The following is a 55,241-nucleotide window of genomic DNA, read 5'->3' on the forward strand; positions in this document are numbered from 1 at the left end:
TCCAAAAGCCAGCAGGCGGTCTCTAACGACCAGGATTCCGACGGCCTTCCGCCCGCACTCTACATAGCACAAATCCAATACACAGGATTCCGGCTCAAGGCCGGAATGACGGACCGGGTATAGGGTGCCACGTCGTTTTGTCCGCGTTATCGACTCAACTGAGTGCAATCACCCGAAAACCACCGCCTAAGCCTTCGTACCGCCGACGGTGATCTGGTCCATGCGCAGATGCGGCTGGCCGACGCCGACCGGTACCCATTGTCCAGCCTTGCCGCAATTGCCGATGCCGGTATCGAGCTTGGAATCGTTGCCGATCATCGACACGCGCTTCATCGCATCCGGCCCGTTGCCGATCAGCATCGCGCCCTTTACCGGCGCGCCGATCCTGCCGTTTTCGATGAGGTAGGCCTCGGTGCAGCCGAACACGAATTTGCCGGAGGTGATATCCACCTGGCCGCCGCCGAAGGAGACGGCATAGATGCCCTTCTTCACGGAGGCGATGATCTCTTCCGGCGTCTTGTCGCCTGATAGCATGTAGGTATTGGTCATGCGCGGCATCGGCACATAGGCGTAGCCCTGCCGGCGGCCGTTGCCGGTGGGCCTGGCGCCCATCAGCCGGGCGTTCTGCCGGTCCTGCATGTAACCGACCAGCCTGCCGTTCTCGATCAGCACATTATAGCCGGAAGGCGTACCTTCGTCGTCGATAGTCAGCGAGCCGCGGCGGCTGTCGATGGTGCCGTCATCCACCACGGTCACGCCGGGGGCGGCGACCATTTCACCCATCAGGCCGGCAAAGGCCGAGGTTTTCTTGCGGTTGAAATCGCCTTCCAGACCGTGGCCCACCGCCTCGTGCAGCATGACGCCCGGCCAGCCGGAGCCGAGCACCACATCCATGGTGCCGGCCGGCGCGTCGATGGCGGTAAGGTTGACGAGCGCCTGACGCAGCGCTTCATCCGCACCGCGCTGCCAGTTTTCCGTGGTGATGAAATCGCTGAAGCCAACGCGGCCGCCAATGCCGTAGGAGCCGCTTTCCTGCCGGTCGCCTTCGCCCGCCACGACGGAAACATTGATGCGGGTCATCGGCCGGATATCGCTGACGCGATGGCCGTCGGCCCGCAGGATGTCCACCACCTGCCAGCTTGCGGAAATGGTCGCCGTCACCTGCCGGACCTTGTCGTCCTTGTCACGCAGATAGGCGTCGATATCGGTGAGGAGCTTCACCTTTTCCTCGAAGCTCGGGCTGCCGATAGGGTTCTCGTCGCCATAAAGCTTTTTGTTGGTGCGCTGCGGCGCGGCGGCATAGGAGCCGGAATAACCCTTGGTCACCGCGCCCACCGCATCGGAAGCACGTTTCAGCGCGCCCTGCGAAAGCTCGCCCGCATGGGCGTAGCCCACCGTTTCGCCGGCGACGGCGCGCAGGCCAAAGCCCTGGTCGGTGTTGAAGGAACCGCCCTTCAGCCGGCCATTATCGAAAGTCAGCGATTCGGCCTGGGCATGTTCGATGAAAAGCTCGCCATCGTCAGCGCCGGCGAGCGCCTCGCCGACGAGCTTGCGCAATTGCGTTTCGTCGCAATCGAAGAGTTTTACAAGATCGTCGGTCATGGGAGGCTCCAGTCATTATCGTTCAATGACCGATTTAGGCACTGGAGCGGACGGACGCAAGGCTGTCCGGCAATGGCAGGCTTTAAGGAAGCGCGTCGTAGCCCTCGGCAAAGCCGGAAAGCTCGATCGGAATACCGACGCGATCCTGATCCACGGCTTCGCGCAGCGCGAAAACCGCATTCTTGCCGGCGCGCAGAACCTTCAGCAGCTCGTCGTCGATATCCACTTCCACATAGCAGCCTTCGGAGAAGCAGCGGGTGAAATAGGCGCGGCCGATATTATTATTGTCGATATAAAGCTCCATGCCATCCTTCAAAAGCACGCCGAGCGGTGCGAGGATGCGCAGGATGCGCGACTTGCGGTCGGCCGTCTTCAGCACCACCACCGAAAGCCCAACTTCCGGGCGGTCATCGGCAATGACGTTCTGCATCAGCGCGCATTGTTCTTCGGACGCGCCGGCCGGCTTGTCGCAGATGACAGACCATGCTCCGTGCGTCGACTTCGGCGTGCCGGGCGGCTGCTGTTGCGCCAGCGCCGCAGCGGCGGGAGCGATGATGGCAAGACCGGCGGCGGCAAGAAAAGTGCGCGCGAGCGGGGAAAGACGCATGGATACCTCTGGGATTCGAATCAGTGCGGCTATTTTGACGCCATAATCCGGAAAAAAAAGCCTCAGGCCTTCAATTCCAGCGGAGTTGGGCGGAAATAGGACCTGTCTTCCGGTATGGGCGTCTGATTTGCCCGGCACGACATTCATTATCCGGCGATGAAACTGGCGGCAAAACCGGCTGTGAGAAGGGGCTTTGTCGCATTTGGGCTGTTTGAAACCGCGTTCGGCCGGTCCGGCGAGGCATGGGGTGAGAGAAAGTCGCCGTGGATTGACCAATGGCAAAATTGGGGCGCATCCGTGTCCCGACGCATATTGCGGCAGAGGACAAACTGTGGTTTGAAGTTAGTACCATAAGCATGGATTCTGCGTCTGTGATTGATCTAGATCAGACGCGTGAGGGAGAGGGTACCGTGACGAATAGGATTTACGCAGCACTGGCGGGGATGACCTGTCTGCTCACGGCTGTCGGCGCCCACGCCGATCAGCCGGTGCATTGGCAAATGGGCATGCAGGAGGCCGCCACGCCGATCATGCACGAAATACGCTGGTTTGAACAATATACGCTCTGGTTCATTGTTCCGGTTACGCTTTTCGTTCTTGCGCTGCTCATCGTCGTCGCCCTGAAATTCCGCGCCGCGAAAAATCCGGTGGCTTCCAAGACCAGCCATAACACGGCGATCGAGGTGGTCTGGACGCTGGCGCCGGTTCTCATTCTCCTGTTCCTTGCTTTCCCGTCGTTCAATCTCTTGAACGCGCAGCTCACGCAGCCGGAAAATCCCGATGTGACGCTGAAGGCGACCGCCACGCAATGGCTGTGGAGCTATGAATATACGGCCGCCGAAGGCGCCGAGCCGGTTTCCTTCGACAGCTACATGCTGAAGGATCAGGATCGCGCCGCCGCAGGAAAGGAAGACAGGGCCCGCTATCCGCGTCTTCTGGCGGTAGACAATGAAATGGTCGTTCCGGTCGGCAAGACTGTTCGCCTGCTCGTCACCGCCGCGCCGACGGATGTGATCCATTCCTTCGCCATGCCGGCTTTCGGCGTCAAGATCGACGCCGTTCCCGGCCGCTTGAACGAAACCTGGTTCAAGGCGGAAAAAGAGGGCCTTTATTACGGTCAGTGTTCCGAGCTTTGCGGCAAGGACCACGCCTTCATGCCGATCGCCATTCGGGTGGTTTCCGAACAGCAGTACAACACCTGGCTCACCGCCGCCGCCTCTGACCTGAGCGGCGCGAACCGGGCGCTGATGGCCTCTGTCGATGGCGCTCCGCGCACCGTCGACGTTGCCGCCAACGAAACCAACTGACTCTGGAGTGAGGACAATGGCTGGACCTTCCGCACACGACGATCATCACTCGCATGGTCATTCCGCACATGATGGGCACGATCATTCGCATGATGCGCATCATTCCCATACGCCGGGCTTCTTTGCCCGCTGGTTCCTGTCGACCAACCACAAGGACATCGGCACGCTCTACCTGATCTTCGCGATCATCGCCGGCATCGTCGGCGGCGGGCTTTCCGTCGTCATGCGCATGGAGCTTCAGGAGCCGGGCATCCAGATCTTCCACGGTCTGGCGTCCATGGTCTACGGCTTCGAGGGTGACGCCGCCATCGATGGCGGCAAGCACATGTTCAACGTGTTCACCACCGCGCACGCGCTGATCATGATCTTCTTCATGGTCATGCCGGCGCTGATCGGCGGTTTCGCCAACTGGATGATCCCGATTATGATCGGCGCTCCGGACATGGCTTTCCCGCGCCTGAACAACATCTCCTTCTGGCTGATCGTTCCGGCTTTCATCCTTCTCATTCTCTCGCTCTTCGTCGAAGGCCCTGCGGGCGCCTACGGTGTCGGTGGCGGCTGGACCATGTATCCGCCTCTATCGACCAGCGGCATGCCGGGACCGGCGGTGGATCTGGCGATCTTCGCGCTGCACGTTTCGGGCGCGTCGTCGATCCTCGGTGCGATCAACTTCATTACCACCATCCTCAACATGCGCGCTCCGGGCATGACGCTGCACAAGATGCCGCTCTTCGCCTGGTCGGTCCTCGTCACCGCATTCCTGCTGCTGCTTTCGCTGCCGGTTCTGGCGGGCGGCATCACCATGCTTCTGACCGACCGCAACTTCGGCACGGCATTCTTCTCGCCGGAAGGCGGCGGTGACCCGATCCTTTACCAGCATCTGTTCTGGTTCTTCGGCCACCCGGAAGTGTACATCCTGATCCTGCCGGGCTTCGGCATCATCAGCCACATCGTCTCCACCTTCTCCAAGAAGCCGGTCTTCGGTTACCTTGGCATGGCCTATGCCATGGTCGCCATCGGCGCCGTCGGCTTCATCGTCTGGGCCCACCACATGTACACGGTCGGCCTGTCGCTCGAAGCGCAGCGCTACTTCGTCTTCGCCACCATGGTCATCGCGGTGCCGACGGGTATCAAGATCTTCTCGTGGATCGCGACCATGTGGGGCGGTTCGCTGACCTTCTCGACCCCGATGGTCTGGGCGATCGGCTTCATCTTCCTGTTCACGGTCGGCGGCGTCACCGGCGTCCAGCTCGCCAATGCCGGTCTCGACCGTTCGCTGCACGACACCTATTACGTGGTGGCGCACTTCCACTACGTTCTGTCGCTCGGCGCGGTCTTCGCGATCTTTGCCGGCTGGTATTACTGGTTCCCGAAGATCACCGGCTACATGTACAGCGAATTCCTCGGCAAGCTGCATTTCTGGGTCATGTTCGTGGGCGTGAACCTCGTGTTCTTCCCGCAGCACTTCCTCGGTCTTGCCGGCATGCCGCGCCGCTACATCGATTATCCCGATGCCTATGCCGGCTGGAACATGGTATCCTCCTACGGTTCCTACATCTCGGCCGTCGGCGTGCTGATCTTCCTCTTCTGCGTCTGGGAAGCCTTCGCAAAGAAGCGGATCGCCGGCAACAACCCCTGGGGTGAAGGTGCGACGACGCTCGAATGGCAACTGTCTTCGCCGCCGCCCTACCACCAGTGGGAACAGCTGCCGCGCATTCGCTGATGCGCGGGCCGGAAGGCGCGGGCAGGGCCTGCGAATTCCCGGCGCTGAAAATGAGGGACGGCGCGGTTCGGTCCGTGCCGTTTCCCGAACGGGCAGTCTCTTCTGCCGCGTGACATTTTGTCCAAGCGATGCCTGCCGTCCGACGTGATACATGCCCCGGACGTGATAAATGCCAAATCTGGCCTTTATGAAATGCAAGCGCAGACGAATGGCGGCAGGGTGCGGCGAAAAGCCGGAAAATGGCATCGGTTTTGCCCGGCGCCGCTCATGCCAGGACGTTCGGGACCCATGAATTGACGCATCGCGCATGCCGGAAATCACATTCGTTTTCGGGCCGGTGCAGGGGACGTCGCTTCACGCGGCGTTCGAAGGAAACAGGACAGGAAATGAGCATTATCGACAATCGCGACATGCTGGGCGTGAAGGGCTCCGAACTTTCGGAAGCCGGCGCGCGCGATTATTTCGAATTGCTGAAGCCGCGCGTCATGTCGCTCGTCGTCTTCACGGCCTTTGCGGGCCTCGTGCTGGCGCCGGGTGAAATCAACCCGGTGCTCGGCATCATCGCCATTCTCTGCATCGCCGTCGGTGCCGGCGCATCCGGTGCGCTCAACATGTGGTACGATGCCGATATCGACGCCGTGATGAGCCGCACCGCCCGGCGGCCGATCCCGTCCGGCCGCATCGCGCCGCGCGAGGCGCTGGCCTTCGGGCTGACGCTTTCGGCCTTTTCGGTGGTCATTCTCGGCCTTGCGGTTAACTGGTTCTCGGCCGGCCTGCTCGCCTTCACCATCTTCTTTTACGCCGTCATCTATACGATGTGGCTGAAACGCTCGACGCCGCAGAACATCGTCATCGGCGGTGCGGCCGGCGCTTTCCCGCCCATGCTCGGCTGGGCCTGCGTCACCGGCGGCGTTTCGCTGGATAGCATCATCCTGTTCCTCATCATCTTCCTGTGGACACCGGCGCATTTCTGGGCGCTGGCGCTGTTCAAGATGCGCGATTACGGCGCCGTCGGCATTCCGATGATGCCGAACGTGGTCGGCGAACGCTCGACCAAGAACCAGATGATCGTTTATGCGGTGCTGACCGCGGCCGCGGCCGTCGCGCCTTATTTCACCGGCCTTGCGAGCGCCGGCTACGGCATTTTCGCCGCCGTGCTGAGCGCGATCTTCGTCTACTGTTCTCTCGATGTCCGGCGCATGCCTGAGGGCGACGAGAAGATGCTGCCGGCCAAGAAGATGTTCGCCTATTCGGTGCTTTACCTTTTTGCGATTTTCTCCGGCCTTCTGGCCGATCATTTCGCGCCGGCCCTGAAGGCCGTCATGTCGGGAGTCCTGTGATGGAAACGGTGGAACTGAGCGCGGCGCAGAAAAAATCGAGACGTGGGCGCAACATCGCGCTCGGCGTCCTGCTCGCCGGCCTGGTGGTGCTGTTCTACATCATCACCATCATCAAGATCGGCTCGCACTGACGCGCTGATTGAGGGGAGAGGAGGAGGAGATGGCGAATATGGAAGCGCAGACGGCAGGGACCGGCAGGCAGCGGGTGAGCAATCGCTCCATCCTCGTGCTTTGTCTGGTGTTTTTCTGCGCCATGATCGGCATGGCCTATGCCGCCGTGCCGCTTTATACGCTGTTCTGCCGCGTTACCGGCTATAACGGCACCACCCAGCGCGTCGAGCAATATTCCGACGTCATCCTCGACAAGACCATCAACGTCACCTTCGATGCCAATACGTCGAACGGCCTCAACTGGGATTTCCAGCCGGTCGACAAAAAGGTCACGCCGAAAATCGGCGAAACGGTGCAGGTGACTTTCAAGGCGACGAACCGCTCACCCGTGGCGACCACGGGCACGGCGGTCTTCAACGTCACGCCGATGGAAGCCGGCGCCTATTTCAACAAGGTGGAGTGCTTCTGCTTCACCGAAACGACGCTGCAGCCGGGTGAAACGCTGGAGATGCCGGTGGTGTTCTTCGTCGATCCTGACATCGCCACGGCGCGCGAGACCAAGAGCATTCATACTTTAACGCTGTCCTATACGTTTTATCCGGCCAAAACCGAAAAACCGGTTGCGTCCTTGCCGGTAAAGACTTCATCTGGCGAAAGCAAATTGTGAGAGGAGATCTGGCCTTTTATCCGAGGCCGGATCAGGGAAGAGACATTCGGGGATTGTCGCAATGGCAGATACGCATCAGAAGAACCACGACTACCACATTATCGATCCAAGCCCCTGGCCGCTTCTGGCCTCGATCGGCGCCTTCATCCTGACCTTCGGTGGCGTCTGTTACATGCGTTACCTGTCGGGCGGCTCCTTCAAGCTGTTCGGCGCGGAACTGGCCAATCCCTGGCTGTTCTATATCGGCCTCGTCATCGTGCTTTACACCATGTACGCATGGTGGTCCGACACGATCAAGGAAGCCCATGAGGGCAACCACACCCGCGTCGTCTCGCTTCACCTGCGTTACGGCATGATCATGTTCATCGCCTCGGAGGTGATGTTCTTCGTGGCGTGGTTCTGGGCCTATTTCGATGCTAGCCTCTTCCCGCACGAGGCCATTCAGGCGTCGCGCCTCGAATATACCGGCGGCCAATGGCCGCCCAAGGGCATCGAGGTGATCGATCCCTGGCACCTGCCGCTCTACAACACCGTCATCCTGCTTCTGTCGGGCACCTGCGTCACCTGGGCGCACCATGCCCTGCTGCATAATGACCGCAAGGGCCTGATCACCGGTCTGTTGCTCACCGTCGCGCTCGGCGTCCTGTTCTCCACCGTGCAGGTTTACGAATACATGCACGCGCCGTTCGACTTCAAGAATTCGATCTATGGCGCGACCTTCTTCATGGCCACCGGTTTCCACGGTTTCCACGTCTTCGTCGGTACGGTCTTCCTGCTGGTCTGCCTGTTCCGCGCCGTTGGCGGCGGTTTCACGCCCAAGCAGCATTTCGGTTTCGAAGCGGCTGCCTGGTACTGGCACTTCGTTGACGTCGTCTGGCTGTTCCTGTTCTTCGCCATCTATATCTGGGGTGGCTGGGGCGCGCCGCTGCACGGCTGATTGCGTCGGATAGAGGACTGGGTCCGCAGCAAGGCATCCCGTGGAGCGAGCGGGTGCCACGTGTTTCTTCTCCCCGCCGGGGAGAAGTCCGCGGCAGCGGGATGAGGGGGCGAGGTCAGCGATAAACTGAGAGGTTGCCCCCTCATCCGACCCTTCGGGCCACCTTCTCCCCGGCGGGGAGAAGAAACAAGCAGCAAAGCCGAGCGACAGATGACTGCCTTGGTTTAGAAGCACGCTTCCAACAGGCTCGCTGTCGTCCTTGGGCTTTGGGCAACTTCGCGGGAGGTCGTCATGTCTGAACCATCAAACGGCAATTTCGCGCCGGTCGATCCCATCAAGGTCGGGCTCAAAGGCTGCTGCCCGCGCTGCGGCAACGGACGGCTGTTCGACGGCTTTCTGACCATAAAACCCGCCTGCAGCGCCTGCGGACTGGATTACGGTTTTGCCGATGCGGGCGATGGCCCGGCGGTTTTCGTCATGCTGATCGTCGGTTTTCTGGTCGTCGGGCTGGCGCTCTGGTTCGATCAGCGTTTTGCGCCGCCGGTCTGGGTGCATGTCATGCTGTGGTTGCCGTTTACGGTGATTGTCTCCCTTGTGCTGCTGCGCAAGCTGAAAGGGATCATGATTGCGCTGCAATACCGCAACAATGCAAGCGAAGGCAGGCTTGATCGTGAATGACGTTTCCCACATGAAGGCGGCGGAAAGGCGGGTCTGGTTCGCCGCGCCGCTGGTGCTGCTGGCGCTTGCCATTCTTCTCGGGCTCGGCACCTGGCAGGTGAAGCGTCTCTACTGGAAAGAGGCGCTGATTGCCGATATCGAGGAGCGGCGGAGCGCGAGCCCGGTGCCGCTCTCCGATATAGAGGCGATCGCGAAAAGCGGCGGCGATATCGAATACCGCACGGTCAGTCTTTCCGGCACCTTCGATCATGCCCGCGAGCGGCATTTCTTCGCCACGCATCAGGGGCAAACCGGCTATTACATCTATACGCCGCTGACGCTTGCCGATGGCCGCATTCTCTTCGTCAATCGCGGCTTCGTGCCCTTCGAGATGAAGGAACCCGCCAAACGGCCCGACGGGCAGGTTGCCGGCGAGGTAACGATCACCGGCCTTTCGCGCGCGCCGCTGGTTGCAAAACCGTCCTCGCTGCTGCCTGATAACGATATCGCCAAGAACATCTTCTACTGGAAGGATCTGGCGGCCATGGCCTCCAGCGCCGATATCCCGCCCGACCGGCTGGTCCACCTCTTCGTAGATGCTGACAACGCGCCTAATCCGGGCGGTTGGCCGCAGGGTGGCGTGACGCTGATAGATTTGCCCAACAATCACCTGCAATATGCGATAACGTGGTATGGGTTGGCGGCGGCCCTTGTCATCGTCGCCGGTTTTGCCTATTTCCGGAACGGTAAGGCGCAGGGTGAATAAAGCGCAGCCCGTCCGGTAAGGCAGCTTGTCGGGCAAGGCCATGAAGCACGGCCCAAGGAGCAGGCCAAGGAGCTGGAATGAACATCGCCGTTTCCAAACCCCCTTTGACGATAAGGCTGTGCGGACCGCGCGGCTTTTGCGCGGGCGTGGACCGGGCGATCCAGATCGTCGTGCTGGCGCTGAAGGCCTATGGGGCACCCGTCTATGTCCGCCACGAAATCGTGCATAACCGTTATGTGGTGGAAGGGCTGGAAGCCAAGGGCGCGGTTTTCGTCGAGGAACTGCATGAAATTCCGGCCGAGCATCGCGAGCAGCCGGTGGTTTTCTCGGCTCACGGCGTGCCGAAATCCGTGCCGGAAGATGCGCAGGCGCGTAATCTGTTCTATCTCGATGCCACTTGCCCGCTGGTCTCCAAGGTTCACAAGCAGGCCATGCGCCACCAGCGCCTTGGCCGCCATGTGGTGCTGATCGGCCATGCCGGCCACCCCGAGGTCATCGGCACCATGGGCCAGCTTCCGGAAGGAACGGTCTCACTGATCGAAACTGTGGAAGATGCCGGCCGTTATGAACCGGCGGACCGCGAAAATCTCGGCTTCGTCACCCAGACGACACTTTCGGTCGATGACACGGCCGGCGTCATCGCCAGGCTGCAGGAACGTTTCCCGGCCATTCAGGCGCCCGCCGCCGACAGCATCTGTTACGCAACCACCAACCGTCAGGATGCGGTGAAGCAGGCGGCCCCCGGCTGCGACCTCTTCATCGTCGTTGGCGCGCCCAATTCCTCCAATTCCAAGCGGCTTGTGGAAGTGGCGCTGCGGGCCGGTGCACAGCGTTCCGTGCTGGTGCAGCGGGCCTCGGAAATCGACTGGAATGAAATCGGCGATATCCGCACCGTCGGCCTTTCGGCCGGCGCATCCGCACCGGAGGTGATCGTCGATGAGATCATCGAAGCCTTCAAGGCGCGTTTCGATACGACGCTCGATCTCGCCGTGACGGTCGAGGAAACGGAACATTTCCTCGTCAATCGCGAGCTGCGCAGCATCGAGCTGACGACGGACGACATGGCTTTCGTGAACGGCAATGCCAATGACGCGCTGCCGCCGAAAACCGCCGCCGGTATCTGAAGCGGGATGGCGCTGAATGCGGGCGGTTTCCGTCCCGCCTGCGTCATCTCCACCTAAGATTTCCACTCCATCCTTCATCAAGAGATTTGAAATTGGCAGTTTATACGGACATCACCGAAGATGATCTGAGGAATTTCCTCACGCAATATGACGTCGGCAGCCTCACCTCGTATAAGGGTATTGCCGAAGGCGTCGAAAACTCCAATTTCCTGCTGCATACCACCAAGGACCCGCTGATTCTCACGCTTTATGAAAAGCGCGTGGAGAAATCCGATCTGCCCTTCTTCCTCGGCCTCATGCAGCATCTGGCCGCCAAGGGCCTGTCCTGCCCCCTGCCGCTGCCGCGCAAGGATGGCGAGTTGCTGGGAGAGCTGTCGGGCCGGCCGGCGGCGCTCATTTCCTTTCTCGAGGGCATGTGGCTGAGAAAGCCGGAAGCGAAACATTGCCGCGAAGTCGGCAAGGCGCTGGCCGCCATGCATCTGGCCGGCGAGGGGTTCGAGATCAAGCGGCCGAATGCACTCTCCGTCGAAGGCTGGAAGGTGCTTTGGGACAAGTCCGAAGACCGCGCCGACGAGGTGGAGAAGGGCCTGAAAGACGAGATTCGCCCCGAGATCGATTATCTCGCCGCCCATTGGCCGAAGAATCTGCCGGCCGGCGTCATCCATGCCGATCTGTTCCAGGACAATGTGTTCTTCCTCGGCGATGAACTGTCCGGCCTGATCGACTTTTATTTCGCCTGCAACGACCTCCTCGCTTATGACGTGTCGATCTGCCTCAATGCCTGGTGCTTCGAAAAGGATGGCGCTTACAACGTCACCAAGGGCAAGGCGCTGCTGGAAGGTTACCAGTCGGTACGCCCGCTCGGCAAAGCGGAGCTGGAGGCGCTGCCGCTTCTGGCGCGCGGTTCGGCGCTGCGTTTCTTCCTCACCCGCCTTTATGACTGGCTGACGACGCCGGAAGGCGCGCTGGTGGTCAAGAAGGATCCGCTGGAATATCTGCGCAAGCTGCGGTTCCACCGTTCCATCGCCACTGTCGCCGAATATGGGCTAGCGGGCGAATGAAACATGTCGATATTTTCACCGATGGCGCCTGCTCCGGCAATCCCGGTCCCGGCGGCTGGGGCGCCGTGCTGCGTTACGGCGAAGTGGAGAAGGAACTCTCCGGCGGCGAAGCCGAGACCACCAATAACCGCATGGAACTGCTGGCGGCGATCTCGGCGCTCAATGCGCTGAAAAGCCCCTGCGAGGTCGATCTTTATACCGACAGCGCCTATGTGAAGGACGGCATCACCAAGTGGATTTTCGGCTGGAAAAAGAAGGGCTGGAAAACCGCCGATAACAAGCCGGTCAAGAATGTTGAACTATGGCAGGCGCTGGAAGCGGCGCAGCAACGCCATAAGGTCACCCTGCACTGGGTCAAGGGCCATGCCGGCCACCCGGAAAACGAGCGCGCCGACGAGTTGGCGCGAAAGGGCATGGAGCCCTTCAAACGGCGGTAATGGAAGCCTGCTCTATTTCGGGCCGGCAAATCCGCGCCGGTGGCCCCGTTATCGGGGGTTGTGAAAACCGAAACCCGACCTATCTTGTCGTCAAGGGGCGCTCCGGTAGCGCCCAACGGAGGAGAGAAATCCGGATGATCCTGCATTGTGTATTTCTACGCTTCAAGGCTGCAACGGCCTCTTCTGAAAAACACGCAATATTCGAGGCGATTGCCGCCCTGAAGGATGTGATACCCGGCATCATCGATGTGAAATACGGCCAGAATGTCTCACCCGAAGGGCTGAATGGCGGTTTTGTCGACGGTTTCATCGTAACGCTGGAAAGCCCCGAGGCCCGCGACGACTATCTCGCCCATCCCAAGCACATGGAAGTGGGGGAACGTCTCGTGTCGCTCACCGATGGCGGTCTCGCCGGGCTTCTGGTGTTCGATATGAATGTTTGAGAGAGCGGCTTCTCGTCGCTCTCTTCCGTCATGCTCGGGCTTGTCCCGAGCATCTGCAACGTGTCGATTGAATTGGACGTGATTAAATCCTCGGCACAGGGCCGAGGATGACGTCTTATCTAGGGCCAAGAGGCCTTCTTCTTAACGTCAAAGCTGCTCGATCATCGCCGCAGCGGCAGAGACCGTCGCCTGGCCGGGGTTCTCTTCCACGTTGAGCGACTTCACCACACCGTCTTCCACCAGCATCGAATAACGTTTGGAGCGCACGCCGAGGCCGCCGGCGGAAAGATCGGCATCGAGGCCGAGCGCCTTGGTGAAAGCGGCGTCCCAGTCGGCGAGGAAGTGGATCTTGCCCTGACCGCCGGAGGATTGCGCCCATGCGCCCATCACGTGCCAGTCATTGACGGCGACGACGGCGATATCGTCAACGCCCTTGGAAAGAATGGTGTCGCGGTTTTCGAGATAGCCCGGCAGATGGTTCAGTGAGCAGGTGGGGGTGAAAGCGCCGGGAACGGCGAAGAGAACCACCTTCTTGCCGCCGAAAAGCGCGTCCGTGGTGGTTTCCACCGGGCCGTCGGCCGTCTTTTCCTTGAAAGTTGCGGAAGGCAGTTTTTCGCCGATCTTGATGGTCATGTCCGTGCTCCTGTAGCCGTTCGGTTCGCGCGACTATAGAGCAACCAAATGAAACGTGTCATGCGGTTTTCGCAGGAAATTCCATTGCAGACGCGGCCGCTCAAACGTGACCGCCGAACCGATCAGGGCTTTGGAAAATGGAGCATCGTTTCCATGGCCCGGTCGCCGGATTTGACCAGGATAGGCCAGCTATTGCCCTGCACCTGATAGGTTTTCGGCAGGCCCTTGATGTTCATGTAGAAGGAGAGCTTGCGCTTGTCGCGCACCAGGTTCTGCGGCTCGTAATAGGCAAAGCCCGAGGGGCCGGCGATGAAGATTTCGGTCTCCTTCGGCGCGTTTTCCGGAAGCTGCAATTGCACGCCGAGCATGGTCTTGTCGGGCGTGATGTGGAAATCGATCACCTTGAAATCGTCGGATGCCGCCTCGGGCAGCGTTTCGCGCGCCTCCTCCAGCAATCGCCGTTCCTCGCGGTCGTCATCGCCCGCATTGCCGCGCTCGATTGAAAACTTCGCCTCGAAGGGAATGCAGATATTCTGGCACACGCCGATGAAGGCAGTGAGATCGATCTTCCCGCTTGCCGCCGGGTCCGTGGCTTTCAGCTGAAACGGAAGGCTGACGGCGTGGTCATAGCCGATATCGGTGATGTCGCCGTTTTCGATCAGCTTCGGAACCGGATAGGCCATGGTGGTGAGCGCCGCGCCGCTGGCCGGATCGGGCGTGATCTGCGGCGGTATGCCTGCTTCGCCCGGTTCGCGCCAATAGGTGATCCAGCCGTCCTTCGGCTCGATCTGCAGCACGCCGCGCACCACGCCGTCGGCATCCATGGCAAGGCTTGCCACGCGCATCTGGCCGCCTTCGCTTCTCGCCCAGTCGGTAATCTCGGCCTGGGCGGCTTCAGCACCGCCAAGTAGGGCAGCAAATGCCGCTGCAAAACGGAAATGTGAAAATCGAAAGAATATTCTGGCGCTCATGCTTTCCGTCTAACCCAACATCGCCCGGCGGACCAGTTACGAATTCGTGCGGTTCATCATTTTCGGTTGATTGATCGGGCGCGATGCCGCATCCTGTCCTTTGTCGAAGTGCGAACGCCGTTTTCCGTTAAACGACGGAATGCGGTCTGCTGGAGGCGCCGGTGAGCTTTTCAACCCTGATGGACAAACGCGAACGTGGCTTTCTCGATGGTCAGTTCCTCATCGCGATGCCGGGGCTGGACGACGGCAATTTTGCCCGTTCGGTGATCTATATCTGCGCCCATTCGGATGCCGGCGCCATGGGCTTCATCATCAACCGGCCGCAGCAGATCACCTTTACGGATATTCTGCTGCACCTGAAACTGGTGGATAGCAACGACGCCATCATGCTGCCCAACCGCACCCGCGAATTTCCGATCCAGTGCGGCGGCCCGGTGGAATCCGGCCGGGGTTTCGTGCTGCATTCGGATGATTATTTAAGCGAATCCAGCATTCCGGTCAGCGATGATATTTCGCTGACGGCAACGCTCGATATCGTCCGCGCCATCTCCAACGGCCGCGGTCCGCAAAGGGCCACAATGATGCTCGGTTATGCAGGCTGGGGTCCGGGCCAGCTCGAAAACGAGATCGCCAATAATGGCTGGCTGAATTGCCCCGCTGCGGAGGAACTGATCTTCGACCGCGGGCTGGACAATAAATACGAGCGGGCCCTGGCGCTCATGGGCGTCGATGCGCGCATGCTCTCCACGGATGCCGGGCACGCCTGAGCCCCTGCATGTTCCGCCCGTTTTGGCTGGAACCAAATCCCGACCCCTGACGTTACTCACCCGGAAAGCCGGACAGACAGTACGGCTCAACGAGGGAGTAGTATTATGGGTAGCACATCTGACAAGATCGCCGGTAAAGCCAATGAAGTTGCTGGCAAAGTGAAGAAGAACGTCGGCGAAGCGACGGGCAATAATGAATTGCGCGCCAAGGGTGCCGCCCAGGAAGCCAAGGGCAAGGTACAGACCAGCGTTGGTAAGGCGAAAGACGCCGTCAAGGGCGCCGTTGACCGCATGTAATTTCGCCCGACGAGTTGCGCCTCTTTCGATACGGCGCTTCGGAGCGCATGTGTTGACCGCACATGCGCTCCTGTCGTCTGGGATGTGAAGGCGGTCGCCTGTTACGCCCTTCATAGTGGCCACCGTAGGCGACCGTTGCCAATCATTGATGCTCCTGCGCTCCGGGCTTACCCCCCTCTGTCCTGTCGGACATCTCCCCCTCAAGGGGGGAGATCGACCTGAGGCGAGGTCTCGCCCATCTCAATGCTTGAGAATGGAGTGGTGGAAGAGCGTCTTGCCGATCTCCCCCCTTGAGGGGGAGATGTCCGGCAGGACAGAGGGGGGTAAGCCCGGAGCGCAGGAGCGTCAATGATTTTCAGCTGTCGCCTACGGTGCATGTTGGCATCGTATGTTACCTCCACCCACCCGATCCATCGCAAGGGTTTCATCGATGAAGCTTTTTTCCTGCGCATCCTGCGGCCAGCCGGTCCATTTCGATAATCGTTTCTGCGTTTCCTGCGGTCATCGTCTGGCCTTCGTGCCGGAGCGGCTATCCATGGAGGCGCTTTCGCCCGCGGGTGAGCCGAACTGGCAGATCGTCGCGGACCCGCAAAAACAGGTGCGGTTTTGTGCCAATGAAGTGAACGATATCTGCAACTGGTCGGTGCCGGCGCAAAGCGACAGCGCCTTTTGCCCGGCCTGCAGCCACAACCGTCTGGTGCCGGATGTCGCGACGGATGGGGGCATCGCACAATGGCGTCGCATCAGCCAGGCGCAGCGGCATCTGTTCTATTCGATCCTGCGGCTCGGCCTGCCGCATCCCAATCGCGATGCCGATCCGGCCGGTGGGCTGGTCTTCGATTTTCTGGTGGACGAGGTGGCGCCTGACGGTTCCGTCATTCCCGCCATGACGGGTCACGATGAGGGCCTGATCGCCATCCGCGCCGCGGAGGCCGACGATGTCACCCGCGAGCAGGTCCGCGCCAATATGAACGAGCCGTACCGCACCATGCTCGGCCATTTCCGCCACGAGGTCGGTCACTTCATCTGGAACAAGCTGGTGCGCGATGAGAACCGCCTGGAGGCCTGCCGCGCCGTCTTCGGCGACGACAGCGAGGATTATGGCGCCGCTCTGCAACGCAATTACGAAGAGGGACCGCGTCCCGACTGGCAGGAAAGCTTCATCAGTTCCTATGCGTCCGTCCACCCCTGGGAGGATTTCGCCGAGTGTTTCGCCCATTATCTGCATATCGTCGATACGCTGGAGACGGCGCGGGCCTTCGGCGTGGCCATCGATCCCGATGGGCATGAAGAAATGGCGGCGGAGGTGACTTTCGATCCCTACAAAGCCCGCAGCGCCGAACAACTCGTCAAGGCCTGGATTCCGCTCAGCGTCGCGATCAATTCTATCCAGCGCAGCATGGGTGAGGCGGACCTCTATCCCTTCGTGCTGACACCGCCGGTGGTGGTGAAGATGGAATTCATTCACGACCTCCTGCATGGGAGGGTGGCGGCGGATGCGTCATCGCCGGAGCAGCAGGCTGCTGTGGTTCAGTGAATATTTGACAAGCGAGGAGAAACGGTCCGCGAACGACCGTTTCCTCCTCCCGTCATGCCGGGCTTGATCCGGCATCCAGCCAGCCCAAGTCCTTGGGCTGAAAGGCTTCTTTGCAACACGCAGACGCGTGTTGGCTGGATTCCGGCTCACGGCCGGAATGACGGAAGTGTTAGGGCCATGTCTCCATTCCCTCCGCTCCAAGACCCCGTTACGAAGCCCGCTTCGTCGGCTGGAACCGTTCCCGCAAAAGCTTCAGCGCCGCATCGCCCGAAACCGGGGTGCCGAACAGGAAGCTCTGGCCGAAATGGCAATTCATGCGCGCCAGTTCGGCCGCATCCTCGGGCGTTTCGATGCCTTCCGCCACGACCTGCATGTCGAGCGCCCGCGCCATGGCGATGACGGAGCGCAGGAGCACGTTGCGCTTGTCGCTGGTATTGGCCACCAGCGCCTTGTCGAGCTTGATCGTGTCGAAGGGGAAGCGGGTGAGATAGGCGAGCGACGAATAGCCGGTGCCGAAATCGTCCATGGCGAGGCTCAAGCCCGTTTCCTTGAGCTTGGAAAGCACCAGCCGCGCCTGCTCCGGGTTCTCCATGACGACGGATTCCGTCAGTTCCAGCTTCAGCTGCTGCGGATTGCAACGGGTGCGGGTCAGCATGCCGCGCACGTCATTGTACAATTCATTGTTCAGCAGCTGCGCGCTGGAAATATTGACGGAAATGAAGATTGGCATCTTCTCGATGGCGTGCTGCCAGTCCATCAGATCGGTCGCCGCCCGTTCCAGCGCGAACATGCCGAGCGGCTCGATCAGGCCGGAGGCCTCCGCAATCGGAATGAATTCGCTCGGCGGAATATTGCCGCGCTTGGGGTGCTCCCACCGCATCAGCGCTTCGAAACCGGCTAGCTCGCCATCGTCGAGCTTGACGATTGGCTGGTAGGCCAGCGACAGCTCCTTGCGCTCGATGGCGCGGCGCAGGTCGCTTTCCATCTGCAGGCGGTCGGTGCCCGACGTGCGGAAGGCGGGGCGGAAGGGCTCGACGCGGTTGCCGCCGGCGCGCTTGGCGCGATACATGGCGAGTTCCGCATCGCTCAAGAGTCCGGCCGCACTTTCCTGCTGGTCGATCCACGAAACGAGTCCGATGGAAGCGGTGAGGATGATTTCGCGGTTGGCGAAATTGATCGGCACCATGATCGCCTTGTTTACCGCGTCGGCGAAATCGGCAATACGTTGCGGATCGCGCTCCGAAGTCAGGATCAGGCCGAACTCATCGCCGCCAAGACGCGCCAGCGTATCCTGCGGTTTCAACAGACGGCGCAGACGACGGGTTAGCGCGATGAGGATATTGTCACCGGCAGCAATGCCAAGCGTATCGTTGACCAGCTTGTAGCGGTCGATATCGATGGCCATCACGGTCGGGCGCACGCCGTCGCTGTCGGAAGACAGGTTGAGGATCGACTGCAGGCGGTCGAGGAAAACCTGCCGGTTCGGAAGCCCGGTCAGATTGTCGTTCATCGCATCCTGAAGCAGCCGCTCGACGGAGTTCTTCTGCTCGGTAATATCGGTGATGGTGCCGACGCAGCGGATGATTTCGCCGTTGGAGCCGAGAACCGGACGGGCGCGGATTTGCAGCCAGTGGAAATGCCCGTCTTCGGCGCGAATGCGGAATTCGTGGTTGAGGCGGCCCTTGCGATGGTCGAGCAGCACGTCGAGCGTCGCCTTGAACCGGTCGCGATCGTCAGGGTGCAGGCGCGGCAGCCAGTTGCGTGCAGCGCCATGCATGGCGCCGGGTTCCAGCCCCAGCCGGTTGGAAATATCGGGCGTGGTGACGATGCGGTCGCGCGTCACATCCCAGTCCCAGACCGTATCGCCGCTGCCCGTCAGCGCCAGCGATTGCCGCTCGAGATCGGAGAAGAGACCCTGCTGATAGGCGCTGCCGGCGAAGGCGTGCTGAATGACGGTGAAGCCGATCAGCAGCACGATCAGCACCAGCCCGCCGCCGAGTGCGGGCTGTACGATGTCATTGTCCAATTGCCCGGTCACTGTCAGCCAGCTGCCGAACAGCCAGACGAGGATGAGCGCCCAGGAAGGCACGAGCAAAATCGCCCGATCGTAACGGTTGAAACCGAGATAGACGATAAGCGCGATGCCGGCCGTTGCGGTGAGCGCAAAGGACACGCGCGCGATGCCGGAGGCGACCGAGGGATCGTAGATCGCCACGCCGAACAGCAGCGCCAGACCCACCACCCAGGCAAAGGTCGCATAACCGAGATGCGCATGCCATCGGTTGAGATTGAGATAGGTGAACAGGAAGACCACGAAGCTGGAGGCGAGCGCCACTTCCGCGCCCGCCCTCCATATTCGCTGATCGCTTGAGGTGACGGTGATGAGCTTCTCGAGGAAGCCGAAATCCACGCATATATAGGCGAGCACCGCCCATGCGAGCGCGGCCGAGGCCGGCAGAACGGAGGTTCCCTTGACCACGAACAGGATGGTCAGAAGCACCGCGAGCAGGCCGGCAATGCCGAGCACGATGCCGCGATAGAGCGTAAACGCGTTGATCGTGTCCTTGTAGGCCTCGGGCTCCCACAGATAAAGCTGCGGCAGCTGCGGCGTGGAAAGCTCGGCGACGAAGGTGATGACGGAGCCGGGATTGAGGGTGATGCGGAACACGTCGGCATCCGGGCTCGGCTGCCGGTCAAGCGCAAAGCCTTCGCTCGGCGTAATCGCCATGATGCGCTGCGAGCCGAGATCGGGCCAGAACAGCTTTGAATTGACGAGGCGGAAATGCGGCGCGACGATCACCCGCTCCAGCTGCTCTTCGGAGACGTTGGCAAGTGCGAAAACCGCCCAGTCGCCCTGATGGTCGGTGGAGCTGGCGCGCACCTCGATACGGCGGCGAATGCCGTCGGGGCCGGGCGCGGTCGAGACCTGAAAGGCTTCGCCCTGGTTGGCATAGATATCGGTGGTGGCCGTCAGGTCGAGCGCCGTGTCGTCACGGGAAATCTTCACCGGCTCGAAGGCGTAGGAATAGGAAGAGAAAAGCAGGAAAAGCAGGAAAAACGGCGCAGCCAGCGCGATTGCCGCCAGACGTTTCGCAAGGCACGGCGCAGTGTGATTGTAGGTCATGTATCGTACTTCGTTCCGCCGGAGCTTTGCTTGTCGGCAAGAAGGGAAAACATCATATGATCCCGCCATTGGCCATTGATTTTCAGATATTCCCGCAGGAGGCCTTCCCGCTGGAACCCGGCATTTTCGAGAAGCCGGATGCTTTTGAAGTTTTCCGGAATACAGGCTGCCTCGATACGGTGCAACTGAAGTCCGTTAAAGATGTATGGTATTACCAATTTTAATGCGGCAGACATATGGCCTTGCGCGGCGTGCCGCTCGCCGATCCAGTATCCGATCATACAGCTTTGCGCCGCACCCCGGCGGATGTAACCGATGGTGATGCCGCCGACCAGCAGCGTCTCTTTCTCGAATAGCAGGAAGGAAACGGCGGTGCCGGAGGAAAATTCCTGGCCGTTGCGCACCACGCGCATGCGGAAAGCGCCTTCCGTCAGCTCGTCCGGCCGCCAGGTCGGCTCCCAGGGCTGAAGAAACTGCCGGCTTTCGGAGCGCAGCACATGCCATTGCTTGAAATCGCCGTAGCGCGGCAGTCTGAGAAGGTGATTGGCGCTGCGCAGTTCGGGCGTGTCGCTATGTCGGGAAAGAAAACGCAGCATTCACGATCCCTGTGCGGCAGACATCGCCATCCGCGAGCGGGATGGCGAAAAAGATGAGCGGTCTTTGCCTTTAAATCCCGCTCTCATATCGGTTTATCCGTTCGCCTTTATCCTTGCGGGCTGCTGCGCGGAAAGCGCCGCAGTGATGTCGGAAAGCGGCGGCAGATGTTCGAGCGGGCCAATTGCGGACAATGTCGGAACTGTATCGAAAAACAGCCGTCCCGCAAGATCGGTCAGGCGCGCGCGGGTGATGTCGCCAAGCCGCTCCATCATCTCCTCATTGGGGATGGGCCGGCCGTAAAGCATCATCTGCCGGGCCATCTGGCCGGCGCGGGCGGCCGGGCTTTCCTGGCCCATCAGCAATTGCGCGCGGATCTGCGCCCGGGCTCGGTCGATTTCTTCCTGATGGATGGTCTGCGAGGACTTGCGAAGTTCCTCCAGAATGACGGGCACCAGTTCCGGCAGATCGTTGCCGCCGGTGGCGGCATGCACGCCGAAGATGCCGGTATCGGAAAAGCCCCAGTGGAACGCATAGACCGAATAGCAGAGGCCACGATATTCGCGCACTTCCTGGAACAGGCGGGAGGACATGCCGCCGCCCAGGATATTGGCGAGAATCTGCGAACAATAGAAATCGCGCGCATGATAGGCCTTGCCCTCGAAGCCGAGGAGCACCTGCGCATCCATCAGGTCGCGGGTCTCGCGGATTTCCCCGCCGGTATAGATAGCCTTTTCGAGAACCGGTGTGGCGATGGGCAGCTGCGGCAGCGAGGCGAAACGTTCTTCCACCTGCTTCACGAAGCTCTCGTGATCGACAGCGCCTGCCGCCACGACGAAGATGCGGTCCGTCGTGTAGTTGCGGGCGAGATAATGCCTGATCTGGCCGGTGGTGAAGGATTGAACGGTGTCCGGCGTGCCGAGGATCGGGCGGCCGATGGTCTGGTCGCGATAGGCGACACCGGAGAAATTGTCGAAGATCACGTCGTCGGGCGTATCGGTCGCCGCGCCGATTTCCTGCAGGATGACGTTTTTCTCCCGCTCCAGCTCGTCTTCGTCGAACAGCGATTCCGTCAGGATGTCGGCAAGGATATCGACGGCGAGGGGGACGTGGTCTTTCAGGACGCGGGCGTAGTAGGAGGTCGTTTCCGTCGATGTCGCGGCGTTGACTTCGCCGCCGACATTTTCGATTTCTTCGGCGATCTGCCGGGCAGTGCGGCGCGCCGTGCCCTTGAACGCCATATGTTCGAGAAGATGGGCGATGCCGTGTTCGGCAGTCGTCTCGTTGCGGGAACCGGATTTGATCCACACCCCAAGAGCGACGCTTTCGAGATGCGGCATTTTTTCCGTCACAACGGTCAACCCGGACGAAAGCCGGGTCACATTTACTCTCATACTCAACGTCTTTCCGCGTCTCTATTTGCCGGCGCGTGCGTGTTTGCCGATGAAGGTTTCCACGGCTTTCAGCTCCGCATCCAGAATGTCGAAACGCTCCTCCCGGTTCATAATGTCAGCTAACCATACTGGAAGCGCAGGCTCGATTGCGCAAGCGGATTTTACAGCGGCCGGGAATTTAGCCGGGTGAGCGGTCGACAGAACGACCATCGGGCTTGACGCCTTTTCGTGCTTTTCCGCCACGAAAACGCCGGTCGCCGTATGCGGGTCGATCAGGTAGCCGGTTTTCTCAAGCGTGTCGCGGATGGTTGCCGCCACCTGCTTTTCGGTGGCGCGGCCGGCGCGGAAATCCTTCTTGATGAATTTCAGCGCGTGCGGCGGAATTTCAAAGGATCCCGACTGCTTGAGGCCGTCCATCGATGCCTTTACCGCAGCGGAATCGCGGCCATAGGCTTCGAACAACAGGCGCTCAAAGTTGGACGAGATCTGGATGTCCATGGAGGGCGAGGTGGTCGGCTTGACGCCGCGCATCTCGTAACGGCCGGTCTTCAGCGTGCGCGCCAGAATGTCGTTGTCATTGGTGGCGATGACGAGCTTGTCGATCGGCAGGCCCATCTTCTTGGCGACGTAACCGGCGAAGATATCGCCGAAATTGCCAGTCGGAACGGTGAAGGAAATCTTCCGGTCGGGACCGCCGAGCGAAAGCGACGCGGTGAAATAATAGACCACCTGCGCCATGATGCGCGCCCAGTTGATGGAGTTGACGCCGGAAAGCTTCACGCCGTCGCGGAACTTCACGTCGTTGAACATCTCCTTCACCAGCGTCTGGCAATCGTCGAAATTGCCGTTGATCGCCAGCGCATGCACGTTGGAAGCGGTCGAGGTCGTCATCTGGCGCTGCTGCACCGGAGAGACCTTGCCGTTCGGGAAAAGGATGAAGATATCGGTGCGCTCGCGCCCGGCAAAGGCGTCGATGGCCGCGCCGCCTGTATCGCCCGAGGTGGCGCCGACAATGGTGGCGCGCTCGCCGCGTTCGGAAAGCGTGTAGTCCATCAGGCGGGCGAGAAGCTGCATCGCCACGTCCTTGAAGGCAAGCGTGGTGCCGTGGAAAAGCTCGAGAACGAAGGTGTTCGGGCCGGTCTGCGTCAGCGGCACGACGGCAGGATGCCGGAAGGTCGCATAGGCGTCGTCGATCATCGCCTTGAACTTGTCTGCCGGAATCTCGCCGCCGGTGAAACGGTAGAGAACCTCGAAGGCAACATCCTGATAGGACTTGCCGCGCAGGTTGCGGATTTCTTTCTTCGACATGGAAGGCCATTTGCGCGGAACGTAAAGCCCGCCGTCACGGCCAAGGCCCGCCAGAAGCGCGTCGCAAAAACCAAGCGAAGGGGCCGCACCCCTGGTCGATACATATTCCACGAGATAGTCCCTTATCCGTTACCGATGCGATCGGTGTCTTTGTCCGCAGCGTCTCACCGGAATGAGGCGATTGGCGAGCTAATGAAGGGCTTTTCTGAAAATTCAAGCAAAACCGAACATGCCAATCGATTTTTTCCGGCGTCGCTGCTATAGACCATCGCCAACCTGGGTGAAAGGTCAATAAACAGCGTCTCCGGTTCTGTTCCGGGACAAGGGAGAGGATTTAGAAGAGTGTCAGGGAATTTCTTGCGTTTGTCCGCCGCGATGTCGCTTCTCGTCGTTGTTGCAGGATGCAATTCCTCCAACCCGTCGGACTCGCTTGCCGTCAACCCGCCGGCGGCGCAGGCCGCACCGACGGCTGCCGTGGTTCAGGCCAATTGCCCGGCCGTGACGGTTCTCGATGCCAACGCCGTTCATCGCGTCTATGCCGGCGGCGCCAAGGACGATCCGCAGAAACTCGCCTATCAGGTCTCGCTGTCCGATACGACGCGTTCGTGCACCGCCAATGAATCGACGCTCACCGTGAACGTGCTGGCCCAGGGCCGCCTCGTTCCCGGCCCGATGGCCAAGCCCGGCCGCGTGACCGTGCCGATCCGCGTGACGGTGAAGGACGGCGACGGCGAGATCTACGGCGAAACCACCGCCTTCGCCGTCGATGTTCCGGCAGGCGGGGCCGGCACGCAGTTCATCTTCAACAACGACCACGTCGCCATCCCCAACGGACCGGGCGGCGCACCGAAGTCTGTCAGCGTCTTCATCGGCTTCGCGGAGCAGGGCGCAAAGGCCAAGACCAAGCGCCGGTGATTTGACGGGCGAAATGTCAAAAAACCGGAGGCTGCTTTTGCGGGCTCCGGTTTCTTTTTGAATGGCAACGGATTTAAATACCAGCTGCCTTTCGCAAGGCCTCGTTGATGCGGCTCTGCCATCCTTTGCCACCTTCGCGAAAACGCTCCACCACGTCTTCATCGAGGCGCAATGTTACCTGTTTCTTCGGCTTATCCACCGGCGGGCGTCCACGCGTCTTTCTGTATTCATCAATTGCTTCGAAGAAAGCAGGAGGCAAAACGTCTCGGGCGGGGCGTGCATTTGCCAGTTCCTGATCCGTCATTTCCGGGAAATCGACGGCGTCCCAGTCCGCTTCGGTATAGCCGCGTCCGGGTTTGAATTCCTTTAGTTTTGCAACTTTGGCCATGGCAATCTCCTTCTTTCCCTGGAACTCGCCCGTCGGAAGCTGATGATGGATATTGCTTCTGTCCCGACAGTCGCAAAAACAACGGCCATAGTCCCGTCCCGGAAATATCCGATCGCTTTGAAGCGCGAACTTCTCGGTTCGGTCAGGCTTTTCTCGATGATGGCGCTCTCCCAATCAAACCCATCGATATCTTCAAAATCGAAGCCGTGCTTCTCGATATTGGCGAGCCGCTTGTGCTCATCCCATATGATTTTCATGAATTAATGTAGCTACATTTATTAAAATATCAATGCTGCCACTCAGATCACGAAAGAAGCCCCTTCACAACTTAAAAAGCGCCTTCCCACTCCGCCATCGCTGCAATCACGGCCGGCAGGTCCTGCATGCGCGAGATCACCGTTTCGGCGCCCGCATCCGTCAACCGGTCGGCGTGGCTCGGATAGGTGTGGGATGCGCCGGTAAAGCCGATGACGCGCATGCCGGCGGCTCTCGCGCCATGAATACCGTGCACGGAATCCTCGACCACGACCACGCGATCGGGGGAAACGCCGAATTGCGCCGCGCCATGCAGGAAGATGTCGGGCTTCGGCTTCACGCGGTCGGCGCCGAGATCCTTGGCGGAATAGATATGCGGCGCGAAATAGGGCTTCAGGCCCACTTTCGTCAGCATCATGTCGAGCCGGTGGCTCGATGAGTTCGAGCAGATGCAACGCGGCGTGGTCAGGCGCGACAGGGCGAATTTGACGCCCTCGATGATCTTCACGTCGCGTTCCAGCCGCATGTCCAGTAGCTTTTCCGATTTGTCGAGCAGCGACGCGGAGAGCGGAATGCTGGCTTCGTTTTCCACCTGCAGAAGAATGTTCTTCCAGGTCATGCCGGCGAAGCGCTCGCCCATTTCCTCGACGGAGATCGGATAACCGGCCTCGGTCAAAAGGCGGGACTCCACCTGTGCGGCGATGATTTCGGAATCGACCAGAACGCCGTCACAGTCGAAAATAATGAGGTCGAAGCCGCTCATGGGCGCTCCCTGTATCGGATTTGCCGGGAAAAAGTGATGCGGGGGGCTTTTAGACCATGTCCACGCCAAGCTCAACTGGCTGACCCGCAAGGGTCGGTCCCATCAGGCTCATAGCTTGCCGGTTGGGTAGGAAACTGTGCGGCTTCGAATATTCGGCTTTGCGCATTTGCCGCGTGCAAAAAGCACTACACACAGTCGCGCCAGATGCGTTATGGGATGTTATGCCAAAGCCAGTGAAAACCACGCCTGAAGACACCATTGCCGCACGCATCAGCCGCACGCTCGCTGACCGCATCGTTCGCGGAGAGCTGTCGCCGGGCGAACGGTTGCGGCAGGATCACATCGCTGCCGAATTCGGCGCGTCGCATGTGCCGGTGCGCGAGGCATTCCGCCGGCTGGAAGCGCAGGGGCTTGCCGCCAGCATTCCGCGCCGGGGTGTCCGGGTGGCGGATTTCGGCCTTGACGATGTGCGCGAAGTGGCGGAAATGCGCGCCGCCCTTGAGGTCCTGGCGCTGCGCCACGCCATTCCCAACATGACACCCGCCATTCTCGACCAGGCGGAGGCGGCGACGCTCGAAGGCGACAGCGCCGTCGATGTGCAGCATTGGGAGGAGGCCAACCGCCGCTTCCACCGCCTCATCACCGCGCCCTGCAACATGCCGCGCTTGATGGAGGCGATCGACGGGTTGCATGCGGCGAGCGCCCGCTTCCTGTTTTCCGCCTGGCGCGCCGGCTGGGAGCGCCGCACCGATACCGATCACCGCGCGATCATCGATGCGCTGCGCGGCGGCCGCGCCGAAGAGGCGGTGCGTATCCTCGACGGGCATGTGCAATGGATCGGCCGCAAGGCGATCCGCACCTCGTCCGGCTCGGTGCGCGACGCCTTCGCCATCGTTGGATAGGGCGGGCCCGTGACCGTCCGCCTCCGGCCCCACCATCTTCTCTGTATGCTCACCTATGTGGGCAAGGGATATACGTCCGGCTTCGTCGAAAATTACGACCGTGTCGCTGCCCGCCTGAATGCCGGTGAGGAGGATATCGAGCTGGTGGATGGCCCGGACGATATTTGCGAGGGCCTGTTGTGTGAAAGCCATGCCCACTGCTTCAACGAAGGCGTGGTGCAGCGGGATGAGACGGCCCGCCTTTCGGTGTCAGGGGTTTTGGGCGAGACACTAATCGCCGGCAAGAGGCTGCAGGCGACGCCCGACTTTCTTGCGAAGATGCGTCTGGCTTTCGCCGCAGGCGAGATCAGGCCGGCCTGTCGAGGCTGTCAGTGGATAAGACTGTGCGACCGTATCGCGGCGTCAGGCTTCGCAGGTGTGAAAATCGGCGAAGGTCCGGAGCCTCCGGCCGGGCGGCGGCCGAGGCCTACTCCGGCACATCCGTCTCGGTTCTCTCGGCGGCCTTGACCGTCGCCTTGATCTCTTTCGGCTCGCGGCCGGATTTCTTATCGTAGCTCACCTTCACCGAATATTCGCCGGGATGCAGGGTTTCCTGATGCTGCGTGCCGTAACGGCCGGAAATCTCCTTCTGCGTGCCCTGAAGATCTCTGGTGGTTTCAACGATATCGATCCGTTCCGCACCGGGCGCCTTGATGGCGAGAACGCCCGCATCGAGATCGAGGGTGATTTCGGTTCGTTTTCCGGCAGTCACGGTGAATGGTTGTTCCACCGTCACCTTGCCCAGACGCGCGCGCATGACGAAGTCGCCGGCGGGCATTTCCATGATCTTGCCGGTGCCGTAAATGCCGTTGATGGTCTCACGCGTGCCATCCAGCGTTTCCTTGGCCGACATCGCTTCGAAGCGGATATCGTCCGTTTCCACCGCCCTGCCGCCTTCCGCATAAACGGCCTTGGCGATCACCACGCCGCTTGGAATGACAAGCTCGTGGCTGATCTTCTCGCCCGCCTTGATGGCAAGCGTCTCCTCAGCCCGCGCCGGGCCGATGCTGCCGGTAAGGACGACGTCTCCCGCCGGCACGAAGACAGTATTCTGGCCATAGACGCTGTCCTTGAAATCGCCCTTGGTGATTTCCGTCTTCGCCTGCGTTTCCACATCGCCGCCGGCGCTGCGTTTCGGCACGACGGTCAATTCCGCCGCGTCGAAATTCACCTTCGGCCTCGCGACGCTTCCGTCCTTCACCTCGAACGACACTTCGCGGGTTACATTGCCCAGCGCCGCCACCCCGACATATTTGCCCGCCGGCAGTTTCGCCTCGAAGGTGGCGTCATAGGAACCGCCGGCATTGTCGTCGGTACGCCCGCCGGAGCGGTCTGCCTTGTAGAAATCCCACCGCACCCTGTCGCTATTGCCGAGCGAGGGGCCGCCATCGAACAGGACCGCATCGGTGACGACGTTATATTGCGGGGCCGGTTGCTGCGCCTGCGACGGCGCCGGCAGCGCCGTTGCGAAAAGTGCGGCGCAGACGACATTCATGGAAAAAGAAGCCATTTTCATCACGGACCCCATTGCGGATTACCCCCTGCCATAATGGCTCTTCCTGCCGCGCCGATATACGGGGACAGGAGAACCCGTTGTGCACAACGTTTTTGCCCGACTTCGGGTTCCCCCGCCGGCCGCCGCAAATCGCGCCTGCGGGCCGCGACAGCCATTTATTTCGCATTTTCCGTGACTTGTTCAGGCTTTGATAACCATCTTCGGTAACCATAAGCATCAGTAGAGAGTAAGCGTATGGAGCGAGTACCAATGGCAGCAGTTTTTCCGCTGGCCGATTTTCGGCGTGCCGGTTTTGATCGTGCGGGCGAGAGCGACGCCTGGAAAGACAGCATCATCAAAGGTGATTGTGTCGCTGCCTTGGATGCCCTTCCGAGCCAGTCGGTCGATGCGATCTTCGCCGATCCACCCTATAATCTCCAGCTTGGCGGCACGCTTCACCGGCCCGATCAGTCGCTGGTCGATGCCGTCGATGACGAGTGGGACCAGTTCGCCTCCTTCGAGGCCTATGACGCCTTCACCCGCGCCTGGCTGCTCGCCTGCCGCCGCGTCCTGAAGCCGAACGGCACCATCTGGGTCATCGGTTCCTACCACAATATCTTCCGCGTCGGCTCCATGCTCCAGAACCTCGATTTCTGGATCCTGAACGACATCGTCTGGCGCAAGACCAACCCCATGCCGAACTTCAAGGGTCGCCGGTTCCAGAACGCCCATGAGACGATGATCTGGGCCAGCCGCGATCCGAAAGCCAAGAACTACACCTTCAACTACGATGCGCTGAAGGCCTCCAACGACGATGTGCAGATGCGCTCCGACTGGCTGTTCCCGATCTGCAGCGGCAACGAGCGACTGAAGGGCGACGACGGCAAGAAGGTGCATCCGACCCAGAAGCCGGAAGCGCTGCTGGCGCGCATCATCATGGCCTCCACCAAGCCGGGCGATATCGTGCTCGACCCGTTCTTCGGTTCCGGCACCACGGGTGCGGTCGCAAAACGTCTCGGCCGCCACTTCGTCGGCATCGAGCGCGAACAGGATTACATCGATGCGGCATCCGCCCGCATCGCCGCCGTCGAGCCGCTCGGCAAGGCGGAACTGACCGTCATGACCGGCAAGAAGGCCGAACCGCGCGTTGCCTTCAACACGCTGGTGGAAAGCGGCCTCGTCCGCCCGGGCCAGGTGCTGACGGATGCACGACGCCGTTATAGCGCCATTATTCGTGCCGATGGTACGATTGCATCCGGCGGGACCGCCGGCTCCATTCACCGCCTCGGCGCGAAGGTGCAGGGTCTCGACGCATGCAACGGATGGACGTTCTGGCATTTCGAAGACGGCGACACGCTGAAGCCGATCGACGATCTGAGAGCGATCATCCGCAGTGAACTGGCAAAGGCCGAATAGTCAAAGCCCAAAAGGCTTAGGCGCAACGATCCACCGCCCGCCCTTGTCAGCCTATGTCTCCGTCCGGTTTAGTACCTTCAGTCCCGGAGGGAGAACGACCAACGCCCGGCACTTCGGTGTCGGGCGTTGGTATTTTCGAGTATCCTATTTTAGCAAGACAAGTTTCGCGCAAGAGATCGGCAATACTGTCTCAAATCAGAGCAGTGGTTGTGAAAATCCGGTTCGGAAAAATCACAAAAACATTGCGTCCGATGCCGCTTGCGGCAGGACTGGCGCAGGCCGGAGACCGCCATTTCCGCCTGCGCCAATTTCTTTTCCTGATCTTTTTTGACAAACTTTGCCAAATTCTGCACTCTTCCCTCAAAGGAGATGAATATGGCGACCATGAACATATCGCTGCCTGCACCCATGAAAGAATGGGTCGAGGCCCAGTCCAGGACAGGTCGTTACTCCAATGCGAGTGACTACGTGCGAGACCTGATCCGCAAGGATCAGGAACGAGGCGAAAAAATCGCGGCGATGCAGCGTTTTGTGGATGAGGGACTGCAGAGTGGCGTCGGGCATCGCTCGCAGGAGGCCCTGTTCGCCGAGGCTGAAGCCCGCTCCATGAAACGCAAAATCGGTTGATCATGGGCTTTCGCCTGTCTCTGCTCGCGGAAGAGGACGTCATTCGCATAGTCGAAGAAGGCATCGTCTTATTCGGGCTGGCGCAGGCGCAAAAATATCACCGGGAACTCTATGAGATATTTGAGCTGATATCTCGCAACCCACGAATGGCACGGGAGCGGCATGAGTTGTTACCGCCGCTGCGTATCTATCGGTTCAGGGCACATCTGGTTGTTTATGCCGTGGGAACGGACGATGACGTCCTGATCGTCCGCGTCCGCCACGCACATGAAGACTGGGCCAACGAGTCGTAGCCGCGCGTCCACGTCACCGTTTTGCCCGGCAGCCAGCTTACGTTTCCACCCCATAAGCCCGCAAATCCTGCCGCAGCTTTTCTGCGCTGGTGAAGTGCACGGCCTGCCAGCCTGCTTTCTTCGCGCCTTCGACATTCACAAGCGTATCGTCGATGAAGAGGCTGGCGGCCGGATTGAGGCCGAATTCCCTGGCGTGCAGATCGTAGATCGCCACATCGGGCTTCAACAGCTTCACATCGCCGGAAACGGTGACGCCGCGCGGCAAAGTGAGGAAGGGGAACATCTTCTGCGCCTCGCGAAACGTGTCGGAGGCGAAGTTGGTCAGCATCGTCACGTCGTAGCCGCTGTCGATCAGGGCAACCATGATTGCGACGCTGTCGTCATAGGAATGCGAGACCATCTCGTGCCAGAACTTGCGGAAGGCGCGGATATGCTCTTCCCGCTCCGGAAACTGCTCTACCAGCAACGCCTCGGCATCCTCCCAGCGGCGTCCGCGATCCTGTTCTAGGTTCCAGTCATGGGTGCAGACGTTTTCGAAGAACCATTTGCGCTCATCGGCATCGGGAATGAGACGGCTATAGGGAATATGCGGATCGTAATGGATCAGCACCTTGCCGATGTCGAATACGATATGCTCAATCTTGGTCATCGAAATTTCCTGCTTTCATCGAACATTAGCGCGTCTTTCAGACGCTCTAAATCTTTGAGTTGCGTATCGTTCCTATCGAAAATCAATTTCGATTTTCGGGCCGATACGCGGATGGAATAGCTTGGGCGATGACTTTTTTCATCACCGTTGGCAGCGCCTGTGCGTCAAGATTTGTAACCGGCTCCCACCATCCGTCATCCGGGCCGGTTTTAAGGCCGTCCGGCACCTGAGCGCGATAGACGGTGAGCCGCAGTTCGAAATGGGTGAAGACATGCACGATGATGCCCGCTGCCTGCCAGCCGGCGGCAAAGGGCGCATGGCTCGCCTCCGTGCCGCCGTCCATGCGGGCGGTCCATGCCGTTGTCGGCACCTCGGTCATGCCGCCGAGAAGCCCGCTTTCGATGCGCCGGCGAAGCAGGATTTCACCGCTCGCATTCACCGCCACGAAGGCGGCCCCAAGCCGCACCGGCTTTGCCTTCTTCGCCGCCTTGACCGGAAAACGCTCCGGCTCGTCATGCGCAAGCGCAAGACAGTGGCCGTTGAACGGACAGAGCGCGCAGGCCGGCCGTTTCGGCGTGCAGATCGTCGCGCCGAGGTCCATCATCGCCTGGGCGAAATCGCCGGGCCGGTCGGAAGGGGTAAGCTCGGCCACCTTCGCTTTCATGGCGGGCTTTGAGCCGGGCAGGGGAGCGTCTATGGAGAAGAGGCGGGAGATGACGCGCTCCACATTGCCGTCCATCACCGCCGCCTGCCGGTTGAACGCGATGGCCGCCACGGCGGCGGCGGTGTAGTCGCCGATGCCGGGCAATTCCTTCAGGCCCTCTTCGCTGTCCGGAAAGATGCCGCCATGCTCGCGCGCCACGGCTTCGGCGCATTTTTTAAGGTTGCGGGCGCGGGCATAATAACCGAGCCCTGCCCAGGCCGCCATGACATCCTCGACCGGCGCCGCAGCCAGATCGCTGACGCTTGGCCATGCCGCGAGAAACTTCAGGAAATAGGGTTTCACCGCCTGCACCGTCGTCTGCTGCAACATGACCTCCGACAGCCAGACGTGATAGGGATCGGCGCGTTTTCCCCGGGCCGCCATGGCGGGAGACGTGCGCCATGGCAGTTCGCGATGGTGCCGGTCGTACCATGCGAGAAGTTGTTCCGCCGTCGGATGTGATATGTGTTGCCGCGTATGTGTGTTCATCGCCGCTGAACATAGACACGGCACGGCAATCTGCAACAGCAGCCTGCGGCGGCGGCGTGGAAAACCGCATCCGGTGACGAACGCCCGACATCGAAACCTATGATCCGATTTTGGAGGAAGAGCCCCATGCTGAATCCGCTGCTGGATAATATACCCCAACCGCTGCTTTATGTTATCGGGGTTTTGTTGGCCCTGTGCCTGATTGGAAGCCTGTTGAACCATATTGGCCGTCTGTGTTTCGGGCGGCAGAACAGCGTGGCCTTTGTGGTCTCCCGCCTGATCGGCGAAGTCCGTGAACTGGAGAAGATGAGAGGCAAGCCCTCGCGCCGCTTTCGAATTATCGAATCCGGTTTCTGGGCGATTTTCTGCCATGGCCTGTGGATATACCTCTCCATCGTGCTCACCTGCATGTTGGTGATTGCCGTTATGTCGGATAAGCCGGGAATATCGCATCTGAAGTTTTTGGCTGGGGCCTATTTCCTCTTTGGATGTTTGGTGGCGGGAATGATACGCTTGGGCGCCTGCCGGGACTGGCGACGATTCCGCGCATTGTTGCGTGGAGAAGAAGATGACGATGGCGCGACCGCTTGAGGCCGCTTGGCCTCTGTCGAGGAGAGCATGAAGAAACCCGCAGATTCATTCCGCAAAGGCGTCGTGCAGATCGCCGAAGTCGCCAATGGCATCATGGACCCCGTGCTGTCCAAACGGGCGGGCATCAACACGGCGCTGCTCGGCTCCTGGGACGAGATCGCCGGCGAGGACTTCGCCGATTGCACCCGGCCGGAAAAGATCACCTGGCCGCGCCGCGACGAGGGGCCGGATCGCGGCGGTTATCAGCCGGGCGTGCTAACGATTGCCTGCGAAGGCGCGCGCGCCCTGTTTCTCACCCATGCGCAGGGCGAACTGATTGCCCGCATCAACGGCTTTTTCGGCTTTCCGGCGGTGCGCCAGATCAGGATCGTGCAGAAACCGGTGTCCCAAACCGTCAACCGCCGGCGCAAACCGCAACCCTTACGCGGCGATGCGGCAAAACGTCTCGATGACATGATGGACGGCATCGAGAGCGAGGCGCTGCGCAAGGCGGTGGAGAGGCTGGGCACGGCGGTATTGCAGAAAAAGCCGCGCGGCAGGACGATTTGATGTGACCGCGCCGTCCTTGACTGGTCACAATTCTTTGACAAGAAGAGTTCAAAACCCCGCTTGTGATGAACAGGCCGTCGCTATATCGGAATCAACGGACAATAGAGTCTATTACCAACAGGTGCTTTCATGCATTTTCCCGAACTGACCATTTCCCGTCGCAGCCTCCTCGGCGGCGTTGCTCTTGCCGCCGTTGCCACGGCCCTGCCGTTTGCCTTCACGCCCGGTATCGCCGAGGCGCAGGAATTGCCTGAATCCACCGGCGATGTGGATATGGCTGCGGTGATGAAGCCCGGCCCGCTGCCGGAAGCCGCGCTCGGCGATGCCAACGCACCCGTCAAGATCGTCGAATACATGTCGATGACCTGCCCGCACTGCGCCAACTTCCACAACAAGACCTTCGAAGAGATCAAGAAGAAATACATCGATACCGGCAAGGTCTATTTCGTGCTGCGCGAATTCCCGTTCGATCCGCGCGCCGCTGCCGCCTTCATGCTGGCGCGCTGCGCACCGGAAGGTCAGTATTTCCCCTTCGTTTCCATGCTGTTCAAGCAGCAGCAGAGCTGGGCCGTTGCGCAGGATGCGCGCGCCGCCCTGCTGCAAATGTCGAAAATGGCCGGTTTCTCACAGGAGTCTTTCGAGGCCTGCTTGACGAACCAGAAACTTCTGGATGATGTGAACGCAACGATGCAACGCGGTGCGACGGAATTCGGCGTCAACTCCACGCCGACTTTCATCATCAACGGCAAGAAATACGCAGGAGACATGTCGGTTGAAACCATGTCGGCTGTCATCGACAAGCTGCTCTGATCGCCGGACCCTTAAAGGAACGGGCGGCGGATATTTCCGCACGCCCGTTTTTTATTGCCCGTCTTCTTGCCGGGGCGTGACGGCATGAAGTTCAACAAGCTCCGCCTCGTCGGTTTCAAATCCTTCGTCGAACCTTCCGAATTCATCATCGAGCCGGGGTTGACCGGTGTCGTCGGGCCGAATGGCTGCGGCAAGTCCAATCTGGTCGAAGCGCTGCGCTGGGTGATGGGCGAAAACTCCTACAAGAACATGCGCGCCTCCGGCATGGATGACGTCATCTTCTCCGGTTCCGGCAATCGCCCGGCCCGCAACACCGCCGAAGTCGGCCTTTATCTCGACAATTCCGACCGCACCGCGCCCGCCGCCTTCAACGATGCCGATGAAATTCAGGTCACACGCCGCATCGAGCGCGAAAACGGCTCCGTCTACCGCATCAACGGCAAGGAAGCCCGCGCCAAGGATGTGCAGCTTCTGTTCGCCGACGCCTCCACCGGCGCCCGCTCGCCCTCCATGGTCGGGCAGGGCCGTATCGGCGAGCTCATCAATGCCAAGCCGCAGGCCCGCCGCCAGCTGCTGGAAGAGGCGGCCGGCATTTCCGGCCTGCATTCCCGCCGCCACGAAGCCGAGCTTCGCCTGCGCGCCGCCGAGACCAATCTGGAGCGGTTGGAAGATGTGACCGCCCAGCTGGAAAGCCAGATCGAAAGCCTGAAACGCCAGGCGCGGCAGGCCAACCGTTTCAAAATGCTGTCAGCCGATATCCGCGCCCGTGAGGCGACCCTGTTGCACATCCGCTGGGTCGAGGCGAAGGAAGCCGAGGGGGAGGCGGAAAGCGCGCTCAATCAGGCCACGAATATCGTCGCCGAAAAGGCTCAAGGCCAGATGGAGGCGGCCAAGCAGCAGGGCATCGCCAGCCTGAAACTGCCGGAGCTGCGCGAGGATGAGGCGAAAGTCGCCGCCGCCCTGCAACGCCTGCAGATCGCCCGCACCCAGCTGGATGACGAGGCCAACCGCCTGCTGCGTCGCCGCGACGAGCTGGCCCGCCGCCTGTCGCAGCTTGGCGAGGATATCGTCCGCGAGGAACGGCTGGTCTCCGATAATGCCCAGATACTCGCGCGGCTCGATGAGGAAGAGGCCGAACTTCTGGAAATCCTCTCCGATTCCGGCCGCCATGCGGAAGAGATGCGCGAAGCCTTCGAAGCCGCCGCTGTCAAGCTGGCGGAAAGCGAAGCCATCTTCACCGCGATTACCGCCGAACGAGCCGAGGCCGCCGCCGCCCTTCAGCAATTGGAGCGGGCGATCCGCGATCTTTCCGATCGCAAGCTGAGGTTGGAGCGGCAGTCGCAGGAGGCATCCGCCGAGATCGATGCCATCGACGAAAAACTCTCCGGCCTTCCCGACCCGTCCGAACGGCGCGAAGCGGTCGAGGCGGCGGAGATCGCGGTCGAGGATGCCCTGATCGTGGTGGAGGAAGCAGAAGCCGCCGTCGCTGAGGCCCGTTCCGCCGAAGCGCTGGCGCGCGCGCCGCTGGAAACGGCGCGGAACCGGCTGAACGCGCTGGATACGGAAGCACGCACCATCACCAAAATCCTTGCCTCCAGCGCCGCCGCCAATGGCAGTTTTACGCCGGTGGCGGAAGAAATGACCGTGGAGCGCGGTTTCGAGGCGGCATTGGGTGCCGCCCTCGGCGACGATCTCGAAAGCCCGCTCGATCCCGCCGCGCCCGCCTATTGGGCCGGTAATGGCGATGGCGCGGATGATCCCGCCTTGCCTCAGGGCGCGAAACCGCTTCTGGATTATGCGCAGGCGCCGGAAGCCCTGCGCCGCGCTTTGGCGCAGATCGGCGTCGTCGCAAACACTGCGGAAGCCCGGCGCCTGCTGCCGCATTTGAAGGCCGGACAGCGGCTGGTGACGCGCGAAGGCGCGCTGTTTCGTTGGGACGGTCACATAGCCAGCGCCGATGCGCCGGGTGCCGCAGCGCTTCGCCTGTCGCAGAAGAACCGCCTCGCTGAAATCGAGACAGAACTGGATGAGGCCCGCTCCATTCTGGACGAGGCCGAAGACCAGCTTGCCGCGAAAACCGAAGAAATCCGCAGCAGCGAATTGCGGCTCTCGGAAGTGCGCGACCGAAGCCGTCTTGCGACCCGCCATCTTGCCGAGGCGCGTGAGGCGCTGACCGCCGCCGAAAGGGCCTCGGGCGATCTGCTGCGCCGTCGCGATATCGTGTCTGAAGCACTGAACCAGATCGGCGCGCAGATCGACGAGATCGCCGTTCAGGAGGAGAACGCCCGCATCGAAATGGAAGACGCGCCCGATCTTTCCGTGCTAGATCTGCGGCTGCGCGAAAGCCAGCTTGAAGTCGCGACTGATCGCGGCCTTCTGGCGGAGGCCCGCGCCCGCCATGAGGGTGTGAGCCGCGAGGCGGAAAGCCGCCAGCGCAGAATTCAGGCGATAGGGCAGGAGCGCTCCACCTGGCAATCGCGCGCAGCGAGTGCGGCCGATCACATCGCCACGCTGCGCGAACGCGAGGAAGAGGCGCGCGAGGAAATCGCCGAGCTGGACATAGCGCCGGAAGAATTCGACGAGAAACGCCGTAATCTCCTCAATGAATTGCAGAAGACCGAAGACGCCCGCCGCGAGGCCGCCGACCGGCTGGCCGAGGCGGAAAACCTGCAGCGCGCCGCCGACCGTGTGGCGGCAACGGCCCTGTCCGAACTGGCCGAAGCCCGCGAAAAGCGCGGCCGTGCCGAAGAACGGCTGGTTTCCGCCCGCGAAAAGCGGCAGGAAACCGAACACCGCATCCGCGAAACACTGAATACCGAGCCGCATATGGCGTTCCGCCTGACCGGCCTCGGTCCGGACCAGCCGAAGCCGGATATTCGCGACGTCGAGCGCGATCTCGACCGGCTGAAGATCGAACGCGAGCGGCTGGGCGCGGTCAATCTGCGCGCCGAGGAAGAGCAGGCCGAGCTTTCCGCCAAGCTCGAAGCGCTGATCAAGGAACGCGACGACATCATCGATGCCGTGCGCAAGCTGCGCGCCGGCATCCAGAACCTCAACCGCGAAGGCCGCGAACGGCTGATCGCCGCTTTCGATGTGGTCAATTCGCAGTTCCAGCGGCTTTTCACCCATCTTTTCGGCGGCGGCACGGCGGAATTGCAGCTGATCGAATCCGACGATCCGCTGGAAGCGGGCCTGGAAATCCTCGCCCGCCCGCCGGGCAAGAAACCGCAGACCATGACGCTGCTTTCCGGTGGCGAACAGGCGCTGACGGCCATGGCGCTGATCTTCGCGGTCTTCCTCACCAATCCCGCGCCCATCTGCGTGCTGGACGAAGTGGATGCGCCGCTCGACGACCACAATGTCGAGCGTTACTGCAACCTGATGGACGAGATGGTGGCCTCCACCGAAACCCGCTTCGTCATCATCACCCACAATCCCATCACCATGGCGCGCATGAACCGCCTCTTCGGCGTCACCATGGCCGAACAGGGCGTGTCGCAGCTCGTCTCCGTGGATTTGCAGACCGCCGAGCAGCTGCGCGAAGCCGTCTGAGGCTTCTTTTCCCCTTCGCCTCCATTGCGAATTTATCTGGCGGTATCACCCATTCGGGTGAGCGACAATGCGCGGTGTTTTGCTATGTTTTCCGCAAGGGCCAAAGGGCTCATCACAGACCCCACCATCCGGTTTCCTGTACCGGATGGAATGCCTTGCGAGGCCGCTGCCGTGGCCTCGCAAGGCTTTCTTTTTCCGGGTTCATAGGGCGATGTGGGTGTATGGCTGGTAATCGTTTCCAGGGCGCAAACCTCCTCCGTCATGCTGGTCTTGAGCCGATATCCAGCCAGCCCAAGTCCTTGGGCTGAAAGGACTCTTGCCGTCGCGCGAGAGTCGCGTCGACTGGATTCCGGCTCAAGGCCGGAATGACGGAAGGAGAGGACACTACGAATCCCGGTAAACGCCGCGCCTGCCATAACCGTCAATCGTGCAGTGCGGAGCGCTACCGCCTGCTCACCCCGGCACCAGCCGCAACCGCGTGCCCCAGGGGTCTATCGCTTCCACGACGTTATTCTCCATCTCCACCAGCACATAACCGGCGGCCCGCAGCCGCGTTTTCTGCGCCTCGAGATCGGCGAGATTGCGAACGGTGAGAGAAAACCAGTCGAGGCCGGTTTCCATGGCGTTGCGTTCCTTCGCGCCACGGCTGTTCCATGTATTCACCGCCAGATGATGATGATACCCGCCGGAAGAAAGAAACGAGGCATCGGAGCGCGCATCCTGCGTCGGTTGCAGGCCGACGGCCGTTTCATAAAAGGCGCGGGCGGCGGCGATTTCGCCGACCCGCAGGTGAACATGCCCGATGCGCATTCCCGGCGGGGCAGCCTCGTAGTCGCTTCTTTTGGTATCGGTCAGCTTCACCAGATCGTCGACATCGAGCGGTTCGGTGCCCATTTTCACCACGCGGCCGCTCCACACCCATGTGTCCTTCGGCCGGTCGCTGTAAACCTCGATGCCGTTGCCCTCGGGATCGTTGAGATAGATCGCCTCGCTGACATTGTGATCGGCAAAACCGGTAAGCGGCACCTGCTTCAGCGCCGCATGCACCAGCCAGCGCGCCAGATCCTTGCGCGAGGGCATCAGATAGGCGATGTGGAACAGGCCGGCGGAGGTGGGGCTTTCGAAATCCGCCGCGGGCTTGTGCACAAGATCGAGCAGCGGCACGGTGCCGACGCCGAGCGTCACGCCTCTCGCCGTGCGCTCCACCTCGTTCATGCCCAGCACTGAACGGTAATACTCGATCATCTGGTCGAGATCGCGCACGCGCAGCGCGGCCTGGCCGATATGCATCGGCGTCGTCAGTGCGAAGGGAAGGGCGGAGGCGGCGCCCGCGACGGGCACTGCGCCTTCGGCTCTGAGCGCCCCGGCAAGCGCGCTGGCGGCACAGGAAATTCCGGCAAATTTAAGCGTATGGCGGCGGGTAAATTGCATGAATAATCTCTTTGTCGGCGATTTGAATGGCTTAGGCAACACTCCAGTTCAGCGCATTACACGAATGCGTCAATCATGCCGTTATTCGGCCTTTGCGGCAATTCTTGCGCGCAATTTGCCGCAATTATGCTGCACTGCGATGTAAACTGCACGTTGCGGCGTTTCCAACGTGCCGCCAATGCTGTAGATGATAGAAAAATGACAACGCTTCTGGGTGGAGAGCGTGGAATGAAAAAGTGGGTTTATACCTTCGGCAACGGTGCTGCCGAAGGCAGGGCAGGTGACGTTGCGATATTGGGCGGCAAGGGCGCGAACCTTGCCGAAATGGCAAGTCTCGGCCTTCCCGTTCCCCCCGGCCTCACCATCATAACCGATGCCTGCGCGCTTTATCACAAGAATGGCCGCGATCTTCCCGAAGAGCTGAAGCTGCAGGTCATGGCCGGCCTGCACGGCATGGAAACCGTGACCGGCAAGACCTTCGGCGGCAGCCACTCGCCGCTGCTCATCTCCGTCCGCTCCGGCGCGCGCGCCTCCATGCCCGGCATGATGGATACCGTGCTGAATTTGGGTCTCAACGATCGCACCGTTGAGGCGCTGGGCCACGATGCGGGCGACGCGCGTTTTGCCTGGGACAGCTACCGCCGCTTCATCCAGATGTATGCCGATGTGGTCATGGGCCTCGACCACGAACTGTTCGAGGAAATTCTCGAGGATGAAAAGGGCCGCCTCGGCCACGAATACGATACCGACATGTCGGCGGTCGAATGGCAGCATGTCGTTTCGCTTTATAAAAAGCTGATCGAGGATGAGCTGGACGAAGCTTTTCCGCAGGACTGTCATGTTCAGCTCTGGGGCGCAATCGGCGCCGTCTTCGCCAGCTGGACCAACCACCGCGCCGTGACCTACCGGCACCTGCACAATATTCCGGGCGACTGGGGCACGGCGGTCAACGTTCAGGCCATGGTGTTCGGCAATCTCGGCTCGTCGTCGGCAACCGGCGTCGCCTTTACCCGCAATCCTTCGACGGGCGAGGCGGAGCTTTACGGCGAATTCCTCGTCAACGCTCAAGGCGAAGATGTGGTGGCGGGCATCCGCACGCCGCAATCCATCACCGAGGCCGCGCGTCTTGCCTCCGGCTCCGACAAGCCTTCCATGGAAAAGCTGATGCCGGAGGCGTTCAGCGAATTTCTGGCGATCTGCAAGCGGCTGGAAAACCACTATCGCGACATGCAGGATCTGGAGTTCACCATCGAGCGCGGCAAGCTCTGGATGCTCCAGACCCGTTCCGGCAAGCGCACCACCCGCGCCGCCATGAAGATCGCCGTCGATATGGTGGAAGAGGGGCTGATCTCGCAGGAGGAAGCCGTCTGCCGCATCGAGCCCTCGTCGCTCGACCAGCTATTGCACCCCACCATCGATCCCGGCACATCCCGCCCCATCATCGGCTCCGGCCTGCCAGCTTCGCCGGGGGCGGCGACGGGCGAAATCGTCTTTACCGCCGAAGAGGCGGTTGCGGCGGAAGCCGAAGGCCGCCGTGTCATTCTGGTGCGCATCGAAACCAGCCCGGAAGATATTCACGGCATGCACGCCGCCGAAGGCATTTTGACGACGCGCGGCGGCATGACCAGCCACGCCGCCGTGGTGGCGCGCGGCATGGGCATTCCCTGCGTCACCGGCGCCGGCTCCATGCGCGTCGACATGCGCAACAAGGTGCTGATCGGCGTCGGCTGCATGCTCAAACGCGGCGATGTCATCACCATCGACGGCTCTTCCGGCCGGGTGCTGAAGGGCGAGGTGCCGATGACGCAGCCCGAACTCTCGGGCGATTTCGGTAAGCTGATGGAGTGGGCAGACAGCCTGCGCCGCATGACGGTGCGCACCAATGCCGACACACCCGCCGACGCCCGCGCTGCGCGTGCCTTCGGCGCGGAAGGCATCGGTCTCTGCCGTACCGAACATATGTTCTTCGAGGGCGACCGCATCCACGTCATGCGTGAGATGATCCTCGCCGAAAGCGAAAAGGGCAGGCGGGCGGCGCTCGATGAGCTTCTGCCGATGCAGCGCTCGGATTTCACCGAGCTTTTCCAGATCATGCACGGCCTGCCGGTGACGATCCGCCTGCTCGACCCGCCACTGCACGAATTCCTGCCGAAGACCGATGGCGAAATCGTCGAGGTGGCGGCCGCCATGGGCATGCCGCAGACGGTGTTCCGCCAGCGGCTGGATGCGCTGCACGAATTTAACCCCATGCTCGGCCATCGTGGCTGCCGCCTTGCCATTTCCTACCCGGAAATCGCCGAAATGCAGGCCCGCGCCATTTTCGAAGCGGCCGTTGCGGCGGCGCGCATCACCGGCGCGCCGGTCGTGCCCGAGATCATGGTGCCGCTTGTCGGTCTGCGCGCGGAACTGGATTACGTCACCGAAGTCATCGACGGCGTCGCCGCCGCCGTGGCGCAGGAGACCGGCATGGAGATCGAATATCTCACCGGCACGATGATCGAGCTGCCGCGCGCGGCACTGCGCGCGCATGTGATCGCGGAAGCGGCGGAATTTTTCTCCTTCGGCACCAACGACCTGACGCAGACTACCTTCGGCATTTCCCGCGACGATGCGGCGCGTTTCATCAATACCTATCAGCGCAAGGGCATCATCGAGCGTGACCCGTTCATCTCGCTCGATTTCGACGGTGTGGGCGAGTTGATCCGCATCGCCGCCGAACGCGGCCGCCAGACGCGGCCGGAACTGAAGCTCGGCATCTGCGGTGAACATGGCGGCGACCCGGCCTCGATCCATTTCTGCGAGGACGCCGATCTCGACTACGTTTCCTGCTCGCCCTTCCGCGTGCCTATCGCCCGCCTGGCCGCGGCGCAGGCAACGCTGGCGGCAAAGAGGGATGAGGGCAGGGTGGCGAGCAATGTCGCCTTCATTCCCGTCAGGGGTTCTGTTGGACGATGATGCGCCGCTCCACCACCACGGGGCGGTAGAACATGTCGCGGTTCATCTGCGCCTGCCAGGCGCGGTTGTCGGCGCGGCGGTCCATTTCCAGATCGAGAAGGCAACCGGCCATCGGGTCCGTGCCGGGGCGGAAACCGTAACCCCGGCAAGTCGCCTCATCCCGCGCCCGACGCTCTTCCGGCGTCAACGTCTGGCAGGCGGTGAGCGCCAGCATGGCGGCAAGCGCACCGAAGACGATGGAAACACGCATTTTGTTTCTCCCTTAACATGACAGCCGTACGGCACTTTTATTGCCGCGATTGATACGCCTGTTTTCATGTGGGGAAAAGCCGCGTTGGGGCGGAAAGTTGCATCAATCCATCATGGAGAATGGCTTGGCAGGCGGCGGCGATAGCGGTGTCAGGCGGCGTGGTGTCGTAAAATCCGACATGCTCCCGTTGCTCAGGAATCACGAAGAAAAGACGGCGGGAACAAACCCTGTTGAATGAGCCAGTCGCCGAGCAGAACCGTGAGGATGGCGATGAGGACGATGCCGCCGATAAATGCGAAGAGGCCGAGGGTGGCGCGGGGCCACCGGCGGGTTTGATAGAGGTAAATCGCAAGCCCGATGGGTGCGAGCAGAACGGTGGTGATTTTGGCGGCGGAGCTGCGCCGGAGGTCCCGCTTTTCGGCATCCTCTATCTGCCACCAGGCAAATAGCGTGATGATGCCGATCATCTGCACCAGATCGTTTGCGGTAAAGGATGCTGGAGGCCCGGCAGGCCAGACGGCCGCATCGATCAGAAGCCCGAGGGAGATGAAAGCGAGCAGGCCGACATAGATCCAGTTACGTTTCGCCATGCACAGTTTCCGCTCTAAATTGCGCTATTGTCCGTGCCGCTATCGCTATCGATGAAATTATTGCCGTCAACCCCAAACTATCAGGGAACAACGGGAATGGTCCGCATGGGGCGTCTCCCTTTTCACCGGAAACGCCCCACGATTGCCGCTGTCAGGCCGGCGCTGCTTCCCGGTCGTCGAGTGCGTCGATATCCTTGGCGTTGTTATAGACGGCCTCATCAAGAATGCCCTCGCGCTTAGCGACGAGGGTGGGCACCAGCGCCTGGCCGGCGACGTTGACCGCCGTGCGGCCCATGTCGAGGATCGGGTCGATGGCGAGCAGCAGGCCCACACCTTCCAGCGGCAGGCCGAGCGTCGAAAGCGTCAGCGTCAGCATCACCACCGCGCCCGTGAGGCCTGCCGTTGCGGCGGAACCGAGCACGGAGACGAAGACGATCAGCACATATTCCTGGATGCCGAGCGGCACCTGGAAGAACTGTGCGATGAAGATCGCCGAAATCGCCGGATAGATGGCGGCGCAGCCGTCCATCTTGGTGGTGGCGCCGAGCGGCACGGAGAAGGCGGCATATTCGCGCGGCACGCCGAGGCTCTTTTCCGTCACGGTTTCGGTGACGGGCAGCGTGCCGATGGACGAGCGCGACACGAAGGCGAGCTGGATGGCCGGCCATGCGCCCGCAAAGAAGCGCGATGGCTTCAGGCCATGGGCGAGAAGCAGCGCCGGATAGACCACGAAAAGCACCAGTGCGAGACCGATATAAACGGCCGCCGCGTACCAGCCGAGCTGCGACAGCGTCGTCCAGCCATATTGATCGACCGCGCGGCCGAGCAGGCCGATGGTGCCGATGGGGGTGAGGCGAATGACCCACCACAGGATTTTGCGCACGATGGCGAGCAGCGACTGGTTGAAGGCGAGGAACGGCTCCGCCGCCTTGCCGGCTTTCAGCGCCGCGACACCGAAGGCGATCGAGACGACGAGCAGTTGCAGCACGTTGAAGTTCAACGAGGTGCTGGCCGCGCCATTATTGAGCTTGGTAGACGCTTCGAGGCCGAAGACGTTGGCCGGCACAAGGCCCTTCAGGAAATCCAGCCAGGAACCGGTGGAAGAGGGTGCCGCCGCTGCCGTATTGGCAATCGCCGTGTTGACGCCGGGCTGAATGACGAGGCCAAGCACGATACCGATGACGACGGCGATCAATGCGGTGATGGCGAACCAGAGAAGTGTCTGCCAGACGAGCTTCGCCGCATTGGAGAGGTTCTTGAGATTGGCGATGGAGGCGACGATGGCCGTGAAGATCAGCGGCGGAACCAGCGCGCGCAAAAGCTGCACGAAAATGCTGCCGATTGTTTGCAGCGTCACCGACAACCAGTTGGGGCTGCCGGCGGCATCGGGACCGATGTTGCGCGCAACGAGCCCGAGCAGCAGACCAATGACCATGGCGATCAGAACCTGAAAGCCGAAATTGCGATAAAAGGGTTTAGGCCCGGAGGGGCCGGCGGACGTCGTTGCCTGTGACATGACATGTCTCTTTATTGTGCAAGAAAACGAGAATGTTGCACTTTTTACACGCATTCTCGAGGGAGGTCGCCGAGAATACGCCGATTTCCTCAGCAATTAAGGGATGAACGTGCGTATTTGTTGTGTTGTCGGGGAATAATTCTCTTTAGGTGAGGCAATGCGGAAAAATATTCCGTTCCTTCGTCGCCTTCGACGTCAGAGTCCTAAAACCTACAGTTTGGCAGTGTCATAGCCTGATATTCCGTCACCCCGGACCTGATCCGGGGTCCAGCGCGATCAAGTCCTTGATCGCAAAAGACTCATTCCTCACGGCGCAGCATGGCTGGATGCCGCATCATCCTCGGGCTTGTTCCGGGGACCGGCATGACGCAGAAGTTCGCATGCTTTAGCGTAGGGATCGCCTCCTCCTTTGTTTTCCTCGCCGCAAATCCGGTCTATGACATCATATGCAGGTGATTCCCTGCCAGAATTCGGGTGCAACGCTTTTTAGCCAATGCGATCTAACGGATATCCGCTTTCATGACTGTGCGTTTCGTCCGGCCTTTTTCGGTTGCAGCCTATCTTTCCCGCTATCTGGGTCTTGCGGCGCTTGTGCTGTTTCTCATCGCCGCCGGCATTCATCGTTTCGGGCCGCTGACGACGCCCGATCTTGTCGGGCTGCTCGTCATCGCTGCCGGCATCGCCCTCGCGGCCGTGCTTCTGGCGTTGATCGGGCTTCAGCGGCTGTGGACCAAGGGCGCGCGCGGCGGCCTTTCGGCGCTGGCGGCGCTGCTTCTCTCGGCCCTGCCGCTCGGCGTGGTCGGTTACGGCGCTTTTCTTTATTGGCAGCAGCCGAAGATTTATGACATCTCCACCGATCTGACCGACGTGCCGGAATGGCTGGTGACGCCCGCCGCCAACCAGCAATGGCTGGTGCGGCCCGCGACTATCACCAAGGCCGACCGCGACGCGCAGGCCGAAGCCTATGCCAGCCTCGCCGGCCGCCGTTATGAAGGCGCAATCGACCGCATCTATGCCGCCGCCAAAAAAATGGCCACCGCCCAGAATATCCGCATCGCCCACACGAAGGGGGTGATCGGGGCGGAAGATGCGCCCTCCGTCGGCGTTCCCGAGCAGGACAGGACGCAGCCTGCGGAAGAGGGACCGGTCGAGGATCTGCCCTCCATCGTGCCGGTGCCCATGGCCCGCCCGACCGACGCGCCGTTGCCCACCTTCTTTAACGGTAGCGGCGTGGTGCTGATGCAGGGCGAAACCCGCACGCGCATCTGGGGCCTGCGTTTCGATATCCTCATCCGCCTCAAGGAAGAGGCCGAAACCACCATCGTCGATGTCCGCGTCGCCTCCCGCTACGGCCCGCACGATCTCGGCATGGGTGCTGCGATTGCCGAAGCCTATCTCGATGCGCTGGACGCGGAGATGCAGGGGTTGAACGACAATTGATGTGTAGCTGACGCTACGCTTCGTCTTGATGGGGATGAGCGGGTGCCGCCTGTTTCTTCTCCCCGAGGGGGAGAAGGTGGCCCGAAGGGTCGGATGAGGGGGCAAGCTCTCCGAATATCTCTACCCTCGCCCCCTCATCCCGCTGCCGCGGACTTCTCCCCGGCGGGGAGAAGAAACAAGTGGCATCCGCTCGATCCAATCAAGGGGTGGGTGAGGGGCGAGGTCACAACGCGCCCTGAAATGTCGCGTGCCAGAAATATCCGCTATGCCGGGAAATATTCCCCCAGCAGCGACGGCGCACCATCCGTCCGCACCTCACCCTTTTCGATCAAGTCCTCGATATGCGCCAGAACGGAAAGGGCCGCCGCCCCATGCAGGCGCTTGTCGGTGCTGGCATAGATGACCTTCACCATATCGGCGATCCGCCGGTCGCCATCTTTGATGCGCTTCAGAACCGCCTTTTCCCGCATACGGCGGTGGGCGCGCAAGCCCCGCATGAAGGCGGCGGGGTCGGTGACCGGGCCGCCATGGCCAGGCAGGAACAGCCGGTCGTCGCGGGTAAGCAGCCGTTCCAGCGAGGCCATGTAATCGCTCATCGCCCCATCCGGCGGCGCGACGATGGTGGTGGCCCAGGCCATGACATGATCGGCGGAAAAGACGATGCCGCTGCCATCAAGCGCGAAGGCGGCGTGGTTGGCGGTGTGTCCCGGCGTATGCAGCGCGGTAAGCCGCCACCCATCGCCGGAAAGGCTTTGGCCGTCGCCAAGCGCGATGTCGGGTAGAAAAGCCGTATCGGAACTTTCGGCAAAGGGGTTTGTCTCCCTCACATGCAGCGGCCGGGCGGCCCGGTGCGGGCCTTCCGCCACCGTCAGCGCCCCGGTCGCCTCCTTCAGCCGGCGGGCAAGCGGCGAGTGATCGCGGTGCGTATGGCTGACGAAGATATGGGTGACCTCGCGGCCCTTCAGCGCCGCCATCAGCGCCTGAAAATGCGCCTCATCCTCCGGGCCGGGATCGATGACGGCGACGGAACGGTCGCCGACAATATAGGAGTTGGTGCCATGGAAGGTGAAGGCGGAAGGATTGTTGACGGTGATGCGCTGGATCAGCGGGGCGACAGGAACCGCCTCGCCATAGGCCGGCCGAAAATCGAGATCGAATGCCGGGTCCGCCATCGAGACCTCCTGAAAAATGCCATGCCAGCTTGAGCCGCAGCCTCAACCGCGCCATCGCCAAGCCCTAACATGCGAACTTCGCCACGGCACTCAAAAAGCTTGAATTTTGTGAAAAAATAAGTCGCCGGGTCATTGCCGGGCCGGGCAGGCTTTGCTAATCAGGCGCGGTTCAGGCAGCGGCGTTTCGCCTTCGCTGCCCTGTTGGGGCGTCGCCAAGCGGTAAGGCACCGGTTTTTGGTACCGGCATTCCCAGGTTCGAATCCTGGCGCCCCAGCCATCTATCCCAAAGTCAGAACAACGTTCGCAGGTCCCGGCGACCATCGATCACTCGAACGATTTCCACGGAATATATTTCGCCGCCATCGGTGTCCGGCACGGTTTCGTAGAGAATGACATAAGGTGCTTCGATGAGCATACGGGCGGACGGAAAAATTTCCGGGTGGCGCTCGCCGAGGTGAGGATGGTCGACCAAGCGCTCCGCTTTGGCGCGGAACCGAGCGAAATATCGCTCTGCGGCAAGAGGCTGTGATTTGCCGATATCGATATAGATTTTCTTCACATCGCTACGTGCGCGGGGCGTCCAGACAAGCTTAGTGGTCACGATTTTTCAACGAGGCCAGTTCTGCACGCGCTTCATTGAGCGCCTCGTCGAAATCCACTTCGGTTGAACCGCCACTGGCTTTGCCCTCAGCCCACAATGCGCGCAGCTTGGCGATGTCGTCGCGTCGCTGAATCCATTTTGCCGACCAGTCTCGCATCGCTTCACGGATGACTTCGCTGCTGCTGGCATAAGCACCGCTTTCCACGGCGTCACGCAAGATTTCGGCGTGCTGGGGCGTCATCGAGACGCTGATCTTTTCAACGTTGGCCATGTCATTTCCCCATGGATATTGGTAGGAATTATTACCACCAACTGGTTTTTGGCGCGAGGTATTTTTTCAACGCCCTGGTGGCAATGCACCGGAGGATGCCGGTGCGGGTGGAGAAGTCATCTCCAACAAAAAACGCCGCGCATCCGGAGACACGCGGCGTTCAATCCTAAATCGCAGCCAAGCCTTAAAGCGCGATATCCGGCACCTTCTTCACCGGCGCACCCGCAGGCGCCGCCCCGGCGCCCTTCAGCGCCTCAAGGTCGATCTGCGGCGGGGTGGGCAGCTGCAGGTGTTCGGCGGTGTAGGCCCATTCCTGCTGCACCTTTTCCGGGTCGTCATTGAGCTTCGTGCCGTAGCTCGGCACGATCTGGCGGATCTTGGCCTGCCATTCAGGCGTGGCCACCTTGTCCTTGAAGACCTTTTCCAGAACGCTGAGCATGATCGGGGCGGCCGTGGAAGCGCCCGGCGAAGCGCCGAGCAGGCCGGCGATGCTGCCGTCCTTGGCGGCGACGACTTCGGTGCCGAGCCGCAGCACGCCGCCCTTTTCTTCGTCGCGCTTGATGATCTGTACGCGCTGGCCGGCCTGCCACAGGCGCCATTCGCCCTGCTTGGCATTCGGGAAATATTCCTTCAGCGCGGCAAAACGGTCGTCATCCGACATCATCAGCTGACCGGCGAGATATTCCACCAGCGGATATTCATCGATGCCCACCCGCACCATCGGCCAGGCATTGCTGGTCGTCACGGAGGAGACGAGATCGAAATAGGAGCCTTCCTTCAGGAACTTGGTGGAGAAGGTGGCGAAAGGTCCGAACAGGATGACACGCTTGCCGCCCAGCACGCGGGTATCGAGATGCGGCACCGACATGGGCGGCGAGCCGACCGAGGCCTTGCCATAGGCCTTGGCCAGATGCTGCATCGTCACGTCGGGGTTCTCGTTGATGAGGAACGAGCCGCCCACCGGGAAGCCGGCATAATCGTCCGCTTCCGGAATGCCGGACATCTGCAGCAGATGCAGCGCGCCGCCGCCGGCGCCGATGAACACGAATTTCGCATCCACCACCTGTTCGGCATCGGTCTTGGTGTTGGTATAGGTCACGCGCCAGCTGCCATCGGCATTGCGCTGGATGTCGGAAACCTCGCTATTGACCTGCAGGTCGAAATTCTGGTCGCCCTGCAGATGCGATACGAATTGCCGGGTGATTTCGCCGAATTCCATGTCGGTGCCGAGCGGCGACCAGGTCGCGCCGATCTTCTGGGAAGGATCGCGGCCTTCCATCATCAGCGGCACCCACTTCTTGATCTGCTCGGGATCGGTGGAATATTCCATGCCGGCGAAAAGCGGGCTGACTTTGAGCGCCTGATAGCGCTTTTCCAGATAGGCGACGTTCTCATCACCCCAGACGAAGCTCATATGCGGCGTGTGGTTGATGAAGGAGCGCGGGTTCTTCAAAACGCCGTTGCGCACCTGCCAGGCCCAGAACTGCCGGGAAATCTGGAAGGATTCATTGATGTTGACGGCCTGGGTGATCTTGATGTTGCCGTTGTCGTCTTCCGGCGTGTAGTTGAGTTCGGCAAGCGCCGAGTGGCCGGTGCCGGCATTGTTCCAGCCGTTCGAGCTTTCAAGCGCCACGCCATCCAGCCGCTCCAGCATCTGCATCGACCAGGTGGGCTCGAGTTCGCGCAGCCACACACCGAGCGTCGCGCTCATGATGCCGCCGCCGATCAAAAGCACGTCGACCTTCTTGGCGGCCGTATTGGCGAGAAGTGGGGAAGAGGGCAGTGCCGCTGCGGCAATTCCGGCGAGCGCGCCGCCCAGAACCTGTCGGCGGTTCATGGGAAATGCGTTGGAAAGGGAGGTTTCCTGGGAAAGATCAGTGAGCTGGGATTTGTCTTGATCGATGGGAGTCACGGCCATACCTGATTCTTGTTTTGTGTTAAAAACATTCCTCCCGTTCGCCCCGTTACAGCAAAGCGCAAACCGGCACAACCCGGACTCTTTCACTCCAGTTCAAGCAGTTTTGCAGGGATTTTGCAGGGACATATGGTCGCAACGGCCAATTTTGCGGTTTTGCCGATCGTCATTTTTATGACGGCGAAGATTAGACGGCGCTTTCAAACGGTTGAAAGGGTTCTGTGAGCGGGATATCGCGGAAAGGCGGATATGACGCTGTTTCCTGCGCGTCACGGGTCGCAGGGTGCGGCTATAGGCAAAAATTTTTTCAGAAAAATGACAATAATCCCGAAAAAGTGAAAAGGCCCGCCGGTTCGGGCGGGCCTTGCTGCATCTGGCCTGTGGCCGAAGATCAGTCTGCGGCGAGGAATTCCGCGCAATAGCTCGGGCCGTTGATGCCGGGGCGGTCGGAAACCGTGCGCACGGCGGTAATCTTGTAATCGCTGGAAACGACGAGCTGCACCGTGCAGGAGAGCGAGGCGGTGCGGGCGGGCGAGATCTGGCGACCCTTCTTGCCATCCTTGCCTTCTTCGAACCTAGCCGGAATGGTGGCCTTCCTGTAGCCGCCGCGCCAGTTATAGACGGTGGAGCTGCCGGTTTCCGTATCGCTCAGCGGCGGGCCGAATTTTGCGAAGAAAATACCTGCGGACTGGCCGACCCAGCGGGTCTCAACGGGGCTCTTCTGGGTGAAAGAGGGAGTGGAGCCGCCCGTGGAAGTGGTGCAGGCCGAGAGCGCAATGGCAAACGCTGCAAGCGTTACGCTGCGAGATAGCATGGTGAAATGTCCTTTGTGCCGAGTCCGGCTTCCCGCCGGTCATTCCGTTCCCCTAGCAGATTTGGAGACGGCGGGCAGGGGAGGTGTGCGGCTCGATGAAAATTTCCTGCCACAATTGCTTTTTTGTAACGTTTTGAGGCCTTCCAGCCGGTGCCACAGGCTCCTGGCAGGGTTGTTTCAACAGATGGGAAAAACTTGTCACAAAAAATGCAATAAGCCGCTTGTCGAATGCCGGAGGCTGGTCTATAGAAGCGCCGCTGGTCACGGAGTGTAGCGCAGTCTGGTAGCGCACCACGTTCGGGACGTGGGGGTCGAGTGTTCGAATCACTCCACTCCGACCAGTCGAAAACCCCGCATTTGCGGGGTTTTTTCGTTTCTGGGTGTCGGCACTTCGAGCTTCCTCCGACAACATCATCGACAACATCGAGTTTTCCTTCCGGTCGAATGTTGTCGAAGCAATTTCAGGCGACGATCGTGAGTCTTGAAGCGATAAAATCTTAAGTTGTGCTTCTCTGCTCCTGTGAGCATCCGCTTACTGTTTCTCCGGCCCGTACACCTGAGCTAGACTCGTGGCACCTTCTTGACTCCCTGATGAGAACAAAATAGGAACATTATCCGCAGTCAACGGAATTTGCTCCTACGGAGGTCACCTATGTCTGAGCAGCTCGCACTCGATATCCTCAATGATGATCCGGTCGAACCCGTAGCAGAGGAAGAGGTTGATCTGGCTGAGTCGGTTCTCTCGGCGCACGGTGGTGACGCACTTGCTGCAATCCGCAGCCTTCTTGAAGATGCCGATTTTCTTCGCGACCAGCTCTACATTGCCAGCAACCTGATGAGCCGCGGCATCTCCCGTGGATGGCGGCCTCAGTACGAACGACTGAGCTGAAGCGGTGAAGCATCGGCGGGGAGTAGATTTGCTCGCTGCGCCGCAGACCGTCCATTCTGCTGGTCCACCGTCATACCCGAGGTTGGACCAGTTGCCGGAATGGTACGTCCTTCTCGGTTGGTGTCAGCGATGTCGTCGGTACGGCCAGGTGGAGCGTCGGGATGTCCGCCGGGTGCTCGGCTACGACGCTCAGCTCGATGATGTGCAGCACAGACTCTACTGCACCGCCTGCCACACGCGGCACGGTCACAAGTTATCGCTTCGCAAACTTCCGCGATAACGGGCAGTCAGTCATAGCGGACGCGGCAGAAAGCGGTGGACATGTCGTATGCAGCTTGTTCTTGCGCGTCTCGAAGCCAGGTGTCTTCGCCACCCTCGTCTTCGCGCGTTGTCTCAGGCTGCAGTTTAACCGTCTTGATGACCGTCGTCAGCGGGCGTTTTTCTGGGCGTTTTGGCATCTCACTCTCCCTGTCTTGTGTTTTAGGATGGTCGCCGCCGGCGATTATCGAAACAAGGTCCTCGACGCAGGAATCGCGACCGGCTACGGTCGCCGTATGAAGAGGAGCCTGGGCGACTATCTCATCATCGGCCTCATCGTCCTGGTCATGTGCGCTACCATCATCGGTGCCGCGCTCAGGATCTACCAGGCTGCGGCGGGAGGATAGACAAGCCTCGGGCAAGGGCAGGGGAGTGTCATGACGATATCCTGCGGCCGGTATCACAACCAGAATGAATAAAGTTCTGGAAAGAGAACAAAACGTAAACTATTGAAGTTCTATCGTGGGATGCCAGTTGATATCCTGCGAGCGAGAATCGGAGAGTATGATGTCCAAACCGAACCCTACCTTTTACGAGTTCTTCGCGGGTGCTGGCATGGCACGCGCTGGCCTCGGCAAGGGCTGGGAATGCGTGTTTGCAAATGACTTCGACCGCAAGAAGGGCATGACCTATCAGCTCAACTGGGGCCTTGGTGGTGAGCTGCTCGTCGACGATATCCGCAAGGTCAAAATCGAAAGCCTGCCGGGTGTGGCCGATCTCGTCTGGGGTTCGTTCCCGTGTCAGGACCTGTCGCTTGCTGGGGGCGGTGCGGGTCTCAAAGGCGAGCGCAGCGGCACCTTCTATCCGTTCTGGGACATCATTGCTGATCTCAAGGAAGACGGACGCGCGCCCCGCGTGATCGCGCTTGAGAACGTCAACGGCACACTGACCTCACACGCTGGAAAAGACTTCGCCGCCATCTGTGAGACCTTCACCAAACACGGTTACCGCTACGGTGCGCTTGTCATCGATGCCGCCGTCTTCGTTCCTCAGTCGCGGCCGAGGTTGTTTGTTGTCGGTGTCCGCGAAGATATCGAGATCGATGCCGCGCTCATCGCTCCGGGTCCGACGATGCCGTTCCACACCCGCGGACTGCGCGCAGCCGTTGATCGTGTTCCTGCATCTGCGTTGAAGAACTGGGTTTGGTGGAATCTGTCGATGCCCGCGATGCGCACCAGCACGTTCGCCGACATCATCGAAGAGAACCCGGCTTCTGTTGAATGGCACACGCAGGCCGAGACGGCAAAGCTTCTTGATTCCATGTCTCCGGTCAACCGCGCCAAGGTCGAGGCCGCCAAGCGTGCAGGCCGCCGTATGGTTGGCGGCATCTACAAGCGTACACGTCAAGACGCAGAGGGCCGCGGTGTGCGCGCCGAAGTTCGTTTTGACGATGTTGCTGGCTGCCTTCGTACGCCTGCAGGCGGCTCCTCGCGTCAAACCATCATCGTCGTCGACGGCAACGTTGTGCGCAGCCGCCTGATTTCCGCACGGGAGACTGCTCGGCTCATGGGACTGCCGGACACATACAAGCTACCGAAGGCCTACAATGAGGCCTATCACTTGATGGGCGATGGCGTTGCCGTGCCAGTCGTTCGGTTCCTCGCGCAGCATTTGCTGGAGCCCCTCGCGGGTGTAATCTCCTCGGACGAATCAACCGATGAGATACATGTGGCATGACTGCCGACTCGCCGATACCATGCATTGCAAACGCCGAACTGCGTAAGAGGATCGAGACTTTCGCCGAAGTCCTCAAGACCGAAGCCCACAAGCTGGGCGATCACGGTCTTGATGAGAACGAATTCTACAATTCGGGCCTTTTCCGCGGCGCGGTTGAACGCATCCGGGGGCAGTTCATCGCTTCGATGTCCGACAAGCGCGAATTCGTCCGCCACGTCCTGAACTATATGCAGGATCAGAACGCGATCAAGGAATGGCACTCCGCAGGTGAGAGCAACCGCCATGACTACGTGGTGGAGCTGCTGGACGGCACCAAGTCCGCAATAGAACTCAAAGGCTGCCTGGACGGCAATAATACCAATATTTTCGAGCGCCCGCCGCACGTCAACGAGTTCATAATCTGGTCGATCTGTTCGAACCCGGGTGCTGACCCGGCGCATAATGCGTGGTCAGGCATCCACACCCGTCTCTCTGCAGAGATCATCTCGCGCAGCCAGGTGGTGGATGGTTTGATGATATGGGACTGGGCTTGCGGGACGATTGGTCGCCCCTGTCCCAAGGTGGCCGTTGGGGGCGCGCCTGTAACGGTCATCGGTCCTTATGAGCTACCGCCGCCCTGCATCTACCTCTTCCCGGCAACGATTCCTGCGCCCAGAAACAACCCGTCGCCAGTGCCTCAGACGATCGATCAGGTCGGTCTGCTGAAGGCCTTCCACACCTGCTTCGGCGGCAATGACCAACACCTGCATCAGGTTGGCTTCGCGGTCGAATATCAAGGCGTGGAAACCGTTCGGACAACGACGATTACCCGCGACGGCATCATCGCCAAGCAGTCTGGGCCCTCCCCCATCAAGCGCACATAGCTTGCATCCGTCGCGCCGGCGGCAAATCATTCTTCTGAACTGGAGAATGATGACGTGGCGCAATGGACGGATGAAGAAGATGAGTTCCTCAAGACAGCTCTGGCTGACGGACTGTCGCCTAGTCAGATTCACGTCGGCGATCATTCGCTGAAAGCGATCTACTCGCGGATGAATCGCCTCGGTCTTCACTCACACTATGCCAAAGGTGGGAAGCAAATCGGTTACGCGCTGCGTAAGTGCCTTCCGTGCGGTAGGACATTCGGCTCCTCGCACATTGGAAACCGTATCTGCCCCCAATGCGTCGAGACTCATCTCAAACAAGTTGCGTAACGGAGCCCTCCGTTAACCTTGGCATGGTCCTCCTGTTGACGGCGATTCTCAGATGCGATCGATTGCTCTGCGAATTGTTGACACAGGAGTTCCGCACATGAGCATGACGATCTTCGATTCCAAAGACCCTGCTGGCCGAGCGGTTCTCGAACTCGGTCTGCTGACCAGTGTCATCGCGACGACTTTCGCGGAGGCTGCTGCCGCTGGCAAACAGGCTGCCGAACGCCGCAAAGAGCGGCGCGCGGCCTACAAGTATGCTTGCGAGTTGAACGAAGCCCGCGGACGGGCGGATGAGTTGGGCCGTGTCGCCATTCGTGCAGTTCGCCATGTCGCGAGCCTGGAGGCTGAAGTCCGGCGCTTGCACGT

The 55,241-nt window shown here is 60.7% G+C and carries 55 protein-coding genes and 2 tRNA genes (1 of these 57 running past the window's edge); 33 read left to right on the forward strand and 24 right to left on the reverse strand.

Annotated elements, in window-relative coordinates; all coding sequences use genetic code 11:
* Positions 1-186: 186 nt before the first annotated feature.
* Both tldD and ACQZ5N_RS25200 read right to left on the reverse strand, forming a co-directional pair.
* Entirely contained in the window at positions 187-1,602 is a 1,416-nt protein-coding gene (gene tldD / locus ACQZ5N_RS25195; protein WP_003521099.1) for a metalloprotease TldD, read from the reverse strand.
* An 82-nt stretch (positions 1,603-1,684) separates the two neighbouring features.
* Positions 1,685-2,209, reverse strand: coding sequence for an invasion associated locus B family protein (locus tag ACQZ5N_RS25200; protein WP_003521101.1), 525 nt, complete (start codon positions 2,207-2,209; stop codon positions 1,685-1,687).
* Positions 2,210-2,652: 443 nt separating this feature from the next.
* Here ACQZ5N_RS25200 and coxB point away from each other — a divergent pair, with 443 nt between their 5' ends.
* The 12 genes from coxB (at position 2,653) to ACQZ5N_RS25260 (ending at position 12,782) form a co-directional block, all read left to right on the forward strand.
* Positions 2,653-3,516 carry a cytochrome c oxidase subunit II gene (coxB, locus tag ACQZ5N_RS25205; RefSeq protein ID WP_003521102.1) on the forward strand — a complete coding sequence of 288 codons (864 nt, stop codon included), beginning with the start codon at positions 2,653-2,655 and terminating at the stop codon, positions 3,514-3,516.
* A gap of 16 nt (positions 3,517-3,532) precedes the next feature.
* Positions 3,533-5,239, forward strand: coding sequence for a cytochrome c oxidase subunit I (gene ctaD / locus ACQZ5N_RS25210; RefSeq protein WP_020809078.1), 1,707 nt, complete (start codon positions 3,533-3,535; stop codon positions 5,237-5,239).
* A gap of 386 nt (positions 5,240-5,625) precedes the next feature.
* The gene (gene cyoE, locus ACQZ5N_RS25215) at positions 5,626-6,579 is read left to right on the forward strand and encodes a heme o synthase (RefSeq protein WP_003521104.1); all 954 of its coding nucleotides are present in this window, start codon (positions 5,626-5,628) and stop codon (positions 6,577-6,579) included.
* The gene (locus tag ACQZ5N_RS25220) at positions 6,579-6,710 is read left to right on the forward strand and encodes a hypothetical protein (protein WP_003521105.1); all 132 of its coding nucleotides are present in this window, start codon (positions 6,579-6,581) and stop codon (positions 6,708-6,710) included. The genes cyoE and ACQZ5N_RS25220 overlap by 1 nt, the downstream gene beginning before the upstream one ends.
* Before the next feature lie 29 nt (positions 6,711-6,739).
* Complete coding sequence (locus ACQZ5N_RS25225) at positions 6,740-7,357, forward strand: cytochrome c oxidase assembly protein (RefSeq protein ID WP_003521106.1); 618 nt, start codon at positions 6,740-6,742, stop codon at positions 7,355-7,357.
* Between the two features lie 61 nt (positions 7,358-7,418).
* Positions 7,419-8,294, forward strand: a complete 876-nt coding sequence (locus tag ACQZ5N_RS25230; protein WP_003521107.1) for a cytochrome c oxidase subunit 3 — start codon at positions 7,419-7,421, stop codon at positions 8,292-8,294.
* 291 nt (positions 8,295-8,585) lie between these two features.
* Positions 8,586-8,972, forward strand: a complete 387-nt coding sequence (locus tag ACQZ5N_RS25235) for a DUF983 domain-containing protein (RefSeq protein WP_003521108.1) — start codon at positions 8,586-8,588, stop codon at positions 8,970-8,972.
* Between the two features lie 10 nt (positions 8,973-8,982).
* Entirely contained in the window at positions 8,983-9,717 is a 735-nt protein-coding gene (locus ACQZ5N_RS25240) for an SURF1 family protein (protein WP_059754148.1), read from the forward strand.
* 77 nt (positions 9,718-9,794) lie between these two features.
* On the forward strand, positions 9,795-10,841 hold the full coding sequence (gene ispH / locus ACQZ5N_RS25245) for a 4-hydroxy-3-methylbut-2-enyl diphosphate reductase (protein WP_003521111.1): 1,047 nt from the start codon (positions 9,795-9,797) through the stop codon (positions 10,839-10,841).
* A gap of 92 nt (positions 10,842-10,933) precedes the next feature.
* A complete protein-coding gene (locus ACQZ5N_RS25250; protein WP_448734439.1) occupies positions 10,934-11,902 on the forward strand; it encodes a homoserine kinase in 969 nt (322 codons plus the stop codon).
* Positions 11,899-12,339 carry a ribonuclease HI gene (gene rnhA / locus ACQZ5N_RS25255; RefSeq protein ID WP_065115053.1) on the forward strand — a complete coding sequence of 147 codons (441 nt, stop codon included), beginning with the start codon at positions 11,899-11,901 and terminating at the stop codon, positions 12,337-12,339. Before ACQZ5N_RS25250 ends, rnhA begins: the two co-directional genes overlap by 4 nt.
* A gap of 134 nt (positions 12,340-12,473) precedes the next feature.
* The gene (locus tag ACQZ5N_RS25260; protein ID WP_003521114.1) at positions 12,474-12,782 is read left to right on the forward strand and encodes a Dabb family protein; all 309 of its coding nucleotides are present in this window, start codon (positions 12,474-12,476) and stop codon (positions 12,780-12,782) included.
* Positions 12,783-12,929: 147 nt separating this feature from the next.
* Here ACQZ5N_RS25260 and ACQZ5N_RS25265 read toward each other — a convergent pair whose 3' ends face one another.
* Both ACQZ5N_RS25265 and ACQZ5N_RS25270 read right to left on the reverse strand, forming a co-directional pair.
* On the reverse strand, positions 12,930-13,415 hold the full coding sequence (locus ACQZ5N_RS25265) for a peroxiredoxin (RefSeq protein WP_003521115.1): 486 nt from the start codon (positions 13,413-13,415) through the stop codon (positions 12,930-12,932).
* A gap of 122 nt (positions 13,416-13,537) precedes the next feature.
* Positions 13,538-14,386, reverse strand: a complete 849-nt coding sequence (locus tag ACQZ5N_RS25270; protein WP_448734440.1) for a protein-disulfide reductase DsbD domain-containing protein — start codon at positions 14,384-14,386, stop codon at positions 13,538-13,540.
* Between the two features lie 161 nt (positions 14,387-14,547).
* On the opposite strand from ACQZ5N_RS25270, the gene ACQZ5N_RS25275 reads away from it, so the two are divergent.
* The 3 genes from ACQZ5N_RS25275 to ACQZ5N_RS25285 all read left to right on the forward strand — a co-directional run bounded on the left by ACQZ5N_RS25275 (position 14,548) and on the right by ACQZ5N_RS25285 (position 16,987).
* Complete coding sequence (locus tag ACQZ5N_RS25275) at positions 14,548-15,153, forward strand: YqgE/AlgH family protein (RefSeq protein WP_003521117.1); 606 nt, start codon at positions 14,548-14,550, stop codon at positions 15,151-15,153.
* Positions 15,154-15,258: 105 nt separating this feature from the next.
* Positions 15,259-15,450, forward strand: coding sequence for a CsbD family protein (locus ACQZ5N_RS25280; protein WP_003521119.1), 192 nt, complete (start codon positions 15,259-15,261; stop codon positions 15,448-15,450).
* A gap of 430 nt (positions 15,451-15,880) precedes the next feature.
* Entirely contained in the window at positions 15,881-16,987 is a 1,107-nt protein-coding gene (locus tag ACQZ5N_RS25285) for a zinc-binding metallopeptidase family protein (protein WP_448734441.1), read from the forward strand.
* A 208-nt stretch (positions 16,988-17,195) separates the two neighbouring features.
* On the opposite strand, the gene ACQZ5N_RS25290 is transcribed toward ACQZ5N_RS25285, so the two are convergent.
* From ACQZ5N_RS25290 to thrC, 4 genes are all read right to left on the reverse strand, one after another.
* Positions 17,196-20,111, reverse strand: coding sequence for an EAL domain-containing protein (locus tag ACQZ5N_RS25290; RefSeq protein WP_448734442.1), 2,916 nt, complete (start codon positions 20,109-20,111; stop codon positions 17,196-17,198).
* Complete coding sequence (locus ACQZ5N_RS25295) at positions 20,108-20,707, reverse strand: GNAT family N-acetyltransferase (protein WP_003509108.1); 600 nt, start codon at positions 20,705-20,707, stop codon at positions 20,108-20,110. Before ACQZ5N_RS25295 ends, ACQZ5N_RS25290 begins: the two co-directional genes overlap by 4 nt.
* Before the next feature lie 93 nt (positions 20,708-20,800).
* Positions 20,801-22,099, reverse strand: a complete 1,299-nt coding sequence (locus ACQZ5N_RS25300) for a M16 family metallopeptidase (protein ID WP_003520499.1) — start codon at positions 22,097-22,099, stop codon at positions 20,801-20,803.
* Between the two features lie 21 nt (positions 22,100-22,120).
* Positions 22,121-23,518 carry a threonine synthase gene (thrC, locus tag ACQZ5N_RS25305; RefSeq protein ID WP_003520498.1) on the reverse strand — a complete coding sequence of 466 codons (1,398 nt, stop codon included), beginning with the start codon at positions 23,516-23,518 and terminating at the stop codon, positions 22,121-22,123.
* A gap of 264 nt (positions 23,519-23,782) precedes the next feature.
* Here thrC and ACQZ5N_RS25310 point away from each other — a divergent pair, with 264 nt between their 5' ends.
* Positions 23,783-24,322 (forward strand): hypothetical protein, encoded by a 540-nt coding sequence (locus tag ACQZ5N_RS25310; protein WP_035236805.1) that lies wholly within the window; start codon positions 23,783-23,785, stop codon positions 24,320-24,322.
* A gap of 73 nt (positions 24,323-24,395) precedes the next feature.
* Here ACQZ5N_RS25310 and ACQZ5N_RS25315 read toward each other — a convergent pair whose 3' ends face one another.
* The 3 genes from ACQZ5N_RS25315 to ACQZ5N_RS25325 form a co-directional block, all read right to left on the reverse strand.
* Entirely contained in the window at positions 24,396-24,710 is a 315-nt protein-coding gene (locus ACQZ5N_RS25315; protein ID WP_059754107.1) for a BrnA antitoxin family protein, read from the reverse strand.
* Complete coding sequence (locus ACQZ5N_RS25320; RefSeq protein ID WP_448734443.1) at positions 24,689-24,967, reverse strand: BrnT family toxin; 279 nt, start codon at positions 24,965-24,967, stop codon at positions 24,689-24,691. Before ACQZ5N_RS25320 ends, ACQZ5N_RS25315 begins: the two co-directional genes overlap by 22 nt.
* A gap of 71 nt (positions 24,968-25,038) precedes the next feature.
* The gene (locus tag ACQZ5N_RS25325; protein WP_448734444.1) at positions 25,039-25,728 is read right to left on the reverse strand and encodes an HAD family hydrolase; all 690 of its coding nucleotides are present in this window, start codon (positions 25,726-25,728) and stop codon (positions 25,039-25,041) included.
* A gap of 221 nt (positions 25,729-25,949) precedes the next feature.
* Between ACQZ5N_RS25325 and ACQZ5N_RS25330 the strand changes: the two genes are divergently transcribed.
* Positions 25,950-26,630 carry a GntR family transcriptional regulator gene (locus ACQZ5N_RS25330; protein WP_448734445.1) on the forward strand — a complete coding sequence of 227 codons (681 nt, stop codon included), beginning with the start codon at positions 25,950-25,952 and terminating at the stop codon, positions 26,628-26,630.
* A 45-nt stretch (positions 26,631-26,675) separates the two neighbouring features.
* On the forward strand, positions 26,676-27,137 hold the full coding sequence (locus tag ACQZ5N_RS25335; protein ID WP_448734465.1) for a DUF1284 domain-containing protein: 462 nt from the start codon (positions 26,676-26,678) through the stop codon (positions 27,135-27,137).
* On the opposite strand, the gene ACQZ5N_RS25340 is transcribed toward ACQZ5N_RS25335, so the two are convergent.
* Complete coding sequence (locus ACQZ5N_RS25340; RefSeq protein ID WP_448734446.1) at positions 27,097-28,197, reverse strand: hypothetical protein; 1,101 nt, start codon at positions 28,195-28,197, stop codon at positions 27,097-27,099. The genes ACQZ5N_RS25335 and ACQZ5N_RS25340 overlap by 41 nt on opposite strands.
* A gap of 237 nt (positions 28,198-28,434) precedes the next feature.
* On the opposite strand from ACQZ5N_RS25340, the gene ACQZ5N_RS25345 reads away from it, so the two are divergent.
* The 3 genes from ACQZ5N_RS25345 to ACQZ5N_RS25355 all read left to right on the forward strand — a co-directional run bounded on the left by ACQZ5N_RS25345 (position 28,435) and on the right by ACQZ5N_RS25355 (position 30,500).
* Positions 28,435-29,580 (forward strand): site-specific DNA-methyltransferase, encoded by a 1,146-nt coding sequence (locus ACQZ5N_RS25345; protein WP_003520492.1) that lies wholly within the window; start codon positions 28,435-28,437, stop codon positions 29,578-29,580.
* Between the two features lie 375 nt (positions 29,581-29,955).
* The gene (locus ACQZ5N_RS25350; RefSeq protein WP_127756240.1) at positions 29,956-30,207 is read left to right on the forward strand and encodes a type II toxin-antitoxin system ParD family antitoxin; all 252 of its coding nucleotides are present in this window, start codon (positions 29,956-29,958) and stop codon (positions 30,205-30,207) included.
* A gap of 2 nt (positions 30,208-30,209) precedes the next feature.
* Positions 30,210-30,500 carry a type II toxin-antitoxin system RelE/ParE family toxin gene (locus ACQZ5N_RS25355; protein WP_448734447.1) on the forward strand — a complete coding sequence of 97 codons (291 nt, stop codon included), beginning with the start codon at positions 30,210-30,212 and terminating at the stop codon, positions 30,498-30,500.
* Positions 30,501-30,537: 37 nt separating this feature from the next.
* On the opposite strand, the gene ACQZ5N_RS25360 is transcribed toward ACQZ5N_RS25355, so the two are convergent.
* Together ACQZ5N_RS25360 and mutY are read right to left on the reverse strand one after the other, a co-directional pair.
* Positions 30,538-31,149, reverse strand: a complete 612-nt coding sequence (locus ACQZ5N_RS25360) for an HAD family hydrolase (protein ID WP_448734448.1) — start codon at positions 31,147-31,149, stop codon at positions 30,538-30,540.
* 82 nt (positions 31,150-31,231) lie between these two features.
* Positions 31,232-32,341 (reverse strand): A/G-specific adenine glycosylase, encoded by a 1,110-nt coding sequence (gene mutY / locus ACQZ5N_RS25365; protein ID WP_448734449.1) that lies wholly within the window; start codon positions 32,339-32,341, stop codon positions 31,232-31,234.
* 126 nt (positions 32,342-32,467) lie between these two features.
* On the opposite strand from mutY, the gene ACQZ5N_RS25370 reads away from it, so the two are divergent.
* The 4 genes from ACQZ5N_RS25370 (at position 32,468) to ACQZ5N_RS25385 (ending at position 37,843) form a co-directional block, all read left to right on the forward strand.
* The gene (locus tag ACQZ5N_RS25370; RefSeq protein WP_196379542.1) at positions 32,468-32,932 is read left to right on the forward strand and encodes a hypothetical protein; all 465 of its coding nucleotides are present in this window, start codon (positions 32,468-32,470) and stop codon (positions 32,930-32,932) included.
* Positions 32,933-32,959: 27 nt separating this feature from the next.
* Positions 32,960-33,481: a DUF721 domain-containing protein gene (locus ACQZ5N_RS25375; RefSeq protein ID WP_080817472.1), complete on the forward strand. Its 522-nt coding sequence runs from the start codon at positions 32,960-32,962 to the stop codon at positions 33,479-33,481.
* A gap of 129 nt (positions 33,482-33,610) precedes the next feature.
* A complete protein-coding gene (locus ACQZ5N_RS25380) occupies positions 33,611-34,291 on the forward strand; it encodes a DsbA family protein (protein ID WP_072494057.1) in 681 nt (226 codons plus the stop codon).
* Between the two features lie 84 nt (positions 34,292-34,375).
* Positions 34,376-37,843 (forward strand): AAA family ATPase, encoded by a 3,468-nt coding sequence (locus ACQZ5N_RS25385; protein WP_448734450.1) that lies wholly within the window; start codon positions 34,376-34,378, stop codon positions 37,841-37,843.
* 453 nt (positions 37,844-38,296) lie between these two features.
* On the opposite strand, the gene ACQZ5N_RS25390 is transcribed toward ACQZ5N_RS25385, so the two are convergent.
* Positions 38,297-39,274, reverse strand: coding sequence for a VOC family protein (locus tag ACQZ5N_RS25390; protein ID WP_448734451.1), 978 nt, complete (start codon positions 39,272-39,274; stop codon positions 38,297-38,299).
* A gap of 228 nt (positions 39,275-39,502) precedes the next feature.
* Between ACQZ5N_RS25390 and ppdK the strand changes: the two genes are divergently transcribed.
* Positions 39,503-42,229 carry a pyruvate, phosphate dikinase gene (gene ppdK, locus ACQZ5N_RS25395; RefSeq protein WP_059754071.1) on the forward strand — a complete coding sequence of 909 codons (2,727 nt, stop codon included), beginning with the start codon at positions 39,503-39,505 and terminating at the stop codon, positions 42,227-42,229.
* Here ppdK and ACQZ5N_RS25400 read toward each other — a convergent pair.
* The 3 genes from ACQZ5N_RS25400 to ACQZ5N_RS25410 all read right to left on the reverse strand — a co-directional run bounded on the left by ACQZ5N_RS25400 (position 42,207) and on the right by ACQZ5N_RS25410 (position 44,585).
* Positions 42,207-42,479, reverse strand: coding sequence for a hypothetical protein (locus ACQZ5N_RS25400; protein WP_035260597.1), 273 nt, complete (start codon positions 42,477-42,479; stop codon positions 42,207-42,209). The two genes, ppdK and ACQZ5N_RS25400, sit on opposite strands and share 23 nt — an antisense overlap.
* Before the next feature lie 191 nt (positions 42,480-42,670).
* Positions 42,671-43,069 (reverse strand): hypothetical protein, encoded by a 399-nt coding sequence (locus tag ACQZ5N_RS25405; RefSeq protein WP_003520482.1) that lies wholly within the window; start codon positions 43,067-43,069, stop codon positions 42,671-42,673.
* Between the two features lie 151 nt (positions 43,070-43,220).
* Complete coding sequence (locus ACQZ5N_RS25410) at positions 43,221-44,585, reverse strand: dicarboxylate/amino acid:cation symporter (RefSeq protein WP_196379546.1); 1,365 nt, start codon at positions 44,583-44,585, stop codon at positions 43,221-43,223.
* A 519-nt stretch (positions 44,586-45,104) separates the two neighbouring features.
* On the opposite strand from ACQZ5N_RS25410, the gene ACQZ5N_RS25415 reads away from it, so the two are divergent.
* The gene (locus ACQZ5N_RS25415) at positions 45,105-46,025 is read left to right on the forward strand and encodes a DUF1499 domain-containing protein (RefSeq protein WP_448734452.1); all 921 of its coding nucleotides are present in this window, start codon (positions 45,105-45,107) and stop codon (positions 46,023-46,025) included.
* A gap of 263 nt (positions 46,026-46,288) precedes the next feature.
* Here the strand turns inward: ACQZ5N_RS25415 and ACQZ5N_RS25420 are convergent, their stop codons facing one another.
* Positions 46,289-47,197: an MBL fold metallo-hydrolase gene (locus tag ACQZ5N_RS25420; RefSeq protein ID WP_448734453.1), complete on the reverse strand. Its 909-nt coding sequence runs from the start codon at positions 47,195-47,197 to the stop codon at positions 46,289-46,291.
* A gap of 202 nt (positions 47,198-47,399) precedes the next feature.
* On the opposite strand from ACQZ5N_RS25420, the gene ACQZ5N_RS25425 reads away from it, so the two are divergent.
* Positions 47,400-47,474 (forward strand) — tRNA-Gln (locus ACQZ5N_RS25425).
* 12 nt (positions 47,475-47,486) lie between these two features.
* Here the strand turns inward: ACQZ5N_RS25425 and ACQZ5N_RS25430 are convergent.
* From ACQZ5N_RS25430 to ACQZ5N_RS25445, 4 genes are all read right to left on the reverse strand, one after another.
* Positions 47,487-47,798, reverse strand: a complete 312-nt coding sequence (locus tag ACQZ5N_RS25430) for a type II toxin-antitoxin system RelE/ParE family toxin (RefSeq protein ID WP_448734454.1) — start codon at positions 47,796-47,798, stop codon at positions 47,487-47,489.
* Entirely contained in the window at positions 47,788-48,069 is a 282-nt protein-coding gene (locus tag ACQZ5N_RS25435) for a ribbon-helix-helix domain-containing protein (RefSeq protein ID WP_262534918.1), read from the reverse strand. The genes ACQZ5N_RS25430 and ACQZ5N_RS25435 overlap by 11 nt, the downstream gene beginning before the upstream one ends.
* A gap of 184 nt (positions 48,070-48,253) precedes the next feature.
* Positions 48,254-49,987 carry a malate dehydrogenase (quinone) gene (gene mqo, locus ACQZ5N_RS25440; RefSeq protein ID WP_448734455.1) on the reverse strand — a complete coding sequence of 578 codons (1,734 nt, stop codon included), beginning with the start codon at positions 49,985-49,987 and terminating at the stop codon, positions 48,254-48,256.
* Positions 49,988-50,375: 388 nt separating this feature from the next.
* The gene (locus ACQZ5N_RS25445) at positions 50,376-50,798 is read right to left on the reverse strand and encodes a hypothetical protein (RefSeq protein WP_003520473.1); all 423 of its coding nucleotides are present in this window, start codon (positions 50,796-50,798) and stop codon (positions 50,376-50,378) included.
* A 264-nt stretch (positions 50,799-51,062) separates the two neighbouring features.
* Between ACQZ5N_RS25445 and ACQZ5N_RS25450 the strand changes: the two genes are divergently transcribed.
* A tRNA-Pro gene (locus ACQZ5N_RS25450) sits at positions 51,063-51,139 on the forward strand.
* A gap of 311 nt (positions 51,140-51,450) precedes the next feature.
* On the forward strand, positions 51,451-51,687 hold the full coding sequence (locus ACQZ5N_RS25455) for a hypothetical protein (RefSeq protein WP_448734456.1): 237 nt from the start codon (positions 51,451-51,453) through the stop codon (positions 51,685-51,687).
* 287 nt (positions 51,688-51,974) lie between these two features.
* Here ACQZ5N_RS25455 and ACQZ5N_RS25460 read toward each other — a convergent pair whose 3' ends face one another.
* Positions 51,975-52,145: a hypothetical protein gene (locus ACQZ5N_RS25460; RefSeq protein ID WP_448734457.1), complete on the reverse strand. Its 171-nt coding sequence runs from the start codon at positions 52,143-52,145 to the stop codon at positions 51,975-51,977.
* Positions 52,146-52,512: 367 nt separating this feature from the next.
* Between ACQZ5N_RS25460 and ACQZ5N_RS25465 the strand changes: the two genes are divergently transcribed.
* From ACQZ5N_RS25465 to ACQZ5N_RS25475, 3 genes are all read left to right on the forward strand, one after another.
* A complete protein-coding gene (locus ACQZ5N_RS25465; RefSeq protein WP_448734458.1) occupies positions 52,513-53,682 on the forward strand; it encodes a DNA cytosine methyltransferase in 1,170 nt (389 codons plus the stop codon).
* Complete coding sequence (locus ACQZ5N_RS25470; RefSeq protein ID WP_448734459.1) at positions 53,679-54,545, forward strand: hypothetical protein; 867 nt, start codon at positions 53,679-53,681, stop codon at positions 54,543-54,545. The genes ACQZ5N_RS25465 and ACQZ5N_RS25470 overlap by 4 nt, the downstream gene beginning before the upstream one ends.
* Before the next feature lie 427 nt (positions 54,546-54,972).
* Positions 54,973-55,241: the 5' portion of a hypothetical protein gene (locus ACQZ5N_RS25475; RefSeq protein ID WP_448734460.1), read on the forward strand. It continues 52 nt past the right edge of the window; 269 of the gene's 321 nt are visible here — the first part of the coding sequence; its start codon is at positions 54,973-54,975; its stop codon lies beyond the right edge, outside the window.

The sequence above is a fragment of the Agrobacterium sp. 22-221-1 genome (assembly GCF_053522445.1).

Coding starts and splice junctions, on each gene's coding strand:
- ACQZ5N_RS25270 (WP_448734440.1), bottom strand. CDS start 14,386: ATGAGCGCCAGAATATTCTTTCGATTTTCACATTTCCGTTTTGCAGCG.
- ppdK (WP_059754071.1), top strand. CDS start 39,503: ATGAAAAAGTGGGTTTATACCTTCGGCAACGGTGCTGCCGAAGGCAGG.
- ACQZ5N_RS25220 (WP_003521105.1), top strand. CDS start 6,579: ATGGAAACGGTGGAACTGAGCGCGGCGCAGAAAAAATCGAGACGTGGG.
- rnhA (WP_065115053.1), top strand. CDS start 11,899: ATGAAACATGTCGATATTTTCACCGATGGCGCCTGCTCCGGCAATCCC.
- ACQZ5N_RS25295 (WP_003509108.1), bottom strand. CDS start 20,707: ATGCTGCGTTTTCTTTCCCGACATAGCGACACGCCCGAACTGCGCAGC.
- ACQZ5N_RS25280 (WP_003521119.1), top strand. CDS start 15,259: ATGGGTAGCACATCTGACAAGATCGCCGGTAAAGCCAATGAAGTTGCT.
- ACQZ5N_RS25380 (WP_072494057.1), top strand. CDS start 33,611: ATGCATTTTCCCGAACTGACCATTTCCCGTCGCAGCCTCCTCGGCGGC.
- ACQZ5N_RS25435 (WP_262534918.1), bottom strand. CDS start 48,069: ATGGCCAACGTTGAAAAGATCAGCGTCTCGATGACGCCCCAGCACGCC.
- ACQZ5N_RS25225 (WP_003521106.1), top strand. CDS start 6,740: ATGGCGAATATGGAAGCGCAGACGGCAGGGACCGGCAGGCAGCGGGTG.
- ACQZ5N_RS25355 (WP_448734447.1), top strand. CDS start 30,210: ATGGGCTTTCGCCTGTCTCTGCTCGCGGAAGAGGACGTCATTCGCATA.
- ACQZ5N_RS25350 (WP_127756240.1), top strand. CDS start 29,956: ATGGCGACCATGAACATATCGCTGCCTGCACCCATGAAAGAATGGGTC.
- ACQZ5N_RS25340 (WP_448734446.1), bottom strand. CDS start 28,197: ATGGGGTCCGTGATGAAAATGGCTTCTTTTTCCATGAATGTCGTCTGC.
- ACQZ5N_RS25455 (WP_448734456.1), top strand. CDS start 51,451: ATGTCTGAGCAGCTCGCACTCGATATCCTCAATGATGATCCGGTCGAA.
- ACQZ5N_RS25300 (WP_003520499.1), bottom strand. CDS start 22,099: ATGAGAGTAAATGTGACCCGGCTTTCGTCCGGGTTGACCGTTGTGACG.
- ACQZ5N_RS25375 (WP_080817472.1), top strand. CDS start 32,960: ATGAAGAAACCCGCAGATTCATTCCGCAAAGGCGTCGTGCAGATCGCC.
- ACQZ5N_RS25320 (WP_448734443.1), bottom strand. CDS start 24,967: ATGAAAATCATATGGGATGAGCACAAGCGGCTCGCCAATATCGAGAAG.
- ACQZ5N_RS25290 (WP_448734442.1), bottom strand. CDS start 20,111: ATGACCTACAATCACACTGCGCCGTGCCTTGCGAAACGTCTGGCGGCA.
- ACQZ5N_RS25285 (WP_448734441.1), top strand. CDS start 15,881: ATGAAGCTTTTTTCCTGCGCATCCTGCGGCCAGCCGGTCCATTTCGAT.
- ACQZ5N_RS25385 (WP_448734450.1), top strand. CDS start 34,376: ATGAAGTTCAACAAGCTCCGCCTCGTCGGTTTCAAATCCTTCGTCGAA.
- ACQZ5N_RS25405 (WP_003520482.1), bottom strand. CDS start 43,069: ATGGCGAAACGTAACTGGATCTATGTCGGCCTGCTCGCTTTCATCTCC.
- ACQZ5N_RS25445 (WP_003520473.1), bottom strand. CDS start 50,798: ATGCTATCTCGCAGCGTAACGCTTGCAGCGTTTGCCATTGCGCTCTCG.
- cyoE (WP_003521104.1), top strand. CDS start 5,626: ATGAGCATTATCGACAATCGCGACATGCTGGGCGTGAAGGGCTCCGAA.
- ACQZ5N_RS25230 (WP_003521107.1), top strand. CDS start 7,419: ATGGCAGATACGCATCAGAAGAACCACGACTACCACATTATCGATCCA.
- ACQZ5N_RS25390 (WP_448734451.1), bottom strand. CDS start 39,274: ATGCAATTTACCCGCCGCCATACGCTTAAATTTGCCGGAATTTCCTGT.
- ACQZ5N_RS25235 (WP_003521108.1), top strand. CDS start 8,586: ATGTCTGAACCATCAAACGGCAATTTCGCGCCGGTCGATCCCATCAAG.
- ACQZ5N_RS25370 (WP_196379542.1), top strand. CDS start 32,468: ATGCTGAATCCGCTGCTGGATAATATACCCCAACCGCTGCTTTATGTT.
- ACQZ5N_RS25310 (WP_035236805.1), top strand. CDS start 23,783: ATGTCGCTTCTCGTCGTTGTTGCAGGATGCAATTCCTCCAACCCGTCG.
- ACQZ5N_RS25415 (WP_448734452.1), top strand. CDS start 45,105: ATGACTGTGCGTTTCGTCCGGCCTTTTTCGGTTGCAGCCTATCTTTCC.
- ACQZ5N_RS25240 (WP_059754148.1), top strand. CDS start 8,983: ATGAAGGCGGCGGAAAGGCGGGTCTGGTTCGCCGCGCCGCTGGTGCTG.
- ACQZ5N_RS25410 (WP_196379546.1), bottom strand. CDS start 44,585: ATGTCACAGGCAACGACGTCCGCCGGCCCCTCCGGGCCTAAACCCTTT.
- ACQZ5N_RS25460 (WP_448734457.1), bottom strand. CDS start 52,145: ATGCCAAAACGCCCAGAAAAACGCCCGCTGACGACGGTCATCAAGACG.
- ACQZ5N_RS25400 (WP_035260597.1), bottom strand. CDS start 42,479: ATGCGTGTTTCCATCGTCTTCGGTGCGCTTGCCGCCATGCTGGCGCTC.
- ACQZ5N_RS25265 (WP_003521115.1), bottom strand. CDS start 13,415: ATGACCATCAAGATCGGCGAAAAACTGCCTTCCGCAACTTTCAAGGAA.
- ACQZ5N_RS25470 (WP_448734459.1), top strand. CDS start 53,679: ATGACTGCCGACTCGCCGATACCATGCATTGCAAACGCCGAACTGCGT.
- ACQZ5N_RS25360 (WP_448734448.1), bottom strand. CDS start 31,149: ATGACCAAGATTGAGCATATCGTATTCGACATCGGCAAGGTGCTGATC.
- ACQZ5N_RS25465 (WP_448734458.1), top strand. CDS start 52,513: ATGTCCAAACCGAACCCTACCTTTTACGAGTTCTTCGCGGGTGCTGGC.
- mqo (WP_448734455.1), bottom strand. CDS start 49,987: ATGGCCGTGACTCCCATCGATCAAGACAAATCCCAGCTCACTGATCTT.
- ACQZ5N_RS25325 (WP_448734444.1), bottom strand. CDS start 25,728: ATGAGCGGCTTCGACCTCATTATTTTCGACTGTGACGGCGTTCTGGTC.
- tldD (WP_003521099.1), bottom strand. CDS start 1,602: ATGACCGACGATCTTGTAAAACTCTTCGATTGCGACGAAACGCAATTG.
- ACQZ5N_RS25260 (WP_003521114.1), top strand. CDS start 12,474: ATGATCCTGCATTGTGTATTTCTACGCTTCAAGGCTGCAACGGCCTCT.
- ctaD (WP_020809078.1), top strand. CDS start 3,533: ATGGCTGGACCTTCCGCACACGACGATCATCACTCGCATGGTCATTCC.
- coxB (WP_003521102.1), top strand. CDS start 2,653: ATGACCTGTCTGCTCACGGCTGTCGGCGCCCACGCCGATCAGCCGGTG.
- ACQZ5N_RS25335 (WP_448734465.1), top strand. CDS start 26,676: ATGCTCACCTATGTGGGCAAGGGATATACGTCCGGCTTCGTCGAAAAT.
- mutY (WP_448734449.1), bottom strand. CDS start 32,341: ATGAACACACATACGCGGCAACACATATCACATCCGACGGCGGAACAA.
- ACQZ5N_RS25420 (WP_448734453.1), bottom strand. CDS start 47,197: ATGGCGGACCCGGCATTCGATCTCGATTTTCGGCCGGCCTATGGCGAG.
- ACQZ5N_RS25200 (WP_003521101.1), bottom strand. CDS start 2,209: ATGCGTCTTTCCCCGCTCGCGCGCACTTTTCTTGCCGCCGCCGGTCTT.
- ACQZ5N_RS25330 (WP_448734445.1), top strand. CDS start 25,950: ATGCCAAAGCCAGTGAAAACCACGCCTGAAGACACCATTGCCGCACGC.
- ACQZ5N_RS25315 (WP_059754107.1), bottom strand. CDS start 24,710: ATGGCCAAAGTTGCAAAACTAAAGGAATTCAAACCCGGACGCGGCTAT.
- ispH (WP_003521111.1), top strand. CDS start 9,795: ATGAACATCGCCGTTTCCAAACCCCCTTTGACGATAAGGCTGTGCGGA.
- ACQZ5N_RS25345 (WP_003520492.1), top strand. CDS start 28,435: ATGGCAGCAGTTTTTCCGCTGGCCGATTTTCGGCGTGCCGGTTTTGAT.